The sequence below is a fragment of the Paenibacillus sp. FW126-R14 genome, from assembly GCF_058789495.1.
In genome coordinates, this window is the sequence record NZ_JBYTBS010000021.1 from 1 (window position 1) to 57671 (window position 57671).

The 57671-nt window shown below is 48.9% G+C and carries 56 protein-coding genes, 1 pseudogene and 1 other annotated feature (1 of these 58 running past the window's edge); of the genes and pseudogenes, 42 read left to right on the forward strand and 15 right to left on the reverse strand.

Features of this window, described 5'->3' with window-relative positions:
* Positions 1 to 651: 651 nt before the first annotated feature.
* Positions 652 to 744 carry a YjcZ family sporulation protein gene (locus AC3WRW_RS15040; RefSeq protein WP_492547125.1) on the reverse strand — a complete coding sequence of 31 codons (93 nt, stop codon included), beginning with the start codon at positions 742 to 744 and terminating at the stop codon, positions 652 to 654.
* Positions 745 to 941: 197 nt separating this feature from the next.
* On the opposite strand from AC3WRW_RS15040, the gene AC3WRW_RS15045 reads away from it, so the two are divergent.
* The 10 genes from AC3WRW_RS15045 (at position 942) to gnd (ending at position 11750) form a co-directional block, all read left to right on the forward strand.
* Positions 942 to 1178: a DUF6953 family protein gene (locus AC3WRW_RS15045; protein ID WP_492547126.1), complete on the forward strand. Its 237-nt coding sequence runs from the start codon at positions 942 to 944 to the stop codon at positions 1176 to 1178.
* 216 nt (positions 1179 to 1394) lie between these two features.
* Entirely contained in the window at positions 1395 to 1991 is a 597-nt protein-coding gene (locus tag AC3WRW_RS15050; RefSeq protein WP_492547127.1) for a YkzI domain-containing protein, read from the forward strand.
* 180 nt (positions 1992 to 2171) lie between these two features.
* Positions 2172 to 3167 carry a LacI family DNA-binding transcriptional regulator gene (locus AC3WRW_RS15055; RefSeq protein ID WP_492547128.1) on the forward strand — a complete coding sequence of 332 codons (996 nt, stop codon included), beginning with the start codon at positions 2172 to 2174 and terminating at the stop codon, positions 3165 to 3167.
* Between the two features lie 41 nt (positions 3168 to 3208).
* Entirely contained in the window at positions 3209 to 4189 is a 981-nt protein-coding gene (locus tag AC3WRW_RS15060) for an N-acetylglucosamine kinase (RefSeq protein WP_492547129.1), read from the forward strand.
* Between the two features lie 20 nt (positions 4190 to 4209).
* Positions 4210 to 5511 (forward strand): 6-phospho-beta-glucosidase, encoded by a 1302-nt coding sequence (locus AC3WRW_RS15065; protein WP_492547130.1) that lies wholly within the window; start codon positions 4210 to 4212, stop codon positions 5509 to 5511.
* A 101-nt stretch (positions 5512 to 5612) separates the two neighbouring features.
* A complete protein-coding gene (locus tag AC3WRW_RS15070; RefSeq protein WP_492547131.1) occupies positions 5613 to 6617 on the forward strand; it encodes a LacI family DNA-binding transcriptional regulator in 1005 nt (334 codons plus the stop codon).
* Between the two features lie 18 nt (positions 6618 to 6635).
* A complete protein-coding gene (locus tag AC3WRW_RS15075) occupies positions 6636 to 7907 on the forward strand; it encodes a nickel pincer cofactor-dependent isomerase, group 22 (RefSeq protein ID WP_492547132.1) in 1272 nt (423 codons plus the stop codon).
* Positions 7904 to 9475, forward strand: coding sequence for a gluconokinase (gene gntK, locus AC3WRW_RS15080; protein WP_492547133.1), 1572 nt, complete (start codon positions 7904 to 7906; stop codon positions 9473 to 9475). The genes AC3WRW_RS15075 and gntK overlap by 4 nt, the downstream gene beginning before the upstream one ends.
* 62 nt (positions 9476 to 9537) lie before the next feature.
* Entirely contained in the window at positions 9538 to 10305 is a 768-nt protein-coding gene (locus AC3WRW_RS15085; RefSeq protein ID WP_492547134.1) for an SDR family oxidoreductase, read from the forward strand.
* Positions 10306 to 10337: 32 nt separating this feature from the next.
* Positions 10338 to 11750 carry an NADP-dependent phosphogluconate dehydrogenase gene (gene gnd / locus AC3WRW_RS15090; protein WP_171686110.1) on the forward strand — a complete coding sequence of 471 codons (1413 nt, stop codon included), beginning with the start codon at positions 10338 to 10340 and terminating at the stop codon, positions 11748 to 11750.
* Positions 11751 to 11763: 13 nt separating this feature from the next.
* Here the strand turns inward: gnd and AC3WRW_RS15095 are convergent, their stop codons facing one another.
* Positions 11764 to 12087 carry a hypothetical protein gene (locus tag AC3WRW_RS15095; protein WP_246294447.1) on the reverse strand — a complete coding sequence of 108 codons (324 nt, stop codon included), beginning with the start codon at positions 12085 to 12087 and terminating at the stop codon, positions 11764 to 11766.
* Positions 12088 to 12234: 147 nt separating this feature from the next.
* Between AC3WRW_RS15095 and AC3WRW_RS15100 the strand changes: the two genes are divergently transcribed.
* On the forward strand, positions 12235 to 12741 hold the full coding sequence (locus AC3WRW_RS15100; RefSeq protein ID WP_492547135.1) for a shikimate kinase: 507 nt from the start codon (positions 12235 to 12237) through the stop codon (positions 12739 to 12741).
* A 21-nt stretch (positions 12742 to 12762) separates the two neighbouring features.
* On the opposite strand, the gene AC3WRW_RS15105 is transcribed toward AC3WRW_RS15100, so the two are convergent.
* On the reverse strand, positions 12763 to 13053 hold the full coding sequence (locus AC3WRW_RS15105; protein WP_492547136.1) for a rhodanese-like domain-containing protein: 291 nt from the start codon (positions 13051 to 13053) through the stop codon (positions 12763 to 12765).
* 98 nt (positions 13054 to 13151) lie between these two features.
* Here AC3WRW_RS15105 and crcB (AC3WRW_RS15110) point away from each other — a divergent pair, with 98 nt between their 5' ends.
* The 5 genes from crcB (AC3WRW_RS15110) to AC3WRW_RS15130 are packed head-to-tail and all read left to right on the forward strand — an operon-like array spanning position 13152 to position 16502.
* The gene (crcB, locus tag AC3WRW_RS15110) at positions 13152 to 13532 is read left to right on the forward strand and encodes a fluoride efflux transporter CrcB (RefSeq protein ID WP_492547137.1); all 381 of its coding nucleotides are present in this window, start codon (positions 13152 to 13154) and stop codon (positions 13530 to 13532) included.
* Positions 13529 to 13888 carry a fluoride efflux transporter CrcB gene (gene crcB, locus AC3WRW_RS15115; protein WP_492547138.1) on the forward strand — a complete coding sequence of 120 codons (360 nt, stop codon included), beginning with the start codon at positions 13529 to 13531 and terminating at the stop codon, positions 13886 to 13888. Before crcB (AC3WRW_RS15110) ends, crcB (AC3WRW_RS15115) begins: the two co-directional genes overlap by 4 nt.
* Before the next feature lie 26 nt (positions 13889 to 13914).
* Entirely contained in the window at positions 13915 to 15210 is a 1296-nt protein-coding gene (aroA, locus tag AC3WRW_RS15120; RefSeq protein ID WP_492547139.1) for a 3-phosphoshikimate 1-carboxyvinyltransferase, read from the forward strand.
* Positions 15211 to 15243: 33 nt separating this feature from the next.
* Positions 15244 to 16062 (forward strand): C39 family peptidase, encoded by an 819-nt coding sequence (locus AC3WRW_RS15125; protein ID WP_492547140.1) that lies wholly within the window; start codon positions 15244 to 15246, stop codon positions 16060 to 16062.
* Positions 16063 to 16076: 14 nt separating this feature from the next.
* Positions 16077 to 16502, forward strand: coding sequence for a CoA-binding protein (locus AC3WRW_RS15130; RefSeq protein WP_492547141.1), 426 nt, complete (start codon positions 16077 to 16079; stop codon positions 16500 to 16502).
* A 78-nt stretch (positions 16503 to 16580) separates the two neighbouring features.
* Here AC3WRW_RS15130 and AC3WRW_RS15135 read toward each other — a convergent pair whose 3' ends face one another.
* Positions 16581 to 17147, reverse strand: a complete 567-nt coding sequence (locus AC3WRW_RS15135) for an NAD(P)/FAD-dependent oxidoreductase (protein WP_492547142.1) — start codon at positions 17145 to 17147, stop codon at positions 16581 to 16583.
* A gap of 208 nt (positions 17148 to 17355) precedes the next feature.
* Here AC3WRW_RS15135 and AC3WRW_RS15140 point away from each other — a divergent pair, with 208 nt between their 5' ends.
* From AC3WRW_RS15140 to AC3WRW_RS15170, 7 genes are all read left to right on the forward strand, one after another.
* Entirely contained in the window at positions 17356 to 18096 is a 741-nt protein-coding gene (locus AC3WRW_RS15140; RefSeq protein ID WP_492547143.1) for a hypothetical protein, read from the forward strand.
* A 191-nt stretch (positions 18097 to 18287) separates the two neighbouring features.
* Positions 18288 to 20177 carry a glucose PTS transporter subunit IIA gene (locus tag AC3WRW_RS15145; RefSeq protein ID WP_492547144.1) on the forward strand — a complete coding sequence of 630 codons (1890 nt, stop codon included), beginning with the start codon at positions 18288 to 18290 and terminating at the stop codon, positions 20175 to 20177.
* Entirely contained in the window at positions 20174 to 21913 is a 1740-nt protein-coding gene (ptsP, locus tag AC3WRW_RS15150) for a phosphoenolpyruvate--protein phosphotransferase (RefSeq protein WP_492547145.1), read from the forward strand. Before AC3WRW_RS15145 ends, ptsP begins: the two co-directional genes overlap by 4 nt.
* Before the next feature lies 1 nt (position 21914).
* On the forward strand, positions 21915 to 22457 hold the full coding sequence (locus AC3WRW_RS15155) for a type 1 glutamine amidotransferase domain-containing protein (protein ID WP_492547146.1): 543 nt from the start codon (positions 21915 to 21917) through the stop codon (positions 22455 to 22457).
* A 124-nt stretch (positions 22458 to 22581) separates the two neighbouring features.
* On the forward strand, positions 22582 to 22989 hold the full coding sequence (locus tag AC3WRW_RS15160) for a hypothetical protein (RefSeq protein WP_167064035.1): 408 nt from the start codon (positions 22582 to 22584) through the stop codon (positions 22987 to 22989).
* A gap of 181 nt (positions 22990 to 23170) precedes the next feature.
* Entirely contained in the window at positions 23171 to 24175 is a 1005-nt protein-coding gene (gene ccpA / locus AC3WRW_RS15165; protein WP_492547147.1) for a catabolite control protein A, read from the forward strand.
* Between the two features lie 91 nt (positions 24176 to 24266).
* A complete protein-coding gene (locus AC3WRW_RS15170) occupies positions 24267 to 24968 on the forward strand; it encodes a 5'-methylthioadenosine/adenosylhomocysteine nucleosidase (protein ID WP_492547148.1) in 702 nt (233 codons plus the stop codon).
* A 540-nt stretch (positions 24969 to 25508) separates the two neighbouring features.
* Here AC3WRW_RS15170 and AC3WRW_RS15175 read toward each other — a convergent pair.
* Entirely contained in the window at positions 25509 to 26696 is a 1188-nt protein-coding gene (locus AC3WRW_RS15175; RefSeq protein WP_492547149.1) for an acetoin utilization protein AcuC, read from the reverse strand.
* A gap of 68 nt (positions 26697 to 26764) precedes the next feature.
* Positions 26765 to 27403 carry a GNAT family N-acetyltransferase gene (locus AC3WRW_RS15180; protein WP_492547150.1) on the reverse strand — a complete coding sequence of 213 codons (639 nt, stop codon included), beginning with the start codon at positions 27401 to 27403 and terminating at the stop codon, positions 26765 to 26767.
* Positions 27404 to 27625: 222 nt separating this feature from the next.
* Between AC3WRW_RS15180 and acsA the strand changes: the two genes are divergently transcribed.
* Positions 27626 to 29350, forward strand: coding sequence for an acetate--CoA ligase (acsA, locus tag AC3WRW_RS15185; RefSeq protein ID WP_492547151.1), 1725 nt, complete (start codon positions 27626 to 27628; stop codon positions 29348 to 29350).
* 77 nt (positions 29351 to 29427) lie between these two features.
* Here the strand turns inward: acsA and AC3WRW_RS15190 are convergent, their stop codons facing one another.
* From AC3WRW_RS15190 to AC3WRW_RS15200, 3 genes and pseudogenes are all read right to left on the reverse strand, one after another.
* Entirely contained in the window at positions 29428 to 30147 is a 720-nt protein-coding gene (locus tag AC3WRW_RS15190; protein WP_492547152.1) for an SDR family NAD(P)-dependent oxidoreductase, read from the reverse strand.
* Positions 30148 to 30162: 15 nt separating this feature from the next.
* Positions 30163 to 30446 (reverse strand): annotated as a pseudogene (locus AC3WRW_RS15195) (hypothetical protein); the annotation flags it as partial.
* 67 nt (positions 30447 to 30513) lie between these two features.
* Entirely contained in the window at positions 30514 to 33630 is a 3117-nt protein-coding gene (locus tag AC3WRW_RS15200) for a transglycosylase domain-containing protein (protein ID WP_492547153.1), read from the reverse strand.
* Between the two features lie 125 nt (positions 33631 to 33755).
* Positions 33756 to 34035: a binding site (T-box leader), on the forward strand.
* Between the two features lie 45 nt (positions 34036 to 34080).
* On the opposite strand from AC3WRW_RS15200, the gene tyrS reads away from it, so the two are divergent.
* Positions 34081 to 35346 (forward strand): tyrosine--tRNA ligase, encoded by a 1266-nt coding sequence (gene tyrS / locus AC3WRW_RS15205; protein ID WP_492547154.1) that lies wholly within the window; start codon positions 34081 to 34083, stop codon positions 35344 to 35346.
* Between the two features lie 42 nt (positions 35347 to 35388).
* Here tyrS and rpsD read toward each other — a convergent pair whose 3' ends face one another.
* Complete coding sequence (gene rpsD / locus AC3WRW_RS15210; RefSeq protein ID WP_127452159.1) at positions 35389 to 35988, reverse strand: 30S ribosomal protein S4; 600 nt, start codon at positions 35986 to 35988, stop codon at positions 35389 to 35391.
* Positions 35989 to 36359: 371 nt separating this feature from the next.
* Between rpsD and AC3WRW_RS15215 the strand changes: the two genes are divergently transcribed.
* The 4 genes from AC3WRW_RS15215 to AC3WRW_RS15230 all read left to right on the forward strand — a co-directional run bounded on the left by AC3WRW_RS15215 (position 36360) and on the right by AC3WRW_RS15230 (position 39951).
* The gene (locus AC3WRW_RS15215; RefSeq protein WP_492547155.1) at positions 36360 to 38330 is read left to right on the forward strand and encodes a sensor domain-containing diguanylate cyclase; all 1971 of its coding nucleotides are present in this window, start codon (positions 36360 to 36362) and stop codon (positions 38328 to 38330) included.
* 258 nt (positions 38331 to 38588) lie between these two features.
* Positions 38589 to 39182 carry a TVP38/TMEM64 family protein gene (locus AC3WRW_RS15220; RefSeq protein WP_492547156.1) on the forward strand — a complete coding sequence of 198 codons (594 nt, stop codon included), beginning with the start codon at positions 38589 to 38591 and terminating at the stop codon, positions 39180 to 39182.
* A 111-nt stretch (positions 39183 to 39293) separates the two neighbouring features.
* Positions 39294 to 39542 (forward strand): HPr family phosphocarrier protein, encoded by a 249-nt coding sequence (locus tag AC3WRW_RS15225; protein WP_492547157.1) that lies wholly within the window; start codon positions 39294 to 39296, stop codon positions 39540 to 39542.
* A gap of 121 nt (positions 39543 to 39663) precedes the next feature.
* The gene (locus tag AC3WRW_RS15230; protein WP_056833125.1) at positions 39664 to 39951 is read left to right on the forward strand and encodes an Fpa/YlaN family protein; all 288 of its coding nucleotides are present in this window, start codon (positions 39664 to 39666) and stop codon (positions 39949 to 39951) included.
* A gap of 58 nt (positions 39952 to 40009) precedes the next feature.
* Here the strand turns inward: AC3WRW_RS15230 and cax are convergent, their stop codons facing one another.
* Entirely contained in the window at positions 40010 to 41056 is a 1047-nt protein-coding gene (cax, locus tag AC3WRW_RS15235) for a calcium/proton exchanger (protein WP_492547158.1), read from the reverse strand.
* Between the two features lie 199 nt (positions 41057 to 41255).
* On the opposite strand from cax, the gene AC3WRW_RS15240 reads away from it, so the two are divergent.
* Positions 41256 to 41636, forward strand: a complete 381-nt coding sequence (locus tag AC3WRW_RS15240; protein ID WP_171686090.1) for an Asp23/Gls24 family envelope stress response protein — start codon at positions 41256 to 41258, stop codon at positions 41634 to 41636.
* A 29-nt stretch (positions 41637 to 41665) separates the two neighbouring features.
* On the opposite strand, the gene ftsW is transcribed toward AC3WRW_RS15240, so the two are convergent.
* A complete protein-coding gene (ftsW, locus tag AC3WRW_RS15245) occupies positions 41666 to 42823 on the reverse strand; it encodes a putative lipid II flippase FtsW (protein ID WP_492547159.1) in 1158 nt (385 codons plus the stop codon).
* A 13-nt stretch (positions 42824 to 42836) separates the two neighbouring features.
* Complete coding sequence (locus AC3WRW_RS15250) at positions 42837 to 43184, reverse strand: YugN family protein (RefSeq protein ID WP_492547160.1); 348 nt, start codon at positions 43182 to 43184, stop codon at positions 42837 to 42839.
* Positions 43185 to 43388: 204 nt separating this feature from the next.
* On the opposite strand from AC3WRW_RS15250, the gene AC3WRW_RS15255 reads away from it, so the two are divergent.
* The 7 genes from AC3WRW_RS15255 to AC3WRW_RS15285 all read left to right on the forward strand — a co-directional run bounded on the left by AC3WRW_RS15255 (position 43389) and on the right by AC3WRW_RS15285 (position 51947).
* A complete protein-coding gene (locus tag AC3WRW_RS15255) occupies positions 43389 to 44558 on the forward strand; it encodes a M20 family metallopeptidase (RefSeq protein WP_492547161.1) in 1170 nt (389 codons plus the stop codon).
* 62 nt (positions 44559 to 44620) lie between these two features.
* Positions 44621 to 45061: a CBS domain-containing protein gene (locus AC3WRW_RS15260; protein WP_492547162.1), complete on the forward strand. Its 441-nt coding sequence runs from the start codon at positions 44621 to 44623 to the stop codon at positions 45059 to 45061.
* A 204-nt stretch (positions 45062 to 45265) separates the two neighbouring features.
* Complete coding sequence (locus AC3WRW_RS15265; RefSeq protein WP_492547163.1) at positions 45266 to 46426, forward strand: Gfo/Idh/MocA family protein; 1161 nt, start codon at positions 45266 to 45268, stop codon at positions 46424 to 46426.
* Between the two features lie 37 nt (positions 46427 to 46463).
* Positions 46464 to 47537 (forward strand): Gfo/Idh/MocA family protein, encoded by a 1074-nt coding sequence (locus AC3WRW_RS15270; protein WP_492547164.1) that lies wholly within the window; start codon positions 46464 to 46466, stop codon positions 47535 to 47537.
* 149 nt (positions 47538 to 47686) lie between these two features.
* Entirely contained in the window at positions 47687 to 49393 is a 1707-nt protein-coding gene (locus AC3WRW_RS15275; protein ID WP_492547165.1) for a DNA repair helicase XPB, read from the forward strand.
* Positions 49383 to 51407: a helicase-associated domain-containing protein gene (locus AC3WRW_RS15280; protein ID WP_492547166.1), complete on the forward strand. Its 2025-nt coding sequence runs from the start codon at positions 49383 to 49385 to the stop codon at positions 51405 to 51407. The genes AC3WRW_RS15275 and AC3WRW_RS15280 overlap by 11 nt, the downstream gene beginning before the upstream one ends.
* A 90-nt stretch (positions 51408 to 51497) precedes the next feature.
* Entirely contained in the window at positions 51498 to 51947 is a 450-nt protein-coding gene (locus tag AC3WRW_RS15285; RefSeq protein ID WP_492547167.1) for a YlbF/YmcA family competence regulator, read from the forward strand.
* Positions 51948 to 51953: 6 nt separating this feature from the next.
* Here AC3WRW_RS15285 and AC3WRW_RS15290 read toward each other — a convergent pair whose 3' ends face one another.
* A complete protein-coding gene (locus tag AC3WRW_RS15290) occupies positions 51954 to 52958 on the reverse strand; it encodes an asparaginase (RefSeq protein ID WP_492547168.1) in 1005 nt (334 codons plus the stop codon).
* Positions 52959 to 53006: 48 nt separating this feature from the next.
* On the opposite strand from AC3WRW_RS15290, the gene AC3WRW_RS15295 reads away from it, so the two are divergent.
* The 5 genes from AC3WRW_RS15295 (at position 53007) to galU (ending at position 56718) form a co-directional block, all read left to right on the forward strand.
* Positions 53007 to 53270, forward strand: coding sequence for a YlbG family protein (locus AC3WRW_RS15295; protein ID WP_028558190.1), 264 nt, complete (start codon positions 53007 to 53009; stop codon positions 53268 to 53270).
* A gap of 211 nt (positions 53271 to 53481) precedes the next feature.
* On the forward strand, positions 53482 to 53919 hold the full coding sequence (locus AC3WRW_RS15300; RefSeq protein ID WP_492547169.1) for a hypothetical protein: 438 nt from the start codon (positions 53482 to 53484) through the stop codon (positions 53917 to 53919).
* A 114-nt stretch (positions 53920 to 54033) separates the two neighbouring features.
* On the forward strand, positions 54034 to 54945 hold the full coding sequence (locus tag AC3WRW_RS15305) for a selenium metabolism-associated LysR family transcriptional regulator (protein WP_171686078.1): 912 nt from the start codon (positions 54034 to 54036) through the stop codon (positions 54943 to 54945).
* A gap of 37 nt (positions 54946 to 54982) precedes the next feature.
* Positions 54983 to 55840: a PHP domain-containing protein gene (locus tag AC3WRW_RS15310; protein ID WP_492547170.1), complete on the forward strand. Its 858-nt coding sequence runs from the start codon at positions 54983 to 54985 to the stop codon at positions 55838 to 55840.
* A complete protein-coding gene (galU, locus tag AC3WRW_RS15315; RefSeq protein WP_492547171.1) occupies positions 55837 to 56718 on the forward strand; it encodes a UTP--glucose-1-phosphate uridylyltransferase GalU in 882 nt (293 codons plus the stop codon). The genes AC3WRW_RS15310 and galU overlap by 4 nt, the downstream gene beginning before the upstream one ends.
* Positions 56719 to 56980: 262 nt before the next feature.
* Here the strand turns inward: galU and AC3WRW_RS15320 are convergent, their stop codons facing one another.
* Positions 56981 to 57671: the 3' portion of an Rqc2 family fibronectin-binding protein gene (locus AC3WRW_RS15320; RefSeq protein WP_492547172.1), read on the reverse strand. It continues 1079 nt past the right edge of the window; 691 of the gene's 1770 nt are visible here — the last part of the coding sequence; its start codon lies beyond the right edge, outside the window — the gene reads right to left on this strand; it ends in the stop codon at positions 56981 to 56983.

Here is a 57671-nt window from a genome sequence, read left to right on the forward strand (position 1 = left end):
TAATTGGGCACGTACGGATCTGTGAGGGGCAAGGGGCACAATCCAAGACGGAAAGGCCCCGCCTACTCGACTATTTTGCTGGAAACAGCCATTTAAAAGAGGGAAAGGGAACTAGGGGCCGCTATTTCATCACTTCGAGCAGATATGTAGATCATTGTGGGGAAATAAGACCTTGCAGTTCTCCTCGGCTTCTTGAAATTCCTCTTTTTGCCGAAATAAGGGAATCGAGTTCCCAAAGTATGGGTATCTACCTGGCGAAGCTCCCGTCACGAAATGGAAGGAGGTTTGTTCAGCCAGCCGAGCAGTCGTAATGGGGAGTTAGCTCACTCTCGGTCCTCACTGACGGACAGAGGGGCTCTTATTTGATGGAAAAGGACATCTTCCAACATAACACGGACACCACTGCTGTTATTTGCTCACTGGGGGCTAATCTCGCCACGAAATTGGCAAATAAGGACTCTGGTGTCCTTTGGCAGAGTGACACGTTGCTTTCTGCGAAGATAACGGCCTTTGTGTCCGTAGCATGATGAGCCTTTATCTGGTTTTTCCAAGGCAGAAAACTCCCCGCATTTGAAACCGCCACCTAGGCATCCCTTCTACAAATAAAGGGCTGCCGGCATCATGCCGGACAGCCCTTTCGTATGTGATCAATTAGATGAAGAACGCACTGGAAATAATAACTAACAAAATGAATAATACCAAAATTGCTGCCGCAGAATTATAACCACCAGCTGCATGACTCATTCAAAATCACCCTTTCGTTCCTAAAAGTCTGTTCGTTTGTACTTACAGTGACAGCATATGGCACTGCCCACAGAAAGGAATGGGCTGGCAGGGCTAATTGGAATGATTGTGCTCCTGTACCTGTCTGATACATAATTTCAGAAGAAAATGTGCTACAATGGAAGGATGATTTTGATTAAGGTGAGGAGAGAAAGACAATGGCCGGTACGGCGAATGAAATAGCGGAATGGATGTTGGAGAAGTTGAAGTCTGCGGGGATTTTACACCAGAAAGAAGCGGTTGACTATATTATCCGTCATTACGGGGAATCCTTTATTTATGTTAATGAAAATGGGAATCAAGCGATTTCTAAAGAGGTCAAGAAAATTTTCAAGAAATTGCATGGCGGCAGAGCTGCTTGGGAGCGCGATGGCTTTTTCTGGGGATGGCATTAATTGGAACGTCTCTGCATAGCAGAAACTGCTTTCCAACCACATACTACGCTGAGGCCGCGTTCAAACAGGCATCAGCTTTTTTTGTACGTTTTTCCTTAAAAAAATGTCAATAATCCAAGTTGCTAAAACATAGAATTCATAATAAGATAAGGATAAGAAGATAAGTTGTCTGAATATTTAAATAAAACAAACGCATCAATTATGGAGGGGATTGCCGTGAGTAAGAGTCATGAAGTGGAGTACTGCAACCTAGAGTTACGATTTGATCGCCGGCTAATCCGGAACTTCATTAAAGCGCTCATTCAAGAAGGTTATTCTCTGTATTGGAACGAAAGCGAGCTGCAGTTCATCATTTCCATTCGAACAGGACGCAAGCTGATTAAGCTGAAGTTTGAGCGAATCGGCGAAAAGTATAAAATCGTGGGCAATTATTCGTTCAAAGACGAGAAGCTCGCGGAAATGATGGAAAAACTAATAGGCGATACACGCGGTCATGCCGTAGTCAAAAGATTTAAGGACCGGCAAATTCTCATTGAGAATATTATGTTCGGTGAAATTATTCGCATGGTGGAAATTAGCGGCATCGAACATAAAGTGCTGTATCAGAAGGAGCCAGCCGTGACAGTAGAAGAAGTCATGCAAGCGCTGCGATCCAAGCGGACCGATGAGCGAATTCCTATTTTACGCATGGAACTCGATTATGAACTCGCCACTTTACACGATGCAATCGCATCAGGGGATGCCAAAGCCATTATGGCGAGTAAGACGAAGCTCATTGAAATGCGTCAAGAAATGCTCTTATTGGAGATGTGAGAATGAATAGTGGATTTGAATAAGAAGAGAGTCTGTATTTATACATACGGGACTCTCTTTTGTGTGTTTGCCGCACTTTTTTGAACAGCGGTCTTGTGAAGCCGGCAGGATTCGTTTATAATTTAATTCATAAAAGTTAAAGCGCTTTAACTTTCGAATGTTGTAGGAGTGGTTTCATCGGTGAAAGTCAGTATATTCGATGTTGCGAAGAAAAGCGGTCTCTCCGTTGTAACGGTTTCCAGGGTTATCAATGGAGCGGGTACCGTGAGAGAGAACAACCGGCAGCGCGTGCTGCAGGCGATGAAAGAGCTGGACTACCATCCCAATGCGGCAGCTCGCAGCTTGGCTCGAGGGAAGACCGGCGTTATCGGTCTTGCGATCACGACGCTCAACGATTCATTCTTTGATGCCGTGGTCAAAGAAATAAACGAACGGCTCGCCGAAAGCGGGTATTTTTTAGCGCTATCCATTTCGAACGACGTATTTTCCTCCTTTGAAAATTCATTGTTTCAAGAGGACCGCGTAGACGGACTGATGATGCTGTCGCCTACCAATGAAGAGGCTTATGTAAAGGAACTGCAGAGGAAGAAGATGCCTTTTGTCTTGATGGATAATCAGCATTTGGACAAAGCCGTCTCCTCCGTCATTGTGGACAATTTCAAAGGCGGATATGAAGCTACGAAACATTTGATTGAGCTTGGGCATACCGAAATTGCTCATATTCGCGGTCCTGAACCGTTTATGAGCAGCCGTGAAAGGCAGCGCGGATATTGTCAAGCGATGAAGGACGCCGGCATTATTGAATTGTGGATCGAGCAGGGGCAATTTGCTGTCGCATCCGGTTATGAAATTGCGGAAAGATGGCTGCAAGCCGGCAAGAAGCCGACGGCCGTGTTTGCCGCGGACGACTACGTTGCCTTCGGTATAATCGATGCGTTTAAGAATAATGGCCTGCAGATTCCAAAGGACCTTTCGGTAGTAGGCTATGATGATCAAATCTTCGCTGCGGAGTTTCGTCCCAAGCTCACCACGGTGCGTCAACCGTCGGAGCAGCTTGGCAAGGCAGCCGTAGATGAATTGCTCCGCCTTATTGACGGCACGGCTGAAGGGCATCAAACGGTCGTGCTGGAACCGGAAATTGTGGTGAGGGAAACGACAGCCCGAATCTATAGCTGAAAGACATTAAAGAAATTAAAGAAATAAGGAGCTCACGAACCATGAATTATTATTTGGGTGTAGATGCCGGCGGAAGCAAGACGTACACGCTTGTAACAGACGAGCGGGGGCATATACTCGGCAAAGGGCATAGCGGGAACGGGAATCATCAGATTAACGCTTCGCAAGCGGAGGCTAATATTCGCAGCTCCGTAGAGATGGCTTTGACTCAAGCGAAATTGTCTCGTCAAGAGATTGCGTTTGCCTTTTTCGGCTTGGCGGGTGCGGATCGTCCCATCGATTACGAGGTGCTAAGACCTATGATCGGGGACATGGGCTTTCCGCATTATGCCATCGCTTGCGATACGATGATCGCGCTAAGGGCGGGAACGTCGCAGCCTTTCGGCGTTGTGCTGATTTGCGGGAGCGGGACGAATAGCGCCGGCAAAAACCGGCAGGGTCAATTTTTTCAATGCGGCGGCTTCACCTATAAGTTCGGCGATTTCGGCGGGGGCGGCACATTGGCGGTCGAAGCTTTCAGGTCTGTTATTCGGGCTTGGGACGGCAGAGAACGGCCGACGCTGCTGACGGAGATGCTGCTGCAAGAGCTGGGCTACAGCAAGGTTGACGAGATGTTTGACGATTATATGGATCACAATAAACCGATTCCGCTGCACATTGTCAAACTCATCTTTAAGGCTGCGCAGCAAGGCGACGAGGTTGCGCTCCGAATTTTGCAAGCGCAAGGCGAGGAGCTTGGCAAATCTGCCGTTGCGGTCATTAAGCGGCTTGGCATGGAACAGGAAAGCTTCGACATTGTCCTTGCGGGCAGCGTTGTGATGAGAGGCGAGGGCCCCTATGTGCTTGAGTATATCGAACGGGCGGTAGGACAAGTTGCGCCTAAGGCGTCCATCGTGAAGCTCGCTGTCGAGCCGGTGGTCGGAGCCTTATGGCTTGCCATGGAAGCAGGCGGACAGCCGTTGAAGCCGGACGTGTACGAAGCGCTCCGAAACGTATCCGATTACAATGCCATACTACTATAAAGATTAGGATGTGAGCTTACTTGAGAGACGCATTGAAAATAGCGATCATTGGCGGAGGTTCGTCTTACACGCCGGAAATTGTGGAAGGCTTTATTTTGCGGTATGCGCAGCTTCCTGTGAAGGAATTATGGTTAGTGGATGTTGAGGAAGGGCGGCATAAGCTGGAGATTGTCGGGAACTTGGCCAAACGAATGATCGAAAAGTCGGGCCTTCCGATTGATGTCCATCTAACGCTGGATCGCAGGAAAGCGATTGAGAACGCAGATTTTATTTCTACCCAAATGCGCGTAGGTCTTCTGGAAGCCCGGAAATGGGATGAGCATATACCGAACAAGTACGGAATCATCGGGCAGGAAACAACAGGTCCGGGCGGTATGATGAAGGCGCTGCGTACGATTCCTGTGCTGCTTGATATTTGCAAAGATATCGAGGAGCTCAGCCCGAACGCATGGCTCTTGAACTTTACGAATCCGGCCGGCATGGTGACCGAAGCGATTCACAAATACTCGAAGGTCAAAAGCATCGGTCTATGCAATGCGCCCATCGGTTTGCACAAATGGTTGATGAAAAAATATGACGTGCAGCCCCAGCAGATTTATACGGAGTTTGTCGGCTTGAATCATTTGCATTGGGTGACCCGCGCCGAGATTAATGGGGAAGACAAGCTGGGCGAGCTGCTGGACCGCCGAGAAGAATTCAGCGGCAAGAACGTGCCGGCCACCGAATGGGATGCCGATTTCTTGCGTTCCTTGCAAGCGTTGCCTTCGTACTATTTGAAGTATTTCTATATGACGGACATTATGGTGCAGGAACAACTGGCTTCCATGAAGGCGAACGGGACTCGGGCCGAAGTGGTGAAACGCGTCGAGGATGAGCTGTTCGAGCTCTACAAGGATCCGAACCTGCAGGAGAAGCCGAAGCAACTGGAGAAACGCGGAGGCGCTTATTACTCGGAAGCGGCAGTTAACTTGATGGATTCTCTTTACAACGACAAGCACGACATTCAGACGCTCAATGTGATGAACGGCCATATGATCGACTTTCTGCCAGTGGATGCCTGCATTGAAGTGAACTGTCTTGTGACCGCCCAAGGTCCTGTTCCGATCGGACTGACGAAAGTGCCGGAACATGTCAAAGGCCTTATGCATGCGGTCAAAACGTACGAGGCTCTTACGATCGAAGCTGCGGTTACGGGTAGCAGAGATTTGGTGCTCCAAGCCCTCGTTCATCACCCGTTGGTGCCGTCCGTAGGGGTGGCCAAAACGCTTATGAATGAAATGCTGGAGAAGAATAAGCCGTATTTGCCTAATTTTTTTGCTTAAAATAAAGAAATGCCGCTCCCTGCGAAGGGAGTTTTTTTATTGTAAAAAGACTATTGTTAACGTGTGCATAGTTATGATATGCTTCTAGTAGAGGTGAAGGAATGAGCGTAACCATTAAGGATATAGCTAAACTTGCGGGTGTGTCTCACACCACTGTTTCCAGAGCGCTCAACAATAGTCCGCTAATTCAGGAAGAAACGAAAGAACGTATCCGTCTCATTGCCGAACAGCTGGATTATACGCCCAATTACAGTGCCAAGAGTTTGGTGCTCGATCGTTCGTATAATTTGGGTCTGTTCTTTACCACACTGAGTAAAGGTACTTCTGCCGGCTTTTTCTATGAAGCAATCCGTGGTGTGAACTCGGTTATTCAGGACCGGTACCAACTGATTGTCAAAGGAATTGATGACTACACGAGCTTTCAATCGATTACCCGCAAAAGCTTTGACGGGATCATCGTTGTCTCGCAAAGCGATGACGATCAAGCCATCATTGATCATATCGCAGGTAAAGGCATCCCGCTCGTCGTCCTCAACCGGCCGGTCTCTACGGCAGGCGTGTTGAACATCCTTTCGGACGAAGAACAGGGCGCATTTCTGGCATGTTCCTATTTAATTGAACAAGGTCATACGCGCATTGCGCTGATTGAGGGCCGCAAAGGCTTCAAATCCGCCCAGAACCGGAAAGACGGCTTCGAAAGAGCGATGAAGCATTACGGGATGAGCATTCCCTCCGTATACCGAATGCCGGGCTTATATGATCTAGAGAGCGGCCATAAGGCGATGCAGCAATTTTTGGCCTTAGAGGAACGACCGACCGCTGTCTTTAGCTGCAATGACGAGATGGCGTTAGGGGCAATGAAAGCGATATCGGAAGCCGGGATGCAGGTGCCAGCGGATATTTCCGTTGTTGGCTTTGATGATACGGTTTTTGCCGCCTACGTGACGCCGGCTTTAACAACCGTCCGCAGGCCTATTGAACAAATCAGTAAAGAAGGCGCCGTACGGCTCCTTGGAAATATTGAGAACAAACAGCACGAAACCGAGCAGGTGCTCTTGAAGACAGAGCTCGTCGTGCGGGAGTCCGTAAAGAAGCTGTCAACATAAAGAAAGAGGGAATAGTCGATGAGCGTTTTGAGAGAGCTGTTAAAGGATATTCCGATCCCGCAAATGGTGAAGATCCGCCAGAAATTTGACCGTACGATTTTGGAGAATCCGGAGCAGGAACTGGCGGATAAGCTTGCCAGCAGCGGCGTGATGGAGACCATTCTTCCAGGCCAGCAGGTTGCTGTTGCCGTAGGCAGCAGGGGCATTGCGAACATTGCGGGGTTTACTAAAACGACGATCGACGCGATTAAGGCGAAAGGCGCATTCCCGTTCATCGTGCCCTGCATGGGAAGCCATGGCGGTGCGACGGCCGAAGGACAAACGGAAGTGCTGCTGCACTTCGGCATCACGGAAGCGACGATGGGCGCCCCGATTCGCTCTTCGATGGAAGTCGTTAAAATTGACGAACTGCCTAACGGTTTGCCGGTTTATGTAGATCGTATTGCTTCTGAAGCGGACGCCATTGTCGTTATCAACCGCGTGAAGCCGCATACAGCGTTCCGCGGTCGTATTGAGAGCGGTATCATGAAGATGATCGCGATCGGGCTTGGGAAGCAAAAAGGCGCTGAAGCTTGCCACCAGCTTGGTTTCAAGTATATGGCGGAAAATGTGCCGGCGATGGCCAATCTCATGATCCAGAAGCTTCCGATCGTGTTTGGCGTAGCTCTGGTCGAAAATGCTTATGACGAGACTTGCCGTGTGGAAGTGCTGCCGGCGGCTGAAATCGAAGAGCGCGAAGAGAAGCTGCTGATTGAGGCGAAAGCGCGTCTGCCTAAAATTTTGTTCGATGAAATCGATGTGCTGGTTATTGATTATATTGGCAAAAATATTAGCGGCGACGGCATGGACCCTAACGTGACAGGCCGTTATCCGACGCCTTATGCGCACGGTGGACCGGATGTTGCGAAAATGGTCGTGCTGGACCTGACGCCGGAAACAAAAGGGAACGCAAACGGCGTAGGCACAGCTGATTTTACGACACAGCGCTTAGTCGATAAAACAAACCTGGAATTTACCTATGCCAATGGGTTAACGTCGACGGTATGTGCGCCAACGAAAATTGCCACTACCCTGGAGAATGACTATTATGCCATTAAGGCGGCGGTAAAGACCTGCAACATTTTAGATTATACGACTTGCAAGCTGGTTCGGATTCAAGATACGCTTCATCTTGGCGAAATCGAAATTTCCGTGAATTTATTGGACGCAGCGCGCGTTCACCCGGATATTGAGATTTTGACGGAGCCCTATGAACTTTCATTTGACGCAGAGGGGAATATTAGCAAATGACAGACCGACAAAGTACCCTCAAGCCCTACATCATTGCGGCTGACATCGGTACAACAAGTACGAAAACGCTCGTAATTTCGCGCGAGGGGAAAGTTCTGGGATCTCACTCCATCGAATATCCCCTCTTTACCCCGACCCCTGACCGGGCGGAGCAGGATCCGGATCAAATTTTCGATGCGGTCGTGCAAGGCATCGGCGAAGTCGTTCGCAAGGCAGGCGTTACGCCTGACCAAGTGCTCTGCGTCTCCTTCAGCTCAGCTATGCACAGCCTTATCGCCGTGGACAAGAACACGAAGCCGCTGACGGCTTGTATTACATGGGCGGACAATCGCAGCTCGATGTATGCGGCGGAGTTAAAGCGCAGCGGTCTCGGGCAGCAGATTTATTCCCGAACCGGCACGCCGATTCATCCGATGTCGCCGCTGCTCAAGCTGATGTGGTTCCGTGACAACGAACCTGGGCTAATGAATGAAGCGCACAAGTTCATCGGCATTAAAGAGTATGTGTTCGCGAAGCTGTTCGGCCGCTATCTGATTGATCATTCGCTGGCCAGCGCCACGGGATTGTTCAATCTGGAGGATCTGGATTGGGACGCGGAAGCGCTGGGTCAAGCCGGTGTAACGGCGGAGCAGCTTTCAGAGCTCGTACCGACGACATATCGCGTTGAGGGTCTATGCGCTGAATACGCCGCTGCGATGGGCTTGTCTCAGGATACGCCGTTTATCGTCGGGGCATCCGACGGCGTCTTGGCGAACCTAGGCGTTGGCGCATTCGAGCCTGGCGTCGTGGCCGTCACCATCGGCACAAGCGGCGCCGTGCGCAGCGTTGTGACCAAGCCGCAAACGGACCCGGAAGGCAAGCTGTTCTGCTATGCGCTGACCGAGAAGTTTTGGGTCGTTGGCGGACCGATCAACAACGGCGGCATTGTTTTCCGCTGGGTGCGCGATCAAATCGCCACCGCGGAGTCCGAAGAGGCGCGCCGTCTGGGCATGGATCCTTATGACTACTTAACGGAGCTCGCTTCGCATGTGAAAGCAGGCTCTGACGGGCTGCTGTTTTTGCCGCTTCTTTCCGGCGAACGGGCACCGTATTGGAATGCGAACGCCCGGGGAGTCTACTTCGGCCTTTCGCTTAGCCATCAGAAGAAGCATATGATTCGCGCAGCGCTGGAAGGCGTCATGTTCTCCATCCAAGCCGTCGCCACGTCGCTGGAGCGGATTATGGGACCCGCGGAAGTGATTCGCGCTTCCGGAGGCTTTGCCAGATCTGAATTCTGGCGCCAGATGATGACGGATATGCTGGGGACTTCGGTTACCGTGCCTGATTCCATCGAAAGCTCGGGAATTGGGGCTGCATTGCTAGGTTTGCTTGCCATGGGTGAGATTGACGATCTATCCCATGCGCACAATTGGATTCAGGTTGGAACGGCTCATGAGGTGAATGAAAGCAATTATCGCGTATATCAACAATTGACATCTATTTATACAAGCGTATATCATCAGTTAAAAGATCAATTCGACGCGATAACCGCCTTTCAAGGTCAGCACCTTCGGAGCCCTCAATCATAAATTTGCTTAAGCGCCTTGCGGCGCATACGTTCCAAGCATAATGTCAGAGGGGATGAAGACAAATGAATTTATTCGATCTTACAGGGAAAACAGCAGTAATTATTGGCGGCAACAGTACGCTGGGCGGCTCAATGGCGATCGCTTTGGCCGGTCATGGCGCGAAAGTGGCCATTGTCGGACGCAACCAAGAGAAAAGCGACCAAGTGCGCCAAGAGATTGAAGCGATTGGCGGAGAAGCTCAAACGTTTCAAGCGGACGCGACGAAACGGGAGGATTTGGAGCGTGTGCTTGCCGATGTTCTCGCTTGGTCAGGCCGTGCGGACATTTTGATGAACTGCCCGGGCAAAAATAGTGCCACGCCTTTCTTTGACATTTCCATGGAAGAATGGGATTCTATTATGGAGGTTAATTTGAAAAGCGTCGTGCTGGCTTGCCAAGTGTTTGGGAAATACATGGTTGATCGCGGCGAAGGCGGAAGCATTATCAATATTTCATCGGTTTCGTCAGATCCGCCGCTTTCCCGGGTATTCACTTACTCCGCTTCTAAAGCAGCAGTCAATAACATTACACAGAACATCGCCCGCGAATTCGCTCCAAGCCGAGTGCGTGTTAATGCGATCATTCCTGGCTTTTTCCCGGCTGAGCAGAATCGTAAGATTTTGTCGCCTGAACGGATCGAGTCCATTATGCGTCATACGCCAATGAATCGATTCGGTGAAGCGTCAGAGCTTCAGGGTGCTGCTGTGTTCCTTGCTTCTGAACAAGCTTCCAGCTTTGTTACAGGCTCTGTTATAAGAGTAGATGGCGGTTTCGGCGCGATGACGATTTAAACATTTATATATCGGAAGGGTGTATGAGAGACGTGTCTAAACAACAAATTGGTGTAGTCGGATTAGCGGTAATGGGTAAAAACTTAGCGTTAAACATCGAGAGCAGAGGCTTCACAGTATCCGTATTCAATCGTTCTGCCGAAAAAACAAAAGAGCTTATTCAAGAAGCAGAAGGCAAACAATTGGTCGGTACATACAGTGTGGAAGAATTCGTGCAATCCTTGGAAGTGCCGCGCAAAATTTTGATCATGGTTAAAGCGGGCGGTCCAACGGACGATACGATTAACCAATTGCTGCCGCATCTTGAAAAAGGCGATATCCTGATCGATGGAGGCAATGCCTATTTCCCGGATACGCAGCGCCGTAACAAAGAGTTGGAAGCACACGGCATCCGTTTCGTAGGAACCGGCGTTTCCGGCGGCGAAGAAGGCGCGCTGAAAGGCCCGGCTATCATGCCAGGCGGTCAAGAATCCGCATATAAACTGGTAGAGCCTATTCTTACGGCGATTTCCGCCAAAGTTGGCGAAGACGCTTGCTGTACGTACATCGGACCAGACGGCGCAGGACACTATGTAAAAATGGTGCACAACGGAATCGAGTATGGCGACATGCAGTTGATCTGCGAAGCTTACCAACTGTTGAAAGACGTTTTGAACGTAAGCACAGAAGAGCTTCATGAGATCTTCACGGAGTGGAACAACGGCGAGCTTGACAGCTATTTGATCGAAATCACGCGTGACATTTTCACGAAATATGACGCTGAAACCGGCAAACCGATGGTTGACGTTATCCTGGACTCCGCAGGTCAAAAAGGAACAGGAAAATGGACCAGTCAAAGTGCTCTGGATCTTGGCGTGCCGCTTTCCATCATTACGGAATCCGTCTTCTCCCGTTTCATCTCTGCGATGAAGGAAGAGCGCGTAGCGGCCAGCAAAGTGCTCAAAGGACCTGATGCTCCAGCTTTCACAGGCGATCGCAAAGCATTTATTGAAGCTGTGCGTCAAGCGCTGTACGCAAGTAAAATTTGCTCTTATGCACAAGGCTTCGCTCAAATGAGAGCAGCTTCCGATGAATATAAATGGGATCTGAAATACGGCAACATCGCGATGATCTTCCGCGGCGGCTGCATTATCCGCGCCAGATTCCTTCAAAATATCAAGGATGCGTACGACCGCAATCCTGAATTGAAAAACCTGCTGTTGGATTCTTACTTCACAGGTGTAGTTGAGAACTATCAACAATCGTGGAGACAAGTTGTTGCAGAAGCGGTAACTCGCGGTATCGCAGTTCCATCTTTCGCATCGGCGCTTGCTTACTACGACAGCTACCGCACAGAAAGACTGCCGGCTAATCTGCTGCAAGCGCAGCGCGATTATTTCGGAGCGCACACGTTCCAACGTGTGGACAAAGAAGGTTCCTTCCACTTCAACTGGATGGAAAACTAAGCTGGCAGAGGTGTTACGCCTCTCCCTGTAAACCGTATGCCGCTTCCCGCAGCCACATTTTCAAACGATCGGCTTCTTGATCGAAGCCGTTCCTTCTGTGAATGAGCATCAAGGAGACTTCGGCAAAATAACGGAAATTTTTTAACAATCGTGGTTGAGCAAGGCCCTGCACACGCGGGTCTTCTTCAGCCACTTTTTTCTTAATAAACTCCAAGATCCAAACGACATCCTCTCTGCACAGCACGTAGCTCGGGTGTAAGATTTGTTCCAGTTTGCCTTGGGTGCGGTTGGTGTAGGCAACAGTTGGGTTCAAAGCTTCATCTCTCCTTGTCGGCATAGGGTTTCTCTTAAAATCTTAACTGTTTGAGTTGGAATTTATTCACACTACTATATGATTTTTTCATGGATTGTATTCATGTCTGAGATGCTATGGTATGATGTTGGGAAAGTTTGTATGAACAGCATATGAGAAAAGGGGATTAATGTGACAACAAGCAATCTTGTACTTGTAGGTTTCATGGGGACAGGCAAATCAACCGTCGGGCAGAAGCTTGCGGAGCGTTTGGGATGGACGTTTCAAGACTCGGATGCCGTACTTGAGGAAGAGCAGCAGACAAGCATTGGGGAACTGTTCAGCGAGTATGGGGAAGCGCACTTTCGTGCATTGGAGAGCAAAACGCTTGAAAATTTGCTGGCTCGTCAAGGGCAAATCGTGGCAACAGGCGGGGGCGCTGTATTAGCGGAGGAGAACCGGGCCTGCATGCTGCGCAGCGGCTTCGTTGTAGCGCTGAAAGCTTCGCCGGAGGCTATCATTCAAAGGGTGAGCAGCGATACAAGCCGTCCTTTGCTACAAGGGAACTTGGAAGAGCGGGTTCATACGCTGCTTGAGCAGCGAAAGTCCGCCTATGACTTCGCACATGCCGTGATCGATACGACCGAGTTAACGACAGACCAAATTGTTGAGACCATTATTCGGCAGGCCAATCTTTAAGAGGAAGGACAAGCCCGAAGCTTAGTCCTCCCACTCCAACATGCCGCCGGTCATGTTCTTAAGTCCTTTATATCCTTGTGCTTCCAAAAAGCCCAGCGCACGCCCGCTGCGATTGCCGCTGCGGCATACCAGGATCACTTCTTCGGCCGTAGGAATCTCGCTTAAACGCTCAGGCAGCTCGCCCAGCGGGATATGAATGGCGCCTGCAATCATGCCGGCAGCTACTTCTTCCACTTCGCGAACATCAATAATCGTCAACTGCTCGCCCCGGCTTAGTCTCTCTTTGACGGCGGATGGTAAAATCGTATCCATAACAGGACCTCCATGTTTTTCAATTGTTGGGGAGAAGCCCCATTACAAGTAATGATAGAAACATTAAGGCAGGATGTCAAACCAGGAGTTGTATCGTTATGCTATACATCGGATTAGCCGGTATTCTCGGCGCACTCGCCCGATTCGGGCTTTCCACTCTATGGAATCCGGGAACGGCAGCCGTGTTTCCTTGGGGAACGCTGTTCTGTAATTTAGCCGGTTGTATATTGCTGGGGTTCATTTCATTTACAGACAGGCTGCCTATTCCTGCAAAGCTGCAGTTGCCGATCACAACGGGGTTTATCGGATCTTTTACTACGTTCTCTACGTTTAGCTACGAGACGGTGAACATGTTTAACCATGGGTACTTGATGCTGGCCCTTCTTTATGTGCTTGGCAGCTTGTGGGGGGGACTAGGCTTTACTTGGCTTGGCATCCGTCTTGCGCTGCTTTCCCGAAGGGAGGCACACCGCTCATGAACACTTGGCTGTGGCCGATATGTCTGGTAAGTATTGGCGGATTCGTGGGGGCAATCGCCCGGTTTCAGGTTGGGGCGTACATGTCAAGAAGGTTCCCAAGTTCTATTCCGTATGGTACACTGACAATAAATCTTTTGGGGAGCTTTTTACTGGGGCTTCTCATGAAATATCATCCATTTGACAATTGGAAGCTATTGATTGGCACAGGCTTTATGGGAGCTTTCACTACATTCTCCACCTTGAATTTGGAAAGTATGAAACAGCTCCGGTCAGGACTATGGCAAGCTTGGATAATCTATACGATGCTCAGTTATACCGGTGGAATTCTGTTAGCCTTCATCGGATATTACATATAAACACATGCGAAGGAGATATGAACCAAATGAAAGCCATCGTGAAACCTACTGCTAATCTGCAAGGAGAAATCAACGCTCTTTCCTCAAAAAACTACACGACCCGTTACTTGCTGATCGGCGCGCTAGCGAATGGGACAAGCACGATTTATTATCCTGCTCATAGTGAAGATAGCGACGCAATGAGACGCTGTGTGCGCGATTTGGGTGCTATCATTGAAGAAGACGACGAGAAAATCGTGATTACAGGATTCGGCAAGAATCCGAAGCATGTTTCTGAGCTGAATGTAGGAAATGCCGGCGCTGTCCTTCGTTTTCTAATGTCTACAGCCGCTTTCTGTCCGGATGTGACGTTTGTAAATACGTATCCCGAATCGCTGGGCAAGCGCCCTCATGACGATCTTATTGAAACTTTGCAGCAAATGGGCGTGGAAGTACAACATTCCAACGGCCGTTTGCCGATAACCATTAAAGGGGGACAACCGCGCGGCGGCAAGCTGACCGTTTCCGGCAATGTCAGCTCGCAGTTCCTCAGCTCCCTCTTGTTTATGACGCCTCTTCTGGAAGAGGACAGCGAGATCGAAGTGCTGCATGATTTGAAATCCAAAATTATTGTCGGTCAAACGCTCGAAGTTTTGGAGCAGGCCGGTATCGTGATTCACGCTAGCGAAGATTTGATGCACTACCGTATTCCGGGCAGACAATCCTATCAAGCCAAAGAATATGTCATTCAAGGGGATTACCCGGGATCTGCGGCGATTCTGGCAGCTGCGGCTGTGACGAATTCGGACGTACGCGTTCTTCGCTTGGAAGAGAACAGCAAGCAGGGTGAGAAGGCATGCGTTGATGTTTTACGTGCGATGGGCGTTAATTTAACCCATGATAACGGTGTTGTACACGTTCGCGGCAATCAGAAGCTGGTCGCTGGCGAGTTTGATGGCGATCACTTTACAGATGCGGTGCTGGCCATGGTGGCGGCAGCTGTTTTTGCCGAAGGGACGTCGCGTTTCTACAATGTCGAAAATTTACGTTATAAAGAGTGCGACCGGATCACTGATTATTTGAACGAGCTGCGCAAAGCGGGAGCTGATGTGGAAGAACGCCAAAGTGAAATTATTGTCCACGGCAAGCCGGAAGGTGTTCCAGGCGGTGTCGAGATCAATGCTCACTTCGATCATCGTGTCATTATGGCGCTTACCGTTGTCGGTCTTCGCTCCGAGAAAGGGTTGACGATTCGTGATGCTCATCACGTCGCCAAATCCTACCCGCAGTATTTTGACCATTTGCGTTCTATCGGTGCTCAGGTTGAACTTGTGACGGAGTAACAGGATTCCAAAACAAGGAACGGGTGAGTCAGCATGAGGATTATTTGGCAGGGGTTAAAGGTGACGTTTGGATTATTCCTTGTCGCGGGACTTATATTTGCAAGCAGCGTATTTGCTGTATTGCTGTATGCCAAAGCTACGGGGAAAGAAACGGCTTTATTCGCAGCCGGTTCTACGGTGCCCATTACTAAGCCGCCAGCGCCTGTGCAAACAGCGGAGGTTTCCACGCCGCAACCAACGATCCAGACAAAGACATCAGCAATGATTGATGCGCCTGTTTTTGCTCAACTGCCTGAACTGCCAGCAGGTTGTGAAATTACGAGTTTGACGATGCTGCTGCATTTCTATGGAATTACCAAAACGAAAATGGAACTGGTCGCCGAGATGCCGCTGGACAACACGCCGGTTAAACTGAATGCAGACGGATCTCCTGCGTTCTGGGGGAATCCCAACACAGGTTTCGTAGGCGATGTTACCCGGAAACAAAGAGGGTTCGGCATTTATCATGCCGGTCTTTTCCCGCTGTTAAAGTCATATATTCCGGAGGCGATCGATATTACGGGCGAGTCCTTCGAATTGTTTGAACAGCAGGTGGCAAGCGGCATTCCTGTCCTCATTTGGACGACAATTGATTTCAATATTCCTTACAAATGGGTGACGTGGGATACGCCGATCGGCCCGATCCAAACGACATATGCGGAGCACGCTGTATTATTGGTCGGATATGATGAGAATAATGTATACTTGAACGATCCCTATAGCGGGAAAAAGCAATTGCAGGTAAACAAAGCGCAGTTTATCGACAGCTGGACCGCCATGGGGAAACAAGGCCTCACTTACGTGAAAAAATAGGAGGTAGATGGATCATGACGTTTGAAAATCCGTCCAGAGAGCACATTAAGGAGATTCTTGCGAATGCGGGCAATATTGCCGTCGTAGGTTTGTCCGATAAGCCCGACCGTACATCGTATATGGTGTCCGCTGCGATGCAGAGCAGAGGATACCGGATCATTCCGGTTAACCCGAATGCAACCGAGATTTTGGGCGAGAAATGCTATGCTTCGCTATCCGACATTCCGGAGCCCGTAGATATCGTCAACGTCTTCCGCCGTGCGGATCAAGTCGTTCCCGTCGCGGAAGAAGCCGCCAAAATCAAAGCCAAAGTTTTCTGGCTCCAGCTTGACATCGTGAATGAGGAAGCAGGCCGTATCGCCAGCGAAGCGGGCTTGGAAGTCATCATGGACCGCTGTATTAAAGTGGAAGATGCGATTCTCAATCCGCGTAACAATTAAATCGACCGTTTACACTTAAAAAAACCGCTTCTCTCCAACCGTCTAGGCCGGAGAGAAGCGGTTTTTATTTATACAGGCTTAAGCTTTTAATACATCGTGATCGACGTAACGCGCGCCATTTAATTCACTGATTACGTTAATGGCCACTTTGGCGCCATCGCCGGCAGTCACAATCGTATGCATGGAGACACCTGCAATCGTACCTGCCGCCCACACACCTTTGAGGCTCGTATTGCCCTGCGCGTCCGCATCGACAACCGTTTTGATGCGAGGCTCTGTACCGGGCTTCGTCTGAATGCCTGAAGCTTCTGCAAGATCAGCGAATAATCCTGTTGCAAGAATGACATACTTGCTCTCATATGTACCGTTTTCTGTCGTTACTTGGAAGCCTTCACCGGATTGATTCAGCTGGGTGGCTTTGCCTTGAACAAACTCAGCTCCGAATTTTGCGGCTTGCTTCTTCCCGATTTCAACCATGTCAGGACCAGTGATCCCTTCTACGCCATAATGATTCTCAATCCACGCGCGCTTTGTCACGCTTTGATCGCTATCAATGACAAGCGTTGATTTTCCCGCTTTGGCTGTGAATAAGGCTGCACTTGCTCCGGCAGGGCCTGCTCCAATAATAATAATATCATATGCCATATCGGTATTCCTCCTGTAAAGAGAATGGGGTACTAGGAAATTATGGCATATTCAATTACCCTTAGTCAACTTATGCGTATAGAATGTATGTTATCTTTGGATGCTTACAATTTTAACATTTTAATAAATAAAATACGAAGGAGCGGAGAGAATAAAAGAGGCTCCAAAAAGGTGTCCAAATTCAAGAAATATGAAGGAGAATCTACAGATGTATAACAACGCAAACAACAATGCCGCTTCATCGTTCGGGAGTTCATTCCAAGGCGGCCAGGCTTCGCAAGGCTATCAGAACAACGCTTCCCAATACCAGGGGTACCAAAGACAGTATCAACCTGTCGGGTATGTGCAATCCTTCTATAGTCAACAACCGGCTTCTCAATCCGTTTCGGGCTCATCTCAAGGGTACAATCAAGGTTTCAATCAGCAGGGCATGACTTCTACAGAATCGTTTCATACGGCAAACTACCGGGGGAACCAACCGGGTCATGACAATTACTTGCGCAGCGATTCTTCAACGCCGACGCAATATCAGCCATCCAGCTTTCAAAACGCTTATTCGACCTATAACGGATCGAATAGCCAAAACAACCAGTATGGTTCCAATCAAACTCAGCCCATAACTTATGTGTCCAGCCAATACGGCAGCTCAACACAGTCTAATCAGCAGCCTTACGGACAAAGCCAAGTTTCTGCGAATTCCTACCACTTGGCGAACTACCGGGGGAACCAACCGGGTCATGACAATTACTTGCGCAGCGATTCTAATACACCTTCGCAGCAATCGTATCAGTCAAGCTACGGTGCCCAACAAGGGACACAATTCTATGGGTATCAGCAGCAGGGGCAGCAAGGACAACAAAGCTACCAGCAGCAAACCGCGCAGCCTTATAACCAAAGCTTCGGCAGTTCCGGCATGGGACAGCAGTTCGGATATAACGCCTCTAATTAATCGTATGCGCTAACTGGTATTCAAAGGCAGGTCGAACCCCGACCTGCTTATTTTGTTTTGACAAACAGGCAAACAAGCTATACGATTTGATGAGAGGCTTATGCTCATCATGTAAGTTTTTTCGATCGCGCTATGCTTCGGCATACGCTGTCCGTTTTGTTTTAGCAAAACTTTTAGGAGGAATCATACGTTTGAACTGGATGGGGAACTTACAACAGCTTGGCCGCTCATTAATGCTGCCCACCATGGCGCTTCCTATTGCTGCTGTGCTGCTTCGTCTCGGGGACCTGCCTTGGGATCGCATTCACGCATCCGGATTTGGCGATATGCTGCTGTTAGCGGGGAATACGGTCTTTGATTATATCCCCATCATATTCGCCGTTGGCGTGGCGCTGGGGCTTACAGAGAGTGCCGGTATTGCCGGGCTGTCTGCCATGCTGGGCTATTTTATGTTTACGAGGCTCATTGAGCATGGACTTGGATCCCAGTTTCAATTGGGTGTACCTGGCGGAATCTTAATCGGTTTGCTTGCGGCCATTATTTATCACCGCTGCAAAGAGATCAAGCTGCCTGAATACATACAATTTTTCGGCGGTCCGAGAATGGTTCCGCTCATTATGGGCCTGTGCACGCTCGCCGTGTCGTATATAATGATCGCGATAGGTCCTTACTTGGAAGTCGGGATGAGCAATTTTTCGAACTGGCTGCTCGGTCTTGGCGGTTTCGGCGCATTTGTGTATGGTATCGCGCACCGGTTGTTGGTGCCGTCCGGTTTGCACCATATATTGAATAACTTCTTCTGGTTTCAAGTGGGGGCTTACGAAACGCCGTCAGGGCATATGGCTTACGGGGATTTGCCGCGCTATTTTGCAGGAGATCCTTCAGCAGGCATGTACATGGCCGGGCTGTATCCGATCATGATGTTCGCTTTGCCAGCCATCGCATTTGCCATTATTGGGGAAGCGCGTGAAGATTTGAAGCCGAAGATTAAGGCGACATTTCTGACGGCCGCGTTAGCCTCTTTTTTAACAGGCGTCACGGAACCGATCGAGTTTGCTTTTCTCTTTGTTGCACCTTATTTGTTTATTATTCATGCCATTTTATCCGGTGCGGCAATGTGGCTGGCCTATGAACTGCATATTCAGCATGGTTTTTCATATTCGGCTGGAGCGATAGACTACGTCATTAATTTGCATTTATCGCATAACGGACTGCTTCTGATCCCAATTGGCATCGTGTACGGACTCGTGTATTATTTCATGTTTCGCTGGGCGATCAGGAAGTTCCAAATTCCTACGCCGGGCAGGGAGGAAGGCTCTTCGCTCGAAGAATGGGCCGGCGATATCCCGTACAGGTCGCCTTTAATTTTGCAAGCACTCGGTGGGAAAGACAATATTAAGAAGATTGAAGCCTGCATCACCAGATTGCGACTTACGCTTGTTAATGATCGTTTGATAGACATCACGGCATTACGACACTTAGGAGCTGCAGGCGTCATCCGTCTTGGAGGAGGCAATGTTCAGGTCGTGTTCGGGACATTCTCAGAGCTGATTCGTGAAGAAATAATGAAAGTACTGCGCAAAGACATTCATGTCGTATTGTTTACCTCGCCGATGCAGGGTCGCATGATTCCTATTGAAGATGTGCCCGATCGCATTTTTGCTTCGCGTTTGGTCGGTAACGGCGTAGCGTTTATTCCTGAAAAAGGGGAGCTGGTCTCGCCGGTTGCAGGCACCATTATGCATATTTATCCGACCATGCATGCGCTGGGCATTGCGACGGATGAAGGATTGGAAGTTCTGCTGCACATTGGGATCGATACGTCGAGCTTGCCGGGGAAATGTTTTAATGCCGTGGTCAAAGAAGGCGATCGTGTAGAACCCGGACAGCTTCTCGTTAAATTCAATTACAATAAAGTTAAAAAGTTTGCTTCATCTTTGGCGACACCGATGATTATTACGAATCCGGATCTTGTTAAGTCTTGGAGCTTCGCTCCGTTCAAAGCTGTAAAAAAAGGCCAAGGTTCTGTGATGTCCGTCGTCTTAAAGCCTACTAAATCTACGGGAGGGATGAACGGATGATCAGAGGGATAGGGGCGTCTTCAGGCATTGCAATGGGTCAGGCATTTGTCATTCCTACGTGGGAGTGGGATTTCCCAGAAAAAATGATCGATGTGACAGATTTGGCTTATGAATTTGAGCGTCTGTACGACGGGATCCGGTCTTCCAAGGACGAGCTGGAGCTCATTAAACAGGAAATTAAAGAGGTTGTCGGGCAGGATCAAGCGTATATTTTTGATGCCCATTTGGCCATTTTGGAAGATCCTATTTTCATGAACGAAATTCAAGGGATCATTGAGCTGCAGTATAAGGCCGCGGAAGTTGCCGTAAAAGAAGTCATCGACAAATTTGTCGGAATGTTCAACATGATCGACGATGAGTACATGAAGGAGCGGGCGCTCGATATTAAAGATGTTGGCAACAGGCTTCTGAAGCATTTGCTGGGCGATACCAGCTCAACGGTTCCTCCCATCGATCATCCGTATATCTTGGTTGCCAAAGAACTTACCCCTTCGCAACTGGCTCATTTGGATCCGACGAAAGTGTTGGGGCTTCTGACCATTCTGGGGGGCACGCATTCGCATGTTTCTATTATGGCTAGAGCGATGTCCGTTCCTTATGTTTTAGGGCTGGAAGGGAAGCTGCTGCGTCCGATTCAAAATGGCGATTTCTTGATCATTGACGGTCAAGAGGGGACTCTTTACATTAATCCGGACAAGATCACAATCGAGCGCTATCAAGCACGCAAGAAGAATTGGCTTGAATTCAAGGAGAGTTTGCAGGAAATCGCCGATGTGCCGCCTGTTACTTTGGATAACAGCTATGTCAATCTGCACGCGAACATTAACTCGGTGATGGAGATCGATCAGGTTATGCGCAACGGCGCGTCGGGGGTCGGATTGTTCCGTACAGAGTACTTATATATGGACCGTGATTCGCTTCCGGGCGAGGACGAGCAGTTTGAAGTTTACCGCCATGCCGCTATGCACCTGAAAGGCCGTCCCATTGTCATCCGAACCTTGGATATCGGCGGAGATAAGAAGCTGGATTATATGCCGCTTGCCAAAGAGGATAATCCGTTCCTGGGATACAGAGCTATTCGGATCTCACTGGACCGGAAGGATCTGTTTATGACTCAGCTGAAAGCGATTCTTAGGGCAAGCCATTATGGCAACGTGAAAATCATGTACCCGATGGTGACATCGCTGGGCGAGGTGCGTCAAGCCAAAGCTCTTTTGGAGAAGGCGAAAGCTGAGCTCAGCGCGCAAGGCATTCCTTTCAATGCCAACATCGAAGTAGGGTTAACGATTGAAGTACCCGCAGCAGCGCTCATTGCAGACGTTCTGGCAAGTGAAGTCAACTTTATGAGTATTGGTACCAACGATCTTGTTCAATATGTGCTGGCTGTAGACAGGATGAACGAGAACATCGCGCACTTATATAATCCGTATCATCCGGCTGTCATCCGGCTTCTTAAACATGTCATAGACGCAGGCAAAAGCGTAGGCATTCCAGTCGGTGTATGTGGCGAAATGGCGGGAGACGTCCGCGCTTTGCCTATTTGGTTAGGTCTTGGCATCGAAGAACTAAGCATTTCTGTACAAACCCTGCTGCAAGTGAAACACCGTTTATTAAGCAGTAACGCTAAAAAATGCAAGCAATTAGTCGGGGAAATTCTAGCTTGCAAAACGAGCGATGAAATAATTGAGCTGCTAGCTCAAACCGAACAAACTGAATCGATTGTAGGAGGTAATTAGCATGGAATTGAAAGGTACAAAAGTATTGGCGTTCGTCGATGAAGAATTTGAAGATTTGGAAATGTGGTATCCCGTTTTACGCTTGCGTGAAGCCGGGGCGGTCGTAGATATTGTCGGGCCAAAATCGAAAACGGTGTATCACGGCAAATATGGCGTTCCGATCACGACGGATTATGCGTTCGATGAAGTAAAGTCATCCGATTACATCGGCCTTTACGTTCCGGGAGGCTGGGCCCCTGACAAACTGCGCCGTTATCCGGACGTGCTTCGCCTGACACAGGAGTTTCATGCCGCGGTAAAACCGATTGCCCAAATCTGCCATGCGGGCTGGGTGCTTATTTCGGCGAAAATCGTAAACGGCTATACGATGACTTCTACGCCAGGCATTCGCGATGACCTCGAAAATGCCGGAGCTACGTGGGTAGACGAAGAAGTGGTGGTAGACCGCAACATCGTCTCTGGACGCCGCCCGCCAGACCTTCCTGCATTTTCCAAACGCTTTGTGGACGAGCTCGTTCAGTACAACAAACATCAGGAAAAGTAGCTTTACGCTGCCAATCGTACCAAAAACTACTACTCTTCATTCGGCAGGAAATCGTATAGAATCGTAGAATATCATAGTACAAGAAATTCATGTACATGCCGCCTGCCAGTGAAGGAGTGTTAGAATGCAAAAGTATTGCAAGTGCGGACGCACGATGAACCTTCGTCTGCGTACGGTTATTTATCAAAGTAAAGTCGATATTGAAAATGTACCTATTTATTCATGTGAGGCGTGTGGCCGAAGCGAGGTTGTTCCTCATGTTAAACCCGAGCTTACCGGTCTAATCGGCAAGCTGGGGAGCAAGCCTGAGAAACAGCAGCTGTTTTTCCACGAGCTATCGGAAGTGGCGTTCCTGCTGCTGAAGGTTACCGAGAAAGAGCATATGAATGATTCCATGGAAAAGATTGTAGAAGAACGTATAAATGAGCTTCTGGACATCTTACTGCTGGCACAATCGCTTGGTGACGAACCATGGACCGAAGAAATTCGCAAACGGTTGTCACAAATTACACAGAGCGCAATTTCGACATAAGCAGCCTGCAGCCAATCCCTGACGGATTGGCTTTTGTACATAGTTGTGAGGTTTTTTTGAAAACTAAATGAAATTATTTTCAAAGTATTTTCATTTTTCATTGCAAGATGAATTATTTTGTCGTATCATAACGGTAATATACTAGGCTCGCAGAATACTTTTGAAAATGGAGAGAGTAACCGTGACCGTAACCATTTATGATGTAGCAAGAGAAGCAGGCGTTTCCATGGCAACCGTTTCCCGGGTTGTCAATAACAATCCGAACGTAAAGCCGCAAACGCGCAAGAAAGTTTTTGAAGCCATTGAACGGCTCGGTTACCGCCCTAATGCGGTAGCAAGAGGCTTGGCCAGCAAGAAAACGACAACCGTCGGTGTCGTCATTCCCGATATTTCCAACTCGATCTTTGCTGAAGTGGCGCGCGGGATTGAAGATATTGCGAATATGTATCATTACAATATTATTTTGTGTAATGCGGACAAGAAGAAAGAGAAAGAAATCCGCGTTATTAACACCCTGCTCGAGAAGCAGGTCGACGGGCTGCTCTTCATGGGCGGCGTTGTTACAGCCGATCATATCCAAGCTTTCCGCACCTCTTCCGTTCCTGTTGTATTATGCGGAACCAAAGATGAAGAGCAAACGATGCCTTCCGTGGATATCGATCATGAGAAAGCCGCATTCGATGCCGTGAATGTGCTAATCGCAGCGGGACATCGCGACATCGCGATGATTTCCGGAACTTTGCAGGATCCAGCCAATGGATTCGCACGTTACCAAGGATACAAGAAAGCGTTGGATGCAGCAGGTATCGAACTGCGCGACGAATATGTGCGAATTGGTAACTACCGTTATGAATCCAGTGTTGACGCTGTCAAATATTTCTTGGAGCTTTCCCCTCGACCTACAGCGATCTTCTCGGCAACCGATGAAATGGCGATTGGCGCCATTCACACGATTCAAGATAACGGACTCAAAGTGCCCGAAGATATTGCTGTTATCAGTGTAGACAACATTCGCATGGCTTCCATGGTTAGACCGACTCTGACGACAGTGGCTCAACCGATGTATGACATCGGTGCGGTGTCGATGAGACTTCTAACGAAGCTGATGAACAAAGAATCAACGGATAATATGCAGGTTATTTTGCCGCATGAAGTGATTTACCGTAACTCTGTTACACAAGCCTAGTGAACTTAAGCCTCTAAGCGAGCTCATTCCTTTCGAGGATGATGCCATTAGAGGTTTTCTTCTTATACATAACGAAAAGAGGATCGATGAAATGACGTGGAATAAACTTGCACTAATCGGTGCGATGAATGAAGAAATTGAGCTGCTCGTATCGCACATGACGGATGTGCGCGAAACCGTGAAAGCGGGGATTACTTTCCGCGAAGGCACGTATTTCGGCAAAGAAGTCGTCGTATGCCGCACAGGCGTAGGGAAGGTTAACGCTGCCGTTACAACTCAAATTTTAATTGACAAATTCGGCGTTGAAGCTGTCATATTTACTGGCGTCGCAGGTGCGCTGGACCCGGAACTGAACATCGGCGATCTTGTCGTTTCCAGCGAATGCATGCAGCATGACATGGATGTTACGCCGCTTGGTTTCGAACGGGGCGTCATCCCTTATGAAGCCAAATCTATTTTTGAAGCAGACGGCAAGCTGGTGGATTTGGCGGTAGCTTCCGGCGAAAAGCTGTTTGCAGGGAAAGTGAAGAAGGGGAGAGTGCTCTCCGGCGACCAGTTCATCGCAAGCCGTGAAGTCGTGGCCAGCCTCAATAAGGAGCTTGGCGGTGTATGCGTAGAAATGGAAGGGGCGTCGGTTGCCCAAGTTTGTTCCATGAATGCTATCCCTTATGTGGTACTTCGCTCGATGTCCGATAAAGCGGATGGATCTGCGCATGTGAACTTTGCAGAATTTACGGTTCAAGCGTCGGAGAATTCGTATAAAATGGTTGAGGAAATCGTGAAACAGCTCTAGTCTGATGTGGCCGACGTAGGCGAAGAAGATAGCTGATGCAAGGAAGCGGATCGGTCGAGCTGATGCAAGGAAGCCGAAGGACAGAGCAGAACAGGAAAGCTGAATAAGAAAGCAGAACAAGAAGCTGAACAAGAAAGCAGAACAGGAAAGCTGAACAGGAAAGCTGAACAAGAAGCTGAGCAAGAAAGCAGACCGGTCGAGCTGATGTATGGAAGCCGAAAGACAGAGTTGAATAAGAAAGCAGAACAAGATGGTGTTATCGGGAACTATGATCCGCTACTTACGCTAAATACAGCCCTTTGGGAAATTAGAGGGAACAGCGGACCGCTATTTTCCTGATTTAAGCGGATTAGTGGCTTCGTGGGACAAATAAGACCCTGTAGTTCCGCCCGGAACCCGAGATTAGCTGATTTGGCTCAAATAACGCCCTGTAGTTCCGGCATTGCAAATAAAAAGAAACCGCTCTTTGGTAAACTGGAGGTTCCTGACTTCCAATTACTAAGCAGCGGTTTCTTGCATGAATTGCTGTTATTTTCATTGCTATTTCAAGTACATCATGGCAAGATCCTTCGTTTGCCGGTTTTTCTCGGTAATGATCTGGCGCCTTGGAATCGGCGCCCAAGCATCGACGGGGTCCAGCCACGTATCCGCCAGCTGGACCGGGCTCTTGCCCTGCCAGGCGTCCAGCCACGCCTGAGGAAGCGCCAGCTGCGGCTGCGCCGCCAGCTGGGACAAGATCGCCTGCTCGCTCATCACGAGCCAGAGCAGGCTCCAAGCCCGCGGTACGACACGCCAGATGTCGTACCCGCCGCCCCCGAGCGCAACCCACCGCCCTTCGCACCATTGGTGCGCAAGCTTGTGGATCAGCTCGGGCATAGCCTTGTACACGCGCATGGAGCAGTGCACATGCGCGAGCGGATCGAACGCATGGGCGTCGCAACCATGCTGCGAGATAATGACATCCGGCTGGAAGCGCGCAATCGTCTCGGTGAGCACCTCGCCGAAGCATTCCAGCCACGATTCGTCCTCGGTGTACGGTTCCACCGGGACGTTAATGCTCGTCCCGAACGCGTCGCCTTCGCCTCGTTCGTTCACGGCGCCCGTGCCGGGGAATAAATATTTCCCCGTCTCATGAATGGACAACGTGCATACCTGGGGATCGGCGTAGAAGCTCCACTGTACGCCATCCCCATGATGCACGTCCGTATCGACGTACAGCACCTTTGCGCCGTACGTCTCTTTCACATGCGCAATCGCCGCCGACGCGTCGTTGTAGACGCAGAAGCCCGCGCCCTTGCTCTGCAGCGCGTGATGCAGTCCTCCGCCCAGATGAAGGGCGTGCGGGGCTTTGCCAGACATCACCAGCTCTGCTGCGGTGATGGAGCCGCCCACGATCTTCGCCGTGATGTCATGCATCCCGGGGAAGAAGGGCGTGTCGTCGGTGTCGAGTCCGAAGCGCGCGGCTTCTTTGGCCCAGCGCTCCTCCGGCACGGGACAGCTAAGCGCTTTCACAGCTTCCAGATAAGACGGGCTGTGAACCCGCAGCAGCTCGCTGTCTGCAGCAGAGCGAGGCGTCCGCAGCGCGCTGTCAGGGAGCGCGCCGACTTTGCGCAGCAAATCGACCGTCATCACAAGCCGATCTTGATTAAAGGGATGATCCTCATTGAACTTATACTGAACTTCTTCGTCGTCATAGATAAAGACAGGACTTGATGCTTTCTTGTTCATATCCCACATTCCCCCGAATGGACTAACATTCTTGCTTGAAGCCCTAGAAATCCTAAATGAGCCGATCATCAGTACATGAACCGCTGCTGAAAACGAATCCGATCGAATTGCTCCACGGACGAGAGCGGTACATGCTTGCCGATACGGACCATGAGACAGTTGGCCGGATGCGAGCAGATTTCAGGATCATCTGTAGCGAACCAGATCATGTCGACGCTTTTCATCAGTTTCTCCATCATTTGCCGGTATTCCCAGACGGTAAGCTTGCTGTTTTCCAAGTCCCAGTGCCAGTAGTACTCCGTGGTGAAGCAAATCACATTCTCCATCTGACCGGCTTCGAAAGCAAGGCGAATCATCCTTTTCCCAAGCCCCATGGAGCGATAGTCATCCGCAACTTCAATGGCTCCGAGCTCAATCAAATCCTGCATATGGCCTTGCGACCAACGCTCAATTTCATCGGGATAATGAAAGGTGACATAGCCGACAATCGTAGCGTCGTCACGGGCAATGATGATTCGGCCTTCTGGCAGTTCCGCAATTTCAATAAGCGCCTCCAGCTGTTCCTTAGGTCTGCGGAAGGCGTCTAATTTGGGATGCATCGTCAGATGCTGCAAACTGTCTGCTGAAACAGGACCTTCTATCATAATCTCTGGTTGATCGGGAGCTGTGTGCAAGCGAAACGAGTGATAAATTTTGGTATGCTGCATAGCTGTAGCTCTCCTTTTGAAAAACAGCATGATGAGTGATTCCTTTTCCGTGAGGTCATAGTCCCTTTATACCAAATTTTATTTGGAAATAAAAGCTGAACTTAGGCGTAGGCGAAAAATTCTCCGTGTGTTATAATAGAATATGTCAAAAATCGATCACATTTTGCTCGAAAACATCAGTAAAATGAAAGCGGTTTATCTCGTGAGGAGGGTTTTTCGTACATGGATCAATTGAAAGTTGAACTCGTTGAAGCGGTAGCTGCAAATCCTATCATGACAAATTACGAAGAAACACACGCAAACTTTGACTGGAAAGACATCGAAAAGAGCTTCTCCTGGTACGAAACCGGCAAAGTGAACATGGCTTATGAGGCCATTGACCGTCATGCGGAATCGTCAAAAAAAGATAAAATCGCTCTGTATTACAGCGATAATCAGCGAGAAGAAGCCGTCACTTTCGGCCAAATGAAAGAGAAGTCCAATCAGTTCGGCAATGTGCTTCGCGGCCTCGGCGTCGGGAAAGGCGAGCGCGTATTTATTTTCATGCCGCGTACGCCGGAGCTTTACTATGCTTTGCTCGGCACATTGAAAGTAGGAGCTGTAGTAGGGCCGTTGTTTGAGGCTTTTATGGAAACCGCGGTGAAAGACCGTCTGGAAGACAGTGAAGCCGTTGCGATTATAACAACGCCAAGCCTGCTGTCCCGCGTGCCTGCCAGCGAACTTCCGAACTTGAAGCATATCATCGTAGTCGGTGACAATGTGGAGCCGGCCGAGGGCCATGTAGACTTCTACAAAGAAATGGCGAATGCTTCCACAGAGCTCGAGATCGAATGGTTGGATCGTGAGGACGGACTCATTATTCACTATACATCTGGTTCAACCGGAAAGCCGAAAGGTGTTTTCCACGTACAAAACGCAATGATTCAGCATTACTATACAGGCAAAATCGTATTGGATCTTCAAGAGGACGACATTTACTGGTGTACGGCAGATCCAGGCTGGGTGACAGGAACCTCTTACGGCATTTTCGCTCCTTGGTTGAATGGGGCTACGAATGTAATCCGCGGCGGGCGCTTTAGCCCTCAGGATTGGTACAATACGCTTCAAAAATATAAAGTTACCGTTTGGTACAGCGCTCCGACGGCTTTCCGTATGTTGATGGGCGCCGGCGACGATGTTGTGTCCGGCTTCGATCTGTCCTCGCTTCGCCATGTGCTGAGCGTTGGCGAGCCGCTGAATCCGGAAGTTGTTCGTTGGGGCCTCAAAGTATATAACCAACGCATTCACGATACGTGGTGGATGACAGAAACAGGCGGACAGCTTATCTGCAACTATCCGTCCATGACGATTAAGCCTGGTTCCATGGGCCGTCCGATTCCGGGCGTTGAAGCGGCTATTATCGATGATGCGGGCAATGTGCTGCCTCCGAACCGGATGGGTAACTTGGCGATTAAAACGCCATGGCCGTCGATGATGCGCAAAATTTGGAACAATCCGGCCAAATACGAAGAATATTTCAGACTGACAGGTTGGTACGTATCCGGCGATTCAGCCTACCAAGATGAAGAGGGGTACTTCTGGTTCCAAGGCCGCGTCGATGACGTGATTAATACAGCCGGCGAGCGGGTAGGTCCGTTCGAGGTGGAGAGCAAGCTAGTCGAGCATCCGGCGGTTGCGGAAGCAGGGGTTATCGGGAAGCCGGACCCGATGCGCGGGGAAATCATTAAGGCGTTCATCGCGCTGCGTGAAGGCTTCACACCATCGGATGAGCTTAAAGCGGACATTTCCAAATTTGTAAAAGAAGGTCTTTCCGCCCACGCTGCTCCTCGTGAAATCGAATTCAAAGACAAACTTCCGAAGACGCGCAGCGGTAAAATTATGCGCCGCGTACTGAAAGCTTGGGAGCTAAATCTCCCAACGGGCGATTTATCCACGATCGAAGACTAGGGATTAGCTAAATAAGGCTGTCTTAGAAGGTCAGAAATGACTTTCGAGGCGGCCTTTTTTTAATTAGACATAGTTGACTATGCATTTGTATCAAACATTGTTGGAATATTTATTTCTTTTACACAAGAAGCTTTGGAAAGACTTATGACGCATTTAACTAATGAAACGATATCTTGAAGGGGGATTTGTGTATAATTGTAAGCTGACAGGACTTTTTCGATTCCATCATCCAAAGGAATTTGGGTAGCAATTTCACCTGGGTTTATACAAGTTACACCAATTCCAAACTTTTTTACATGTTCCCTTATGGAATTGGCAATACCGCGCAATGCAAACTTAGACGCTACAAATGAAACTTGTGTAAAATCATTATTCTCAAGACCTGCCGTAGAACCAATTAAAACGATTTTTGCGTTATCCGACTTTTTTAAATTCGGTATAATCTTTTGTATACATGTAATTGCGGAAATTACATTCACATTAATAATTCTTGAAATTTCATTTGGGTCATCTTTTTCAAAATCATAGTCTTCACTAAATCCGTTGCTCTCCCATATCCCTGCATTATATATTAATACGTCTATGATGTGTTCATTTATCGTATTCGCAATCAAATTGTATGCATTAGATTTCGATAAATCAGCTTCTATCCAATGCTTATTGACTCCATCGTTAAGGTTCAAACTAGTAGGACAACTCCTAGAAACTATCCATACATTATCACCAATTTCTGGCAAACTTTTGACGAAGGCATCACCTAATCCTTTGCTCGCGCCAATGATAATAAAATTCTTCATGACCGTTGTTTCCTTTCATTTTTTGATTCGATTATTATACCACACCTTTGGAACTATCCTCCCGTTGACAAGAATAAGCAGAAAGCCGAAGCTTTTTGTTCGTGTCGGTGATAGTAAAAAGGCACGATTTGACCAACATATTTTTCTTATTCGATGCTGTATTCTCATATTCCTTGCTGTCTATATAACGGCACCAAGCCAAATAATGTCGGTAATGAGCCAAGCCCTTTGCATTCGCATAGGAGCTGAATGCCCGCTAGACCAATCGCCTGATCTAACTTCGTTGTTCGAATACGACCATTAAGGTTTAACAAAGCCTTTTTTTAACAAAAGAACCTAGCGTCTTCGCTAGGTTCTTTCCAACTGTCAGTTATTGTAGGCGATTGTTGCAGAAGGCTTGGATTCGCCTGCTTCATTGACGGCCGTTACTTTGTAATAGCCGTTGTAAGCCGCTGCATAATAATGGAATTCGGTTCCGTTTTCGACGGAGCCCAGTTTCGAGAAGGTGCCTTTTTCCTTATCGCTAAAGTAGACATTATATTTCTTGACTTTATCTTTCCCTGCATTGGCTCTCCAAGTGAGCACGATGCCGGCTTCGTCAGCTTTGGCTTTAAGGCCGCTTGGAGCGCCAGGCACGTCCTTCGATGCATTATTGCCAGGCACATTGCCAGGCGGCTCTGTCGCACCGGCAGGTGGCGAAGTAGAACCTGGCATTTGCGTCCCATCCGGGGACGGGATGAACAATGAATCCAGCGAGCTTCCGTCTGTATAGGCCGAACGGCTCGGTACGGATTCTTTGCCGGCTACGTCGACGGCCGTTACATAGTATCCCATCAAGCTGGCCGATGGTATCGTATCGACAAACTTCGCTTCTGCTCCCGCCAGGACAACTTTGCCGCCTAAGAGCTGGAACTTGCCACGGTTGTCCGAACGGTAGATGCGATATCCGACGATGTCCGTATTCGGGCTTGGCTGGAAGGTGATCGATACGTTTTCTCCCGACTTCGTTGCGGTTATGTTCGTCGGCGCCGTTGGTTCTTTGCCGTCCTCGACCCGTGGATCGATTTCGGATGGAGCATCATCGTCATAATCGGTCGGTTTGTAATTATCGATCGGTTTTCTGCTTTTTTCCGGAAGCTTGCTCATCGCATCTTCGATTTCTTTGAGCAGCTGCGAGATCGATTTCTGGCGTTTAATGACCGTTTTTTCTTGCACAAAATCGGCCGGTGTTTGTTCCTGTGCGATGTAGTTCAATCCGTTATAAGAGCTTATTTTCATCCGGACCATCACATTATCGACTTCTGTCGGCACATACTTTTTGTTGAAAATATCGGTCACTTGAAGATTAGAACTCGTCGTTAATTCGCTCGGCAGCTTGCCGGATAAGCTGGACACCGTAGCGGAAACGATGCCGTCTGGCTTAGCGAACGTTTTGGTAGGGAAGAGCTCTGGCTTCTGCTCGATGGTCTTATTCATGATTAAAGCCCAAATATCTTTGGCATGATACGTTTGCAGTGTCTTCGAGGATAATTTATTAATCGGTTGATCATAGCCTATCCATACGCCGACTGTAATGTCTGGCGTGAAGCCCATGAACCATGCATCCGCATCATCCTGCGTTGAGCCTGTTTTGCCTGAAATCTCGATCTTGCCGTAAGATTTGTATTTTTTCATCAAATCTGTCGCCGTACCTTGGCTAATCACCGTTTTCATCATATCGGTAATCAAATATGCGCTTTGCGGAGAGTAGACCTGTGTCGGCTTTTGAGCATGCGAGTAAATCGTTTGGCCGTTAGAGTCTTTGATTTCACGAATCATGAACGTCTCGTTATAAACGCCTTTATTCGGAATGGAGGCATAAGCTCCGGTTAGTTCCTTAACGGAAGTACCGCGGCTTAGTCCGCCGATAACACCGGTTTGCGCGTAATAATCCTCTTTTTGAATGGAGGTGATGCCTAGTTTTTTCGCAAAATCCCAGGCGTCATTAATGCCGACCTTATTCAAAAACAGATCGATCGCCGGAATGTTGTAGGACTGATTCAATGCTTTTCTGGCTGTCATTAGGCCATGGAATTTGTGATCCCAGTTCTCGGGAAGATGGAACCCTTTAACGCCGTCTTTCAAAATAATCGGGATGTCATCCACGATGCTGGCCGGCTGTATGGCCCCTTTCTCTAAAGCCGGAATGTAAGCGGCGATGGGCTTCATCGTTGAGCCGGGCTGTCTGTACGCTTGTGTCGCGTGATTAAGCTGCTCGTCGAAGAAATTCCGTCCCTCGATCATTCCTTTGATCGCGCCCGTTTTGGAATCGATCATAATCGCTCCGACTTGTTCGATGCCTTTTTTGTCATCCGTCGGCGCAAAGTTTTTATCGTTGCTCGAAATCTCATGCATCGAATCGTAAATCGTTTTGTCGATCGTGGTGTAGATTTGGTAACCGCCGCGCAAGAGCTGCGTATGTATGCCTTTCAAAGCTTCATTATAAGCGACTTGATTTTTCGTTGGATCAAGATCCGGTTTTTGAATTTTCAGCAGGATTTCGGCTGCTTCCTTTTCCGTCTCAATCATCAGATACGGATAAGTTGTGTAAGCTTTCTGAGCTGCTTGCGGCATAGACGCTTTAAGATCGAATTTTAACGCTTGTTGATATTGTTCATTTGTGATTTTGTCTTCTTCGAGCATCCGTTTCAGCACGAGCTGCTGCCTGGCAACGGCTTTCTTGAAGCCTTCTTGATCGAATTCCGGCTTGCTTGTGAACGCCGAATACTGCGAAGGGGATTGAGGCAGCCCGGCAAGGTAAGCAGCTTGGGCAACATTGAGTTTGCTCAAATCGTCAATGTTAAACAGACCTTTGGCTGCGGCTTTGATCCCGTACAGATTGTAGCCTGTCGAGCCATTGCCGTATGGGATTTTGTTGAGATAGGCGAGCAAAATCTCATCTTTGGACATAAGCCGTTCCATCCGCAGGGCGAGCAGCAGTTCTCTTGCTTTCCGGCCGTCATCACGATCCAGCGTAAGGAATACGCGTCTGGCGAGCTGCTGTGTAATCGTACTGCCTCCGGTTTGTACTTCTTCGTTCAACAGCTTCTGCGTAACTGCCCGGTAAAGTCCGCGGAAATCGATCCCGTGATGCTTGTTGAAGTCCTTGTCCTCAATGGACAGAACAGCATCCAAAAGGACTTGCGGGATGTCATCCAACTGGGCGAGACGCCGGTCTTCTTCCGTCCGTAATTGTCCGATGACCGTATCGTCATTGAAGTAAGCAAAGCCGGTTATGGCGTTTTCCTGCATCTGCTGGCGAATGGATTCTTCGCTGCGGACGGGATCCTTTTTAACCAGCGCACTGACATATCCAAAAGCGGCGGAGCCACCCACGATTCCTGCCAAAAATGCAGAAATGAGCGCCCATTTTAACGTAATCCAGGTTACTTTCCATGTCGTTCTTACCCAAGGTTTATTCCATTTGGCGAAAAAATTGCGCATAAGTTCCGATATCCTCCTTACATGAACGGTAATAGTATACCATAATTGCCCTGCATGCGGTAATGATCAAGCGAAGAAACGTGACATGGTTTGACAATTGCCGGAATTGTATGATATAAATTGTATCAAATGCGTAGATGGATCAGCAGTAGGTAGCTTGTGGATGCTTTCAGAGAGCCGGTGGTGGGTGCGAACCGGTACCTGCAGGTTAGTGAATTACGGTCTGGAGCAGTAAATGGGAACCTGCAGCAGAAGCTGCATCAGTAGTATTTACCGGCTAAACCCCGTTACAGGTTCTTGAGTGAAAACAGTTTGCCGCGTATACGGATGATTCATGATTATAGATGTACGTAACGGCTGTTTTAATTAGGGTGGTACCGCGAGTCAAGTCTTCTCGTCCCTTGTGGATAAGAAGGCTTTTTTTGTATGCTCACATGAAAAAGGAGATGGATGAACGTGTCGATTTTGAAGGATTTGGAGTTTCGTGGATTGCTTCATCAAATAACAGACCGCGAGGGCTTGGACAAAAAGCTAAGCGAAGAGCGGGTCGTGCTGTACTGCGGATTTGATCCGACAGCGGACAGCTTGCACATCGGCAGTTTGCTGCCTATTTTAACATTAAGACGTTTTCAATTAGCGGGTCATATTCCCCTCGCGCTCGTAGGGGGCGGCACTGGGCTCATCGGTGACCCGAGCGGTAAAGCCAACGAGAGAACGCTTAATGGACCGGAAACGGTGGAAGCATGGTCCCAAAGCATTAAAGGGCAGCTTTCCAGATTCCTGGACTTTTCATCGAATATTGAAAACAGTGCGGAGCTTGTCAATAACTATGACTGGCTTGGGTCGCTGAATGTCATCGAGTTTCTGCGCGATGTAGGTAAAAACTTTACGGTGAACTACATGCTTGCCAAGGATTCCGTCGATTCCAGAATTACAAAAGGCATCTCTTTCACGGAATTCAGTTATATGATTCTGCAATCCTATGATTTCTTAAAGCTGAACGAAACGAAAAACTGCTCCTTGCAAATCGGCGGCAGCGACCAGTGGGGGAATATTACAGCCGGGCTTGAGCTGATTGGCAAAACGACGGATAGCCGGGCCTTTGGCGTAACGCTGCCGCTTGTGACCAAAAGCGACGGACAAAAGTTCGGGAAAACGGAAGGCGGAGCTATTTGGCTGGACGCAACCAAAACGTCTCCTTACCAGTTCTATCAATTCTGGCTCAGCACAGCCGACAACGATGTTATCCGTTTCTTAAAATATTTCACGTTTATTTCCCACGAGGAAATCGAGCGTCTTGAAATCGAAGTCCAAACGCAGCCGGAGAAGAGAGAAGCACAGAAATTGCTTGCCCGCGAAGTGACGAAGCTTGTACACGGGGAAGAAGCCCTGGAGAGTGCGCTTAACATTACCGCGGCTTTATTCAGCGGCAACATTCAAGAGCTTACGCGCCAGGAGATCGAAGAAGCTTTTAAAGATGTTCCGTCTTCGACAATAGAGCAAGAGGATATTCTGCTAGTGGATCTGCTGATCTCGGTAGGCGCTGCACCGTCCAAACGCCAAGCCCGTCAAGATATTGAAAGCGGGGCTGTGACGGTTAACGGTGTCAAAGTAACGGAGCTTAATGCGGCTGCCAACGATTTGGGCAGACTTGGGGAGTCCTACCTCGTGATCCGTCGCGGCAAAAAGAACTACTACCTGGCGCAGTTTAAATAAAAAATAAACCCCTTAGGGAAATCCCTAAGGGGTTTGCTTTTATTAACGGCTGTAGAACTCGACGATTTGTTTCTCGTCAATTTCTTGTGGAAGCTCAGCGCGCTCAGGCAAACGGATGTATTTGCCTTCTACTGCTGCATCGTTGAACTCAAGGTAAGTTGGCAGGTGGTTACGGTTAGCAAGAGCTTCTTTCACAGCGGAAAGGCCTTTGCTTCTTTCGCGAAGGGCGATAACGTCACCAGTAGATACGATGTAGGAAGCGATATCTACTTTTTTGCCGTTTACAGTTACGTGACCGTGGGAAACGAGTTGACGCGCTCCTGCACGGGAGTTGGAAAGACCAAGACGGTAAACCAGGTTGTCCAAACGGCTCTCAAGCAAGATCATGAAGTTCTCACCGGCGATACCTTTCAGTTTGGAAGCTTTATCGAACAAGTTGCGGAATTGCTTCTCGTTCAAGCCGTACATGTGGCGAAGTTTTTGTTTTTCATTTAATTGAACGCCGTAGCCGCTCATTTTTTTGCGTTGTCCTGGGCCGTGTTGACCTGGAGGGAATGGGCGTTTCATGTCTTTGCCGTTACCGCTCAAAGAGATACCTACGCGGCGGCTTAATTTAAACTTAGGTCCTGTATAACGTGACATTTAGGAAAAACTCCTTCTTTTAACAAATAGTTTAGTAGATAGCATCTAGATGTCAGGGTGAAGACAAGTGCCTGGTTTTGCTTGCGAATCATAATGTGATTCCCTGACAAGAGTAGTTCAGCCGCTGTCTTGGCAGGAGCAAAAGCAGTGAGGGTGATCACAAATGGCATTCACCGAAATCATGGTGTTACTCGACTTCTAATTTTATTAAAAAGCGGAGCAAGTGTCAAGTCTCAATCCAGCGGGAGGGATTGAAAATATCGTGCAATGCAGGCGGAAAAATAGTATGATAATGAAGGTACCATTTTGCCTGGATCAATTGGACTATAGTTTGTTAGTGAGGAGAGCCTATGAGTGAATCGCTTCGTAGTATGAAACAACATAGCCCGACAGAGCACTTCGAAGAGTTTCTTCGGCAAGGTCTTGTTCTTTCTAGCAACTTTTCTTATGGGGAATTCAATTCTTATCAAGCGCTGCAGGATGCTTTTGAGTATTGGGTTTACCAATTCGGACAAGCGATGCTGCCGCCTCAAACCGCACTGCTATGCGTAAATACGGATCTTCGAGTCATTAATGCCTGCGCGAATAGAGCTTCTTTTATGGACAAATTCTCGCAAACCGGTACGTCTTGGAGTCTTGCGGATCGAGAGGACAATCCTCTGGCCCGGTGTTCGGATGATCCGAAATTGCATGTGATGACAAGCGAAGAAATGAACATATGGGGGCTAAAGCCCACTTCGGCTGTTAGCATTCCAGTCCTAGATCCTCAAGAACAGCCAGTCGCCTATTTGGGACTTTTTTCCCAATCACACCATATAGAGCCTGAGGGGCTCATCCAGTTGCTGTATACCTTATCATTTTCATTTTACAGCTGTGTGCAAAGTATTGAAGATCGCCGCCGATATGATCAGCTGCTCCTCCAAAATCAACAAAGAGAGCTTGATTTTAAGAAGCATGACATTTTATTCGAGGCGTCTAAGAAGCTCCATGCGAAGATTGATGTGGATTCGGTGCTGACCGAGGCGATTGAATGCATGTACAGGGTATATCCGCATATTCAAGTGGATCTATTGCTTTCGCAAGACAATGATTCAACGAATTTGTCGGTGAAGCCGCTGAATTTTCAGAGTATTGAGAACGACATCTGTACGCGTGCTTTTATGGAAAGCACCGTCGTCTTTGAACCGACGATGGACGGCGAAGGGCCGAGCACGGGGAAAGTAGCGGCGCCGCTTTCGGGCAAACAGGGCGTTTACGGTGTCTTATATATGCAGTTTGAGCATGATTTGATTCAGGCTTCGGATTTGCAGTTTATTTCGCTGCTCGCAGATACGGCCGGTTCGGCCTTTGAAAATGCGAAATTGTATGAGCAATCCAACCTCATGATTAACGAGCTTCGCCTAATCAACGAAATTACCAAGCAGCTCAACCAAAGCTTACGCCTAAGCGAAATTTTCAACTCGGCTTCAAGGGAGCTTTTAAGCATTTTTGGCGCCGATTACAGCTGTATATTGCAAAAGGATAAAGAAACGGACCAATTAATCGTGCAAGCTACGAATTTGCCGGCGTTGTTTCATGAGACGTATACCATGGATCAAGGTTTTGCCGGTCTTATTTACAGCACCAAAGAGCCGACGATCATCTCCGATTATATGACAAACAACAAGGTCAAATCGAAGCTGCTGCAGATCACCGATTCCAGGTCGCTGATCGGTTCGCCGATTCTTGTGAACGGTCGTGTGGAAGGCGTCATCATGGTTATGCATAGCAAGCCTAATTTCTTCTCTTATGATAACTATAAATTGCTGCAGGTGCTTTCCGGACATATCGGTCTTGCCATGACGAACGCCTCGCTGCATGCGGAAGTGAAACGGATGGTTATCACGGACAATTTAACTGGCCTTTATGCCCGTCACTATTTGGATGAACAAGCGAATTTGCTGCAAAAGAAGGATTTCTGCGGATCGCTGATTGTTGTGGATATCGATAATTTCAAACGGATCAATGATACGCACGGTCATCAGATTGGCGATAAAATTTTGATTCAGGTCAGCCAAATTATTAAGTCCTGTATCCGGGATAGCGACATCGCGGCAAGATGGGGCGGGGAAGAGCTGGCGGTGTACTTGCCCCAAGTTGCGAAGGATCAGACCATCCGCATAGCCGAACGCATACGCACGAGAGTTCTTCAAGAAACAAGTCCGCAAGTCACGGTTTCCTGCGGTATTTCGGATTGGAATTGGGAAGAGGATAAGATTAGCGTCGAATCTTTGTTCTACCGTGCGGATATGGCGCTGTATCAAGCTAAAAATAACGGTCGGAACCAAATTAAAGTGGGTTAGTTCTCAGCCAAATCACTTGTCCGCAGACGGGTGGTTTTTTCTTTGTGATACGACCTGAAAAAATAGGGCAGACTAGGTGCAATCGGGCATAGATTTGCCCTACTTTTCTCTTCCTGATCCAACGGTTACATGATACAATGATCTGGTTAAGGGAAGGATGGTCGAAATTTGTCAGTGGCTAACAGAAAGCGGATACTTTCAATTCTTGTTGTTTTGATTTTACTCGGTGGTTTGATTTACTTTTTCTTCTTTAACCCCATGGGCATTAAACTCGCTCACACCAATATGAGGCAGCTGTCCGAACATTTGAGGGATCTTGGTTGGCCGGGTAAAATTATCGGCATGGCCTTGGTTGTCGCTCAAACCTTTTTTCCGTTTATTCCGTTTGTCATTGTGGCCGGGACGAATGTTGCCATCTTTGGGATTAAAGTAGGATTTCTTGTGAACTATATCATGTCTTGCTTAGGAGCAATCGCCTCTTTTTATTTTGCTCGTTATTATGGACATGCCTGGGTGGAGAAGAAGCTGGAGCGGTTTCCGCTCGTTACTCAGTTCAGCCGCCGCATGGAGAAAAGCGGTTTCTTGTACGTGCTTTTAGGCCGTTTGATCCCGATTCTGCCTTCATCGGCGATTAACTTTGCGGCAGGGCTGACAAGAATAAAGTTTACTCATTTTCTATGGGGCACTCTGCTGGGGAAACTGCCCATCGTGTTTTTAGAATCGATGATTGCTCACGATTTATTTCATTTTCACAAATATAAAGGAAGACTTCTCATTCTGCTCGGCATTTTAATCGTTTTGATCTTCATCGGAAATGCCGTGAAGCGGGTGCTGGCCCCCAAAGCGAAGTAAAATATGTTGGAGAATGCAGGAAATTTTCTAGTTGCGCTTTGTCACCTATCCACGTTATCATATAGAAAGCAAGGCGACCAATTCATATGCAAATAAATGGAGGAATGAAATATGCCAAGTGCTAACAATGCCGCAATTGTTGAAATTTCACAAACAGCCAATAAATTTAGATCATCCATCGTTCTTCAATACGATAATAAGTATATCGACGTGAAAAGTATTTTAGGGTTGTTCACGACTCTTCTTAGCTCCAGCAAATATGATTTGCACGTTCATGGCCCGGATGAGCAAGAAGCGAAAGTCGCTATGGCGGAAGTTTTTGCTAAGCACGAATTAGGGGTTCATGTCGTAGAAGACTAATCTAACTCCAGATGAAGGTACTCTCAGAATCTCTGAGGGTACCTTCTCTTGTATATTGAAGCATTTTCGCTTAATATAGATCATATAAGGACGGATGACTAAGCGTATAGGGGGAAGTGGAATGTCTTCATCTGATCTGTTGCTGGACATGAATCAAAAAGCGCTTAATCTTCTTCAAGAAGATGCAGATAAAATCGAAAAGCTGATCGAAGTGCAAATGGAAAATTTGACAACGCGTCAATGTCCGCTGTACGAAGAGGTTCTAGATACGCAAATGTACGGTCTGTCTAGAGAAATCGATTTTGCTATTCGTGCGGGACTTATTTCCGAGATGCCTGGCAAACAGATTCTCAGTAAACTTGAACGTAACCTTGCTCAGCTATATGAAGCGCTGAATAACAAAAAGTAACCCGTCAATGGGTTACTTTTTTTGTTTCAGTGTATGTAGTTGTAGACTTTCAATCGGGCTAGACCAGGAAGAATACGACACCTAAGATGATGTAGACAATCAGAAGGAGCAAACCTTCAAACCAGTTGGTCGAGCCGTCCTGCGTGATGGATTTGGTAATGAAAACGGCGACCCCGATGGCGGCAATCTCATAAGTGGTAAACACGATGTTCATGGGAGTGCCGCTGATGAAGAAGCTGGCCAGAACAAGGACCGGCGCTACGAATAGGGCAATTTGCAAGGAACTGCCGATCGCGATTTCGACGGCCGCACCTATTTTATTTTTCATCGCCATCATGACGGCTGCGCTATGCTCGGCAGCATTTCCGATGATCGCTACGAGGAAGGCACCTACAAAGAGCTCGGAAAACCCGAATTTATGGGTAACTTCTTCTAAGGTGCCTACCAGCCACTCGCTGGTGAAAGCAACCATGACGGTGGAGAGCACTAAGAAGAGAATCGAAGTTGACTTGGACCAAGCGGCTTCGCCGTGTTCAATGGCTTCATCGGAGAGCATATTTTTGTGCGTAACCATGGAGAACAGAAGCCAGAGCAGGTAAGCGACAATGAGTAGAATCGCAACGATCATGCTCATCGTGGATGTCTCTTTGGTCGTTAAGCCTCCGGTGAAAATCGCCGGAATGAACAGCGCCACAACCCCCAGAATCATTAATGAGGAGTTGTGGGAGGCCAGTTTTATGTTAAACGTTTGTTCTTTGTACTTGAGCCCTCCTGCGAAAATGCTGAGACCCAGCACCAGCAAAAGGTTACCGATGATGGCCCCTGTAAGACTGGCCTTAACGATATCGTACAAGCCGTCTTTCACTAGGAAGATGGCGATGATTAATTCAGCCGCGTTGCCAAATGTGGCGTTAAGGAATCCGCCTATGCGCTCGCCTGCATAATGGGCAACGCTTTCCGTCGCTTTTCCCAGGAACCCGGCGACAAAAATAATCGCAATACAGGCGATGATGAATTGCAGCGTTGTATCCATATGCGTATAGTGTGCAATTGCTGTTAGCACGAAAGAAATAATTAAACCTGCGTAAAACAATTTACCTTTCAATGTTGACCCTCCGGCTCCTAATTTATTGGTACTTTTTTACTTCTTTTTACTATACCCAGTTTGCCCTTTAAAGTAAATTCGATTTGGACATTTTGTGCAGTTCTTGCTTTCATCTATTGAACTTATTACAATAGGTTTATAGCCGAGTGGAAAATTTTTGAGTTCCGCTCAAAGATCATTATATTAGGAGTTGATCCATATGTCCGAAGACAATCAAACCGGTTTAATTCGTATCTCTGATGATGTAGTATCCACGATTGCGGGTCTCGCTGCTCTTGAAACCGCTGGCATAGCAGGAATGTCAGGTGGCATTTCAGAAGGCTTAGCCAAACGTCTGAGCGGTAAGAACGTACAACGAGGCGTGTCCGTAGAGGTAGGTCAAGTGGAAGCAGCCATCGATTTACGCGTTATCGTCAATTACGGTTCCCGTATTCAGGATGTATGCAGGGATCTCCAGGAGAATGTAAGGGAAGCTGTCGAAAATATGACAGGCTTAACTGTAGTGGAAGTTAACGTTAAAGTGGAAGGCGTCGCATTCAGGGAAGAAGATGTTGTTGACGATCCTCATCGTGTTAAATAAAAAGAAGACCCAATCGAGTATGAAGTCGATTAGGGTCTTTTTTTCTGTGCAGGCGCAGCTGCAGGTTCCTTATGCGATTGTTCACGGGAAATCCCCAGCACGACGCCCATGCCGATCAGTGACACCATCATGGATGAACCGCCTGCCGAGATGAAAGGCAGGGTTACGCCCGTGAGCGGAATGGTTCCTGTGACGCCGCCGATATTAATAAAGGCTTGGATCGCGAACATAACCATAATGCCAACGCCGGATAGCATGCCGAAGATGTCAGGGCAGCGTACGGCAATAAGAAGGCCTCGCCAAATGAAGAACAGATAAATAAGAATGAAAAGGGAACTCCCGATAAAACCAAGCTCTTCCCCGATAATGGCAAAAATGAAATCGTTGTGCGCCTCAGGCAAATAGTGAAGTTTCTGAATGCCTTGTCCGAACCCGGCGCCGGCGAAACCGCCATGGCCGAAAGCGTACAAAGATTGTACGACTTGCAAGCCGGAGCCTTGCGGATCGGCGAATGGATCCAGAAATGAAGTTAGCCGGTTGATCCGGAAATTATCACTCGTGTCCCCTAGCAGCAGATACAAGACTAGGCCCATACTGGCAAAGACAGCAAATACAGCTCCGATACCGAAAATGTGCTTCAAATTGGAGCCTCCGACCACGATGACGATCACGGAACACATCAGGAGGATCATACATGAGCCAAAATCAGGCTGCAAGAGGATCAAACCGCAGACAAAAGCAACAACCAAGATGGCAGGGAGAAGGCCTTTGCGGAAACTTCGGAACTTCTCGTCTTTGTTGCTTATCAGAGATGCTAAATAAAGGATAACGATCAGTTTGGCAAACTCCGTCGGTTGAATGCCGTATCGGCCGAGTGTGTACCAAGAGCTGGCACCGTTAGCTTTACTTGTAAAGATAACAAATATCAAGCCTAATACGACGAAGAAAAACGCAGGGATGACCAGTTTTTTCAACTTCGTGTAGTGGACATTCATGCAGAACAGCATGCCAACAACACCGATTCCAACAGCAATCAACTGTTTCCGTGTGAAAAGCCAAGGGTCATCCCATCGATATGCGCTTGTCATCGAGCTTGCACTGAACACCATTGCCAAACCAAAGCATACCATTAAAAAGGTTAAGAAGAGCAGCAGAAAATCCGGCGTTCCTCTTCGAGGTGGATTCATGCTGTTCCCTCGCCTAGTCGGCCAACAATTGCTTTAGCTGATCCAATTTTTGGTTGGAAAGTTTAAGCACGGCATCAGGAATCGGTGAATTGTAGTCCAAGCCATGCGGGAATGTTTCTCTTCCTATGTATGCATCCTCTAGAAATAAAATGGCGTAAGGAGATTCCAGTTTGCCGGATTCCACGCGCGCGTTAACACGTAAGAAGTACACGGATTTACTTGCTTTATCTTCCATTTTGAAATCATAAGTAGCACGCGTGTATTCCCACTGCCAGCGCACGAAACCAAGTTTCGTCGTTACCTCATCCAGGTGAGCCAGATCGCTTTTTAAGCCTTTTAGGCCAGTTGCTTCAATAATCACTATAACGCCTCCATATTGTACGTATGCATTCTTTATTCATGATAGTATGTTTCCAAAGGTTCTGCAAGTCGACAGCTGTCTCTAATTTCTAATATTTGATGGCACTTTGGAGATGAAACTGCAGCATTATTTTGGTAGAATAGGTTCAATAACAAAGCTTAAAGAGAAACAATCAAGATACAAGGATGAGCGGAGGAGTATTCTATGTTCGAATTTCAAGCGGACTTACAAGCCATTTACGAAGAAATGGTTGCCTGGAGGCGCTACCTGCATCAAAACCCTGAGCTCTCCTTTCATGAATACCGGACGGCTGAATTTATAGCAAATCATTTGCAAAGTTGGGATATAGAAGTACGTCAAGGGGTTGGAGGAGGCGGAGTCGTCGGACTGCTTCGCGGCAGCGAAGAAGGACCTACGGTGGCCCTCCGGGCCGATATGGATGCCCTTCCTATCCAAGATGAGAAGAAATGTGAATATGCTTCGCTTACGAAAGGGGTCATGCATGCTTGCGGTCACGATGCCCACACATCAACGCTGCTCGGGATAGCCAAGGTAGCCAGCAAGCACCGGGCCGAATTGAAAGGGAATCTCGTTTTTCTGTTCCAGCATGCGGAGGAAATCACCCCCGGCGGTGCGGATTCCATGATTCAGGACGGTGCGCTGGAAGGCGTTGACGCCGTGTTTGGCGTTCATTTGTGGACACCTTTTCCTGTAGGACATGTATACTCCAAAGCGGGACCTTTGATGGCAGCACCGGACGAATTTACGATTCAGATTCAAGGGAAGGGCGGACATGGCGGACTGCCTCATCAAACCATCGACAGCATCTATGTCGCCTCACAATTGGTTGTGAATCTGCAATCGATCGTAAGCCGCCAGGTAGATCCGACGGAGCCTTGTGTCGTTAGTATCGGTTCTTTCCACGGAGGAACGAGTTTCAATGTAATTGCCGAAACGAGCGTACTAAACGGCACAGTACGGACTTTCGACGCAGAGCTTAGACTAGATGTGAAGCAGCGCATCGAACGGGTGGTGCAGTCCACCTGTGCAATGTTCGGAGCCGCTTATGATATCGATTATAAGCTCGGCTATCCGACAGTGGTGAACGACGTAAAGGAAACTCAGCGCTTCTTTCAAGTAGGCGCTTCCCTTTTCGGAGCGGAAGCTGTGCATGAATCTCCGCTTATTATGGCCGGAGAAGACTTCTCTTATTATTTGCATCATCGGCCGGGCTGTTATATGTTCGTAGGGGCGGGCAATGCGGAGGCCGGCATTATTTATCCGCATCACCATCCGAAATTTGATATCGACGAGAAGTCGATGCTGAATGCGGCTAATTTGCTGCTGGGCATGGCTTTGGATTATATGGCATGAATGCCGTCCTTCCTTTGGAGAATGCTATGTCTGTAAGACAACTCTGAGGAGGGATAATGGACATGGCAGACAAAACAGTTAGAGAGATTATGAGCAAAGACTGTGTGACAGTTACTTTGCAGGATAATGTATATGAAATCGCGCTGAAAATGAAACAACACGATATCGGATTCGTTGCGGTTGTTGACGGCAAGAAGCTCATCGGCGTTGTAACCGACCGGGACCTTGTTGTTCGCGGCTACGCCGAAAAGCATTCCGGCTCTACGGCTGTCGAGCAGGTGATCTCGAAGGATGTTGCTACGATAGATCCTAATACTTCAATAGATGAAGCAGCCAAAATCATGGCGAAAAATCAGATCAGGCGGCTGCCGGTGGTCGAGAACGGCGAGCTGGTCGGCATTGTAGCTATTGGTGATTTAGCGGTGCGCGGCAAATTTGAAGATGAAGCCGGTCAAGCGCTCAGCCAAATCTCTTCGGATAAATCGCCGGTCGGCGCCAGATAAGAGACATAGCGAAATCTTTTCCTAATAGAAGGGAAAGGATTTCTTTTTATTTGTACGTCCAAAAGGATGACGAAGTCGTTTATTCTTGTAACTGTCAAAGTTCGCAATAAGGTAGTCAATCTGCGACAAGATGCGAAGGAGCTAAATATGCTACATTGGTAACGTGTTCAATTATTGAATCTGATAGGAAAAAGGTGAGTATGCATGGAGAAAGTTAGGATTGGTATTATCGGTCTGGGCAATATGGGAACCGGACATGCCAAATATTTGGTTAACAACGAAGTAAAAGGCGCCGAGTTAACGGCTATTTGCGAGTTCAGAACGGATCGTTTGGAGTGGGCAAAGGAAAACTTGGGTGAAGGTGTCCAATTATTTGACAATCTCGATACATTCCTGAACTCAGGCGTCATTGATAGTGTACTGATTGCGACTCCACACTACGATCACCCTGAAACGGCGATCAAAGCATTTAAAGCCGGGCTCCACGTATTGTGCGAGAAGCCTGCGGGCGTTTACACAAAACAAGTTCGTCAAATGAATGAAGCCGCTCAAGCTTCAGGCAAAGTATTCAGCATGATGTACAATCAGCGTACGAACCCTTTATATACAAAATTGAAAGATCTGGTTTCCTCCGGGGAGCTTGGCGAAATTCGCAGAACGAACTGGATTATTACGAACTGGTACAGATCCCAAAGCTACTACGATTCAGGCGGCTGGCGTGCAACTTGGTCCGGTGAAGGCGGAGGCGTACTCATTAACCAAGATCCGCATCAACTCGACTTGTGGCAGTGGACGATCGATATGATGCCGAAACGCGTTCGCGCGTTCTGTTATTTCGGCAAGCACCGCAATATCGAAGTTGAGGACGATGTAACGGCATTCGTCGAATACGAGAACGGAGCGACTGGGTTGTTTGTTACAACGACAGGGGAAGCGCCGGGAACGAACCGTTTCGAGATTTCCGGGGACCGCGGTAAAATTGTCATCGAAGACGGTAAGCTCACATTCTGGCGTTTGCGCGTTTCCGAAAGAGAATTCAACGCAACGTTCAAAGGCGGATTCGGCCAACCGGAGTGCTGGAAAATCGACATTCCGATCGAAGGCAAGGAAACAAGCCACATGGGGATTACGCAAAACTTTGTAGATGCGATTCTGCATGGCACTCCGCTCGTTGCTCCAGGGGAAGAAGGCATCAAGGGCTTAATGCTGTCCAATGCGATGCTGTTATCCACATGGACGGACAACTGGGTTGATCTGCCGATTGACGAAGAGCTTTTCGAACAGCATTTACAGGATAAAATCAAAAATTCCACCGTTCAGAAGGAAGCTGGATTTAAGACATTTGACGTTTCGGCTTCAAGATAAATCAATCTCAATGGAGAGATCGCGGAGGAATTCGGATATGCAAAAAAGCGATGGAATGAATTACGCACCAAAAGGAAAGCCGAACATCGTCGTGCAAAAAGGTGAGTTTGTTTTCGCAGCTATTGCGCTGGATCATGGTCATATCTTTGGCATGTGCAATGGTCTATTGGAAGCTGGAGCGGAGCTGAAATGGGTCTACGACCAAGATCCTGCGAAGGTCTCGGCTTTCATAGAGAAATATCCGCAGGCGAAAGCGGCTTCTTCGGAGCAAGAAATTTTTGACGACGCGGAAGTCAAGCTGATTGCCGCAGCCGCTGTCCCGTCAGAGCGCGGACCGCTCGGCATCCGGGCGATGGAGCACGGCAAAGACTACTTTACGGACAAAACTCCCTTCACGTCGCTGGAGCAGCTTGCCGCTGCCAAAGCGAAGGTGGAAGAGACAGGCCGCAAATATGCCGTTTACTACAGTGAACGTCTGCACGTAGAGAGCGCTGTATTTGCCGGGCAGCTGATTGAAGAGGGAGCTATCGGCCGGGTTGTTCAGGTTATGGGACTTGGGCCGCACAGACTGAATGCATCCAGCCGACCGGACTGGTTCTTCGAAAAAGATAAGTATGGCGGTATATTGTGCGATATCGGCTCTCATCAGATCGAACAATTTCTGCATTATGCAGGCTGTAAAGACGCCACCGTTATGAGCAGTAAAGTGGCGAATTACCATGCGAAGGATTATCCGGAGCTGGAGGATTTCGGTGACGCTACCTTGGTTGGAGACAACGGGGCAACAAACTACTTCCGTGTGGACTGGCTGACACCGAGCGGTCTGGGAACATGGGGCGACGGACGCACGCTGATCCTCGGTACAGAAGGATACATCGAACTCCGTAAATACATTGACATTGCGCGCGATCCGCAAGGAGATCAGCTGTATCTGGTCAATCAGCAAGGGGAGAAACACTACAGTCTTCATGGACAAGTAGGCTTTCCTTTCTTCGGTCAGTTGATCCTTGATTGTATTCACCGGACGGAGAATGCCATGACGCAGGCGCATACGTTCAAAGCGGCAGAGCTCTGCCTGCTTGCTCAGGAAAAAGCCATTCGCGTTGAATAAATTTGATTACAATAAATTTCTTTATTCGGGTAGTCCGGCGGTCGTCGCCGGGCTGCCCGTTTTGCGTTTGCGCCGTTAAAACGGACGTGCCCAACAGGTTTAAATCCGGTGCTTTCCTTTCATACTAGAGAAAAAGGAGGTGGCACCCCATGCATGGAGATTCTACCCGTCCTCTGATCGTTCAGAGCGATTTGTCAGTTCTGCTGGAAACGAATCATCCTGAATTCGAATCCGTCCGCGGAACCTTGTCCCGTTTCGCCGATCTCGTCAAAAGCCCGGAGCATCTTCACACATACCGGATTACGCCGTTATCGCTTTGGAATGCAGCCGCCGCCGGCATGCCCGTTGAACAGATGTCAGCTTGCTTGCAGCAAAATGCCAAATTCGGCGTACCTCCCTCCGTGCTCAGCGGCATTCGGAAATATGCGAACCGATATGGGATTTTGCGCATGGAAAACGTCGGAAACGAGCTGTATCTCGTCAGCGACGATACGGTCATATTGAAAGAGATTCGTGCGTATGAGTCGCTGAAAAAATATTTGGAAGACACCCGCGGCGAGCGGGCTATTGCCGTTTCACCGGCATTTCGCGGCTTGTTGAAGCAGGAGCTGATCAAGCTGGGATATCCGGTTGAAGATTTAGCGGCCTGCCGGAGCGGCGAATTTCTTCCTATCCGGCTGCGGAATGAGGATACGGCGGAAGAACCTTTTCAGCTGCGCGACTATCAAAAGAGTGCTGTGGATGCGTTCCACCGCATCGGAGAAGGAGGAAGCGGCGTGCTTGTGCTCCCGTGCGGAGCCGGGAAAACCGTGATCGGCATCGCCGCAATGGCGAGATGCTCCTGCGCAACTTTGATTCTTACTTCGAATGTCACATCCGTGAAGCAGTGGAAGCGGGAAATTTTGAGCAAAACAGGCCTCGGAGAAGATCAGGTAGGCGAATATAACGGCGCAACGAAGGATGTACGGCCGATCACAATCGCCACGTACCAAATCCTGACGCATCGCGGCAGAAAGGGAGACGACTTCGCTCATATGCGATTGTTCAGCGAGAGAGATTGGGGGCTGATCATCTATGATGAGGTGCATCTTCTCCCTGCTCCTGTCTTTCGGGCCACCGCGGACATTCAAGCAACCCGCAGACTCGGTTTAACCGCTACGTTAATCAGGGAAGACGGTAGAGAGGGAGAAGTGTTCTCTCTGGTAGGGCCGAAAAAGTTCGATATGGCCTGGAAGGAACTGGAGTCGAAAGGCTGGATTGCCAAGGTCGCCTGTCAGGAAGTGCGCGTCGATCTGTCCGAGAGCGATCGCGATCTTTACGGTGCCTCCGGCGCCAGACAGCAGTTCCGGATTGCCGGGGAGAATACGGCCAAGCAAGAAGTGATTGACCGTCTGCTGCAGCGTCATGCCAATGAACAAACGCTTATTATCGGTCAATATATCGATCAATTGGAACGGATTGCCGCTCATACCGGTGCCCCGATGATCAGCGGCTCGATGCTGTATGAACGACGGGAAGAGTTGTACAAACAATTTAAAAAGGGGGAGCTGCCGCTGCTTATCGTCTCCAAAGTCGCTAATTTTGCGGTGGATTTGCCGGATGCCGCAGTCGCGATTCAGGTGTCGGGCAGCTATGGCTCACGCCAAGAAGAAGCGCAGCGGCTGGGGCGTATTCTTCGCCCGAAGAGCAGCGGCTCCAACGCTGCCGTATTTTATTCGATCATCAGCGCGGATACGAAGGAACAGGATTTTGCCATGAAGCGCCAGCTGTTTCTGGTTGAGCAAGGCTATGAATACCGCATCACAAGGTGGAGTCCCGAGAAGACAGCTCATAAAGGAGAACAGCATGAGGTATGAAACAGTCGTACATAGAATGCCGGAAGATGTGAAAAAGCTTATTTCCAGCCAGCCTTGGTGCTCCTCATACATCAAAGACGGGGTTTCATTGTCTGATTTGCTGACGGATCGAAAATATCTGATAAGACTGCTTTCCCAGCTGTCCGTGGATGAAAAAAATACGCTCCGCCTCATTCTTGCTGCGTTCGGCTGTGAATCGTTCACACGCGAGGCGCTCGAGAAGCAAGCGGGCCTTCGCATGGCCGGCGCACAAGCTGCTGCTGGCCTCATAGGCCTTAGGCGGACAGGCGTTATTGCCGCTTTTCGCAAAGCATGGGGGGAGGGGCTCTTTGTACTGCCGGAGGATGCGTTTGCCTCTTGGCAGGAGCTTCTGTTCCCCTCGGTAAAACTGGCGACTATCGAAGATGAAAGTGCTCTGGCATTGCTGCCGGCGGGGGCTACCGATCTGAGCGGCGCCGATCAGGATGCCGCTCCGGTTCATCCGAGAGGTCTTGCACAGCAGCTGTTTCACTTTCTTGCCGCGTGTTCTCAGCAGCCTTCTCTCCCGTTAACGAACAAGGGAACTTTGCATAAAAAGCAGCTTGCCAAGCTTACCCAGCACCTATCACTGCCTGATGACCTGCTGCGCTCCTCGGGGATTGCGTATGCTTTCAGAGATCAGTACGATGACGGCACGGTGCTCATGCTCGAATTGGCGATTCGGATGGGCTTTCTTACAGGAAGCGGCGAGCAGCTCTTCTTCAATAAGAAAGCCTGCAAGAATTGGCTTGAGGGCCCTTATGAGAGGCAGCAGGCGCAGCTTTACAGCGTTTGGCGCCAGTTGGTGCTTCCCGCACCTGTCTGGCTGCAGCATGGCATCACGTGGATGGAGAAGGCGGAGGCCGGTCAGTGGTACAGCGTCGACGATATTTCGAGAGGGATCTTGACCTGCTGCTCCCGGGGGGCTCAGGCCAATGAAGCGGAGTCGCTCCGCCAGGCGTTCCTGAACGCCTGGATTCTCCCGCTGTCGCTCTTCCGCTTTGTAGAGCTCGCTGCCGATCCCGATGGCGGTGCCTGGTTCCGATGGCTGTTCTCGCCGGGCGGTGAAGGTGAATTTGGCCTAATTCGTGCAAGCTCAGTGGAATTGCAAGCAAAGGCGCCTTCTTTCTATGTGCAGCCGGATTTTGAAATCCTGTTGCTTCCGGATGCAGGACTTCGTACGGAATGGGATATCGCTGCGTTCGCCGACCTTCAGCAGTCGGATCATGTGCGCACCTACCGTTTGACCAAAGAAAGCTTTTATCGAGCCTGGGAACAGGGACAAAGCGGTGAAGAGATCATTCGGATACTGCAAGAGAAAGCTTATTACGAAGTTCCGGAGCCCGTCATTCAAACGATGCGGCAATGGGGCGAACAGGCGGGCAAGGTGCATATTGAACAAGTAACGCTGCTTCGCTGCAGTTCGATTGAAATTGCGGATGCCCTGCTCAGAAACGAGAAATGCCAGCCGTTTCTTAAGGAACGTGTCGGCGGGGCTGATTTTATCGTGCCCAAAGATCAGTTGTCCCAGCTTATGAAGTGTCTAGAGAATATGGGCTATAACCCTAGAAGCAGCCGCAAGGAGGCTGACGATCCCGCTGCCGAATCGGAGCATCTTATGGGGACTCAGACACAGGGTTTATGCTATTCCAGGGATTCTATCCAGCTGTATGAGATGGATCCCGAGCTGCCGGAGCAAGGCGATTTGTACCCGGACATGGGGAATATCCCGGTAAGCTGGCTTCAAGATTTCCGGTCCTACCACGGTTCTACGCGCAAAGAAATGATTCGCAAGGCGATTGAGTGGAAAAGCTGCCTGCAGCTGCGTAAAGAAGGGCAGAGCCGCGTTATTATTCCCCGCACTTTGCGGGAAGAACGGTCAGGCTGGATACTGGAAGGATTGGAAGAGCATAGGGAGATTTCCTTGTCCGGTGACGACTGGGAGGAAATGAAGCTGATTTTACCGGGTATTAATGACGAAGGCGTTTATAAATAAGCTCTAAGAGAAAAGGAAGAAACTCTGCAGGAACTGTGGTATAGTAGAGATGTTGGATACTCTTTAAGAGGAAGGAAGTTGAACATAGGTATGTTACAGACAATGGAAGCAGAAACGATTGATATGTCGGCCGTTCTTATGCAGGCCTATGACATGGGTGACATGATTAATTCCTCTGCTGAAGTGGCAGATTATTTATATTGGAAGAACGCTGTTGAGAACAGCGATGAAGTGAAAGAGCTGAAGGCCGTCTTCGCCCGAAAGAAAGACGCATTCGAGGAATGCGAGCGCTTTGGTCACTATCACCCAAGCTATCATGAAGCGTTGGCTGCTGTTAACGACATTCAGGACAAGCTGCACGGCGTTGAGGCTGTTCGCAAATTCAAAGAAGCGGAGGATCGGTTGGACGACCTGCTGTTCACGGTGTCCACGACGATCGCTCACGCCGTTTCTGAATCTATTAAAGTTCCGAGCAATAACCCGCTTCCAACCGGCAAAGGATGTTCATCCGGCGGAAGCTGCAGCGGCAATTGCGGTTAACTCCTGCTATAGCTGGAAATCGGGGCGGATGATTCCGACCTCGGTTCCTTGCCAGTTATGAACGGTTGGCGTATGGAAAGCGGCAAGCTCGCTGACTTCGGGCGCCGAAAGCAGATTCAACTGCTTCAGCGCTTCAATAACAGCGGGATACAGTGCGCGCTGATTACCGTCCTCAATCTTCAGCACAAAGCCCAATCCCTGTTCCGGAACCGCTAGTGCGAAGATGCCCTCAGCTCCCATTTTGCCGACGATTCGGCCTTGCGTCACTTTGATTAAGTGCGTATCGAAGCGATCGTGCCCTGCGAGGAAATGAGGATATTTTCGCACCGCGGCAACGATTCTCTGGCAAGCGTTTGCACGGGCAGCGGGCAGTCCTTCCGGGCTTCCCAGTCTGGCGAAGGCAAGAGCCAGATTAGGTATCGGCATGCCGAACACAGGCACTCCGCAGCCGTCGATCCCGAGCTCCATTTGCGACTTAGGGATGTCGGACATCGCGCACACCGCTTCGAGCATGAGCTGCTGTACGGGATGCTGAAGGCTCATGTACGTATCTGGCGAAGCGCCGAGGTGCGCACATAGCGCCAGCATGCCTGAGTGCTTGCCCGAGCAATTGTTATGCAGCGTGGTCGGCACTTCACCCCGTTCGCGCATCGCCTGTGCGGTAGGCGCGTGATAGGGCTCGTGAGCGCCGCACTGCAGGTGCCCGCGATCGAAACCAAGCTTGCCCAAGATGCTTCGGGCGGCGTTGACGTGATCGGCTTCCCCGTTATGGGAAGCGCAGCACAGCGCAATTTCGGCATCTCCGAGGCCGAAACGATCAGCCGCGCCGGATTCAATGACCGGCAGCGCTTGTATGAGCTTCGCCGTCGAACGGGCGAAGGTAAGAAATTGCGGGTCGCCTGCCCCGTGCAGCAGCGCCCCTTGGGCGTTAACCAGCGCGAGATGGACGCGGTGAATACTTTCCGTTATGTTCCCGCGATACACGCGGACAATGGTGTTGGAAGGCTTCATGTAGAGAGATCACTCCATAACTAGTATTATTGAAAAGAGGTAGCAATCATGATGATTGAGCGTAGCGGGTTGATCATTTGGGTCAACGATATCAAAGCCGCCAGAAACTTGGAACGGTTCGGATCACTTCATTACATATCCAAGAAAATGAATTATGCAGTTCTTTATATACATGCAAGCAAAGTTGAGGAGACGACTCGAAGCTTACTCAAGCTGCCCTACGTCAAAAAAGTCGAGAAGTCTTACCGCAACGAAATCAAAACCGAATACAGTAGTGATGTGCCGGACAAAACTAGATTTTACACCCTTTGAGGCTGCAGTGCAAAACGAAAGCTTCGAAAGAAGCTTTTTTATTTTTTTGAATTTTTAGATAATAAGCATTTTTTCATGATTTCACAAATATTTATTAATAATTTTATATATTCTTCCATGGGAAAAAAAGTTATAATCAAGTAAAGTATAACTTACATACAGTTAGGGAATAGGTACACGGTCTCATTTTAGTAGGAAAGGGGTTGTGATCATGAAAGACAAGGTAATGGGGAGATGGAGTACTTATGAACCATTCTTCGTACAGCTGGGCGATAAGAAAGTGGCGGATGTCGTGATCACGAATCATGCCAAGCTGAGATGGACTGATCGTGTTTCCAGCGAAAACAATTCACTCGAGGACATCTGTGCTTTTCTATGGGAAAAGCTTAAAAACGATAGCGTCGTCTCTTATTATCGCAATGAAGAAGACGTATATCTGATTGATGACGACCTTGTTGTCGTTGCCGAGTTTTCTCAATTGGAGCATGAAACGGATTTGGTCGGCAACCCGCTGCACAAGATGATCATCGTCACTTTCCTCGGGCGAATGTCCGAAACGATGGAACTCCGCGATTTGAAATCATATTATTCTTGGCTTAGACACTCGCGTCGCATGACGCTGATCAAGAACAGCCGTAAGCGTCGTTAAACGAATAATGGGCTAGGTAAAGAGTGTGTCGGTTGCGGCATGCTCTTTTTTATGCCCTGAATGGACTGTCTGCGTTCAATTTCATATAATGGTAGCAAAGAGAGGCGGGTTTTCATGGCACTTAATTTTCATCAACTCCATATTTTTTATACCGTTGCGGAGAAAGGCAGTTTCTCTCATGCAGCCGGAGCTCTGCATATGACACAGCCTGCCGTAACGATGCAGGTTCAATCCCTTGAGGATTATTTCGGCGTGAAGCTGTTTCACCGCAGTACGAAGAAGATTGAGCTTTCCGAAGCGGGACGGGCATTGATGCCGTTTGCCAAGAACAGCATTGAGCTTATCCGCGAAACGGACGTTGCAATGTCCAAATTTACCAAAATGATTGAAGGGCGGCTGCAGTTGGGAGCAAGCTTAACGATGGGCGAATATATATTGCCCCGTCTGCTCGGTCCTTTCAGCAAGGATTACCCGAACATTTCGGTTTCCATGAAGGTGATGAACACGACGCAGATCCTTGATGAAGTTCTCGGCCATCAGCTGAACTTCGGGCTGGTTGAGGCGCCGATTCATCATCCGGATGTTCATACGGAAGCTATTCTGAGCGATGAACTTATGCTGATCGTGCCTGCCGATCATCCGCTTGCGGACATGGACGTCGTTACGCTCGAAGAGGTGCTGAAATATCCGTTCGTTCTTCGTGAGCAAGGCTCCGGGACAAGAAGAGTGATGGAAGAGGAGTTTGCCCGCTGCAACATGGATTGCTCCTCGATGAAGATTGTCATGGAGCTTGGCAGCACAGGGGCCATCAAATCGGCCGTTGAAGCCGGACTGGGCATCTCCATCCTGTCGCAGTCTTCCGTTAAGCATGAAGTGACGCTAGGCTTGTTTAAAGTGAAGGCGATTGAGAACATTAGGTTCGAGCGCAGCTTCTATGCGATTTATTTGAATTCTACGCTGCTTCCTATATCTGCTGTAAGCTTTATGACCTTTTTGCGGCAAGAAGATTTGAGCCGTTTCCTTTAAAGAATATGATTTTCGGTGAAAACAAGGGGGAGCAGAAATGACAGCAAAACGGGAAGCGGATTTGCATACGCATACGACAGCTTCAGACGGCACGCAGCGGCCTGCTGCTAACGTTCAAATGGCCTATGACGCAGGGCTGGGGGCAATTGCCATCACCGATCATGATACCGTTTCAGGGGTGGCCGAGGCGCTTGAGGAAGGTCTCAAACTGGGGATTGAAGTCGTGCCCGGGGTCGAGATTTCAACGGTCCAAGGCGGACAGGATATTCATGTGCTCGGTTACTATATACAAATTGATGACGAGCTGTTTCTTCAAAGATTGGCGTCACTGCGCGACACGCGAAACGCTCGTAATGACATGATCATTGAACGTTTGCAGCAGCTCGGCATGGAAATTACGATGGACGACGTGCTGAAGGAAGTGGCGAACGTTAAACGGAAAGGCGATACCGTCGGAAGACCGCATATTGCGGCGGTACTTCTTAATAAAGGCTATGTTTCGTCGATCAGCGAGGCATTTGACAAGTATTTGGGCACGGGAGCCGCCGCCTATGCGAATCCGCCGCGCATCACGCCGGAAACGGCCATTCAGTGGATTCATGAGGCAGGCGGAAAGGCCGTGCTCGCTCATCCCGGCATTTACCATGACGATGCGCTCGTAGAGGCTATTACTTTGCAGGGACTGGACGGTATTGAGGTGTATCATTCCGATCACACGCCGGAAGACGAGGCCAGATATCTTGAACTCGCTCAGCGTACAGGACTTCTCATCACGGCAGGCTCCGATTTCCATGGCGAACGGGGCGGCGTTGTGTTTCATGCGCCTATCGGTTCGAAGCGAATAGGGACCGACGTGCTGCGCAGCCTACAAACAGAGAAGGAGCAGCGCCCTTGAAGAAGATTCGCAAAGCCATTATTCCTGCAGCCGGTTTAGGGACGCGGTTCCTGCCAGCCACCAAAGCACAGCCGAAAGAAATGCTGCCGATCGTTGATAAGCCCGCTATTCAATACATCGTGGAAGAAGCGATTGAATCCGGGATCGAGGATATCATTATCGTAACGGGCCGCAACAAGCGTGCCATTGAGGATCATTTTGACAAATCTTTTGAGCTGGAAATGATGCTGGAGGAAAAAGGCAGCACACAACTGCTGAACATTGTGCAGTCCGTCTCCAACCTGGCCGATGTCCATTATATCCGGCAAAAGCAGCCCCTGGGGCTCGGACATGCCATTCTGTGCGCGCGCAAATTTATTGGCGATGAGCCCTTCGCGGTCCTGCTCGGCGATGACATTCTCCAGTCTTCGCCGCCGGGACTCAAACAAATGATGGACATTTACGAACAGACCGAATCGTCCGTTATCGCTGTCCAAGAAGTGCCTTGGGAAGATGTGAGCAAGTATGGGATCGTCTCCCCATCGACGAGCGGCGGCAGCTACCGCTTAATTGATGATTTGGTGGAGAAGCCTGACCGCGACCAAGCGCCTTCGAACTTGGCGGTGATTGGCCGCTATATTATCATGCCGGAAATATTCGGGATTCTGGAGCGCCAGGAGCCTGGCCGCGGCGGGGAAATTCAGTTGACGGACGCCCTCCGGGTGCTCAACAAGGAGCAGCAGATGGCCGCTTATTTGATGCAAGCGAACCGCTACGACGTCGGGGATAAGCTGGGGTACATCGAAGCTACCATTGAGCTTGCCTTGCAGCGTCCGGATTTGCAGAAACAAGTGAAATCGTATCTTTTATCTCTGATTCGGAAGTTGGAATCCGAATAGCGGCTTGCCCGGAATAGCTGGACAATCTCCCTCTAAATGGTTGGAAAAGGACCGCGTTGGGAGAATAGCTGGAAAACCTCCCGTTCATTTGACCAGATTTCGTAGATTCTCATGAAATCGGCGCAAGTAGCGGGAGGTTTTCCAGTTAATTGCATATGACAAGCTTCTGCTCTCTAAATTAGAGGGAACTTTTCCCTTATTTTGACCATGGAAGCACAAAGGCTGTCCCCCAAGTAGAATCTACCGGGGACAGCCTATTTTCTTATTTAATCGTTACTTTCATCTGCTTGATTTCATGTTCGTCCGGCGTTACAAACAGCGTTTTCTGATTGACATAGATGACGAATCCGGGCTTGGAGCCATTCGGCTTGTGAACGTGCTTGATCGTTGTATAGTCGACAGGGACTTGGCTGGAATGCTTGGCTTGGCTGAAATAGGCGGCTAGCTGCGCAGCTTCCCGCAGCGTAGTTTCGGAATAGCTGTCGCCCCGGATCACAACGTGAGAGCCTGGAATATCTTTCGTATGCAGCCAAGTATCGGAAGAAGAGGCGAGCCGGTTCGTTAAAAATTCGTTCTGTGTATTGTTCTTACCGACATAAATCGGAATTTGTTCGCTGGACATATAGCAGGCCAGAGCGGGTTTATCCTTCTTTTTCTTCATTTTACGCTGTTTTTTGTTGCGGTCGCGGATATAGCCCTGTTCCATAAGCTCGTCGCGGATTTCCTCAATATCGGTTAACGAAGCTACGCTTAGCTGCTGCAGCAGGGAGTTCAAGTACGTGATCTCCTGGCGGGTTTGTTCAATCTGCTCCTCGACGATGGCCGTGCTGTTTTTCATTTTTGTATATTTTTTAAAATAGCGCTGCGCATTCGCAGGCGGGCTCAGCAGCGGGTCCAAAGGAATTCGGATCAGAGCCTGATCTTCATCATAGTAGTTGACCGTTTCAAGCTCC

Bases quoted from the DNA above. Each gene is read 5' to 3' on its own strand.
- rpsD (WP_127452159.1), bottom strand. From the start codon at position 35,988: ATGTCACGTTATACAGGACCTAAGTTTAAATTAAGCCGCCGCGTAGGT.
- AC3WRW_RS15095 (WP_246294447.1), bottom strand. From the start codon at position 12,087: ATGCCGACAAGGAGAGATGAAGCTTTGAACCCAACTGTTGCCTACACC.
- AC3WRW_RS15300 (WP_492547169.1), top strand. From the start codon at position 53,482: ATGAAAGACAAGGTAATGGGGAGATGGAGTACTTATGAACCATTCTTC.
- crcB (WP_492547138.1), top strand. From the start codon at position 13,529: ATGAACACTTGGCTGTGGCCGATATGTCTGGTAAGTATTGGCGGATTC.
- AC3WRW_RS15230 (WP_056833125.1), top strand. From the start codon at position 39,664: ATGTCTTCATCTGATCTGTTGCTGGACATGAATCAAAAAGCGCTTAAT.
- tyrS (WP_492547154.1), top strand. From the start codon at position 34,081: ATGAACGTGTCGATTTTGAAGGATTTGGAGTTTCGTGGATTGCTTCAT.
- AC3WRW_RS15105 (WP_492547136.1), bottom strand. From the start codon at position 13,053: ATGGATACGATTTTACCATCCGCCGTCAAAGAGAGACTAAGCCGGGGC.
- AC3WRW_RS15215 (WP_492547155.1), top strand. From the start codon at position 36,360: ATGAAACAACATAGCCCGACAGAGCACTTCGAAGAGTTTCTTCGGCAA.
- AC3WRW_RS15070 (WP_492547131.1), top strand. From the start codon at position 5,613: ATGAGCGTAACCATTAAGGATATAGCTAAACTTGCGGGTGTGTCTCAC.
- AC3WRW_RS15280 (WP_492547166.1), top strand. From the start codon at position 49,383: ATGAGGTATGAAACAGTCGTACATAGAATGCCGGAAGATGTGAAAAAG.
- crcB (WP_492547137.1), top strand. From the start codon at position 13,152: ATGCTATACATCGGATTAGCCGGTATTCTCGGCGCACTCGCCCGATTC.
- AC3WRW_RS15310 (WP_492547170.1), top strand. From the start codon at position 54,983: ATGACAGCAAAACGGGAAGCGGATTTGCATACGCATACGACAGCTTCA.
- AC3WRW_RS15220 (WP_492547156.1), top strand. From the start codon at position 38,589: ATGGGCATTAAACTCGCTCACACCAATATGAGGCAGCTGTCCGAACAT.
- ftsW (WP_492547159.1), bottom strand. From the start codon at position 42,823: ATGAATCCACCTCGAAGAGGAACGCCGGATTTTCTGCTGCTCTTCTTA.
- AC3WRW_RS15135 (WP_492547142.1), bottom strand. From the start codon at position 17,147: ATGGCATATGATATTATTATTATTGGAGCAGGCCCTGCCGGAGCAAGT.
- AC3WRW_RS15260 (WP_492547162.1), top strand. From the start codon at position 44,621: ATGGCAGACAAAACAGTTAGAGAGATTATGAGCAAAGACTGTGTGACA.
- AC3WRW_RS15190 (WP_492547152.1), bottom strand. From the start codon at position 30,147: ATGAAGAATTTTATTATCATTGGCGCGAGCAAAGGATTAGGTGATGCC.
- AC3WRW_RS15085 (WP_492547134.1), top strand. From the start codon at position 9,538: ATGAATTTATTCGATCTTACAGGGAAAACAGCAGTAATTATTGGCGGC.
- acsA (WP_492547151.1), top strand. From the start codon at position 27,626: ATGGATCAATTGAAAGTTGAACTCGTTGAAGCGGTAGCTGCAAATCCT.
- AC3WRW_RS15060 (WP_492547129.1), top strand. From the start codon at position 3,209: ATGAATTATTATTTGGGTGTAGATGCCGGCGGAAGCAAGACGTACACG.
- AC3WRW_RS15240 (WP_171686090.1), top strand. From the start codon at position 41,256: ATGTCCGAAGACAATCAAACCGGTTTAATTCGTATCTCTGATGATGTA.
- ptsP (WP_492547145.1), top strand. From the start codon at position 20,174: ATGATCAGAGGGATAGGGGCGTCTTCAGGCATTGCAATGGGTCAGGCA.
- AC3WRW_RS15140 (WP_492547143.1), top strand. From the start codon at position 17,356: ATGTATAACAACGCAAACAACAATGCCGCTTCATCGTTCGGGAGTTCA.
- AC3WRW_RS15045 (WP_492547126.1), top strand. From the start codon at position 942: ATGGCCGGTACGGCGAATGAAATAGCGGAATGGATGTTGGAGAAGTTG.
- AC3WRW_RS15200 (WP_492547153.1), bottom strand. From the start codon at position 33,630: ATGCGCAATTTTTTCGCCAAATGGAATAAACCTTGGGTAAGAACGACA.
- AC3WRW_RS15275 (WP_492547165.1), top strand. From the start codon at position 47,687: ATGCATGGAGATTCTACCCGTCCTCTGATCGTTCAGAGCGATTTGTCA.
- gntK (WP_492547133.1), top strand. From the start codon at position 7,904: ATGACAGACCGACAAAGTACCCTCAAGCCCTACATCATTGCGGCTGAC.
- AC3WRW_RS15270 (WP_492547164.1), top strand. From the start codon at position 46,464: ATGCAAAAAAGCGATGGAATGAATTACGCACCAAAAGGAAAGCCGAAC.
- AC3WRW_RS15130 (WP_492547141.1), top strand. From the start codon at position 16,077: ATGACGTTTGAAAATCCGTCCAGAGAGCACATTAAGGAGATTCTTGCG.
- AC3WRW_RS15075 (WP_492547132.1), top strand. From the start codon at position 6,636: ATGAGCGTTTTGAGAGAGCTGTTAAAGGATATTCCGATCCCGCAAATG.
- AC3WRW_RS15290 (WP_492547168.1), bottom strand. From the start codon at position 52,958: ATGAAGCCTTCCAACACCATTGTCCGCGTGTATCGCGGGAACATAACG.
- aroA (WP_492547139.1), top strand. From the start codon at position 13,915: ATGAAAGCCATCGTGAAACCTACTGCTAATCTGCAAGGAGAAATCAAC.
- AC3WRW_RS15040 (WP_492547125.1), bottom strand. From the start codon at position 744: ATGAGTCATGCAGCTGGTGGTTATAATTCTGCGGCAGCAATTTTGGTA.
- AC3WRW_RS15305 (WP_171686078.1), top strand. From the start codon at position 54,034: ATGGCACTTAATTTTCATCAACTCCATATTTTTTATACCGTTGCGGAG.
- AC3WRW_RS15180 (WP_492547150.1), bottom strand. From the start codon at position 27,403: ATGCAGCATACCAAAATTTATCACTCGTTTCGCTTGCACACAGCTCCC.
- AC3WRW_RS15160 (WP_167064035.1), top strand. From the start codon at position 22,582: ATGCAAAAGTATTGCAAGTGCGGACGCACGATGAACCTTCGTCTGCGT.
- AC3WRW_RS15295 (WP_028558190.1), top strand. From the start codon at position 53,007: ATGATGATTGAGCGTAGCGGGTTGATCATTTGGGTCAACGATATCAAA.
- AC3WRW_RS15175 (WP_492547149.1), bottom strand. From the start codon at position 26,696: ATGAACAAGAAAGCATCAAGTCCTGTCTTTATCTATGACGACGAAGAA.
- AC3WRW_RS15170 (WP_492547148.1), top strand. From the start codon at position 24,267: ATGACGTGGAATAAACTTGCACTAATCGGTGCGATGAATGAAGAAATT.
- AC3WRW_RS15285 (WP_492547167.1), top strand. From the start codon at position 51,498: ATGTTACAGACAATGGAAGCAGAAACGATTGATATGTCGGCCGTTCTT.
- AC3WRW_RS15125 (WP_492547140.1), top strand. From the start codon at position 15,244: ATGAGGATTATTTGGCAGGGGTTAAAGGTGACGTTTGGATTATTCCTT.
- AC3WRW_RS15255 (WP_492547161.1), top strand. From the start codon at position 43,389: ATGTTCGAATTTCAAGCGGACTTACAAGCCATTTACGAAGAAATGGTT.
- AC3WRW_RS15155 (WP_492547146.1), top strand. From the start codon at position 21,915: ATGGAATTGAAAGGTACAAAAGTATTGGCGTTCGTCGATGAAGAATTT.
- AC3WRW_RS15265 (WP_492547163.1), top strand. From the start codon at position 45,266: ATGGAGAAAGTTAGGATTGGTATTATCGGTCTGGGCAATATGGGAACC.
- AC3WRW_RS15225 (WP_492547157.1), top strand. From the start codon at position 39,294: ATGCCAAGTGCTAACAATGCCGCAATTGTTGAAATTTCACAAACAGCC.